Genomic DNA, 57,671 nt, shown 5'->3' on the forward strand with positions numbered 1-57,671 from the left:
TGGTCGCTTCTATCCAAATCTTCCTTTACAGAAATAGAATTGAAAAACTTATTGCATTCTTCTGCGGCGTAATCCTTATGGATTTCCTGGAAAAGAAATTCAAAGGTATAAGTAGCATTATTTGCATGTAAAATTCTGAATTTTCGAAGTTGCTTTCCACTTCCCGAATCAACAGCAAGTGTAAAATCTTTCACTTTTAAATTGCCCAGTAAAGTATCCTTTTCATCGGTTATTATCGCGTCTGAGCTGGATGACTTAACCCGCTCCAGGTAGCTGGTGTAAAATTGATTAAGGTGTTTATCTTTTTCAATGTCAGGGGTTACTTTTGCATCATCAGGAGCCTTGAAAATTAAGATGGTACCAAAGGGAGTTTGCGCCGAAAAATTGTTTTCATCTGCAGTTTTGGTTTTTATAAATCCTTTAGGAAGTTTGAAGGATACCGCCGAATCAATATTAACCGTTTTCCATTCCTGAGAAAATAGAGGAAAGCTCAAAAAGCTGATCATTAACAAAAAAAGTAGTTTTTTCATACGAGTATTTTTTAAGTAGTGTGGCTTTTCAAAGAACCAGAATGCTTAGTTATGAGAGTAAGTAAATTTCGGCTTGAAAGTTTTAAGCCGGGATTATTTCTTAAAGAAAATAAACCAAACGGACTTCGCAAATTTTTATCCCTAACCAAAAAAAGTCTTTAGAATATACTCTAAAGACTTTTTTATTTTGAATTTGTTTTTTATTCCAGTTTCTCTAATTCAGTTTTTACAAAATCTGCCAGTTCTTTAACATAAGGTGCACTGAAGTTAAATTCAATACCTGCAGTTTCATATATTTCTTTGATTGTTTTAGTATATCCGAGCCTAAGCGCATCCAGATATTGATTTAAAGCCTTCTCCGGATTTTCTTTGTAATTTTTCCAAACGGCAATGGCTCCTAATTGGGCAATTCCATACTCAATGTAATAGAAAGGCACTTCGAAAATATGTAATTGTTTTTGCCACAGATTTCCTAATGCATCATCAAGGCCTTTCCAATCGGCAAAATTATTTCCAAAAGGTTCGAATATTTTTTTCCATGCTTCCGTTCTTTCTGCGGCAGTATGCTCCGGATTGGTATAAATCCAGTGTTGAAACTGATCAACCACTGCTACCCAGGGAAGTGTTTTAAGAACATCTTTTAACTGGTCCCGTTTGGCTCTTTTTAAATCTTCTTCGTTATCAAAAAACACATCCCATTTATCCATGGAGATTAATTCCATACTCATTGAAGCAAGTTCTGCAACTTCAGAAGGGCAGTGTTTAAAGTCATTTAGTTCCAGTTCTGCGGTTACAAAAGTGTGAACAGCATGACCGCCTTCATGAACCATAGTTGTTAAATCACGAAAAGAATTGGCTGAGTTCATGAATATAAATGGGGCGCCTGTTTCTGCTAAAGGATAGTTATATCCGCCCGGAGCCTTGGATTTTCTGCTTTCTACATCAAATAAGCCATTGGACTTCATGATCTCCAATCGTTCACCAAAATAAGGATGGAGGTTTTGAAAGCAGGAAATAGATTTGTCAATTAATTCCTGACCACTATTAAAAGGTTTTAAAGCCGGTTTGCCCGAAATGTCTACATCCATATCCCAAGGCTTTAATGATGGTAAATCAAGTGCAATACGCCTTTTTTCGGCTTGTTTTTCAAGAATCGGCACCATCTCCAGCTCAATGGCCTCGTGGAATTTGTAGCAATCATGGGGACTGTAATCAAAGCGTCCCAAAGCCTGAAACATGTAATCTCTGAAATTTTCAAATCCGGCATTTAATGCAACCTGATGACGAAGTTTTAAAAGAACCTGAAAAAGTTCATCCAGTTTCTCTTTGTCTTCCAATCTGCGTTTTGTAATTGCCTCCCATGCGTGCTGGCGAACGCTTCTATCTGTATCTTTTAAAAAAACAGAGGCTTGTTCCAGAGTATATTCTTTATCATTAATAATTACAGACATGGCGCCGGTAATTGCCTGATATTTCTGTTGCTCAATTTGTATCTGGGTAAATAAAGGAATGTTTTCTTCCCTGAAAAGCTCGAGCGCCTTTTTAATGCTTCGTGTATAAATAAAGAATTTATCCTGGTCTAATTTTTTCAGATATGGACTACTGATAAATTTTTTATTTAAATCATTTGTAATGGGCGCAATTTTAGGTTCAATTTCGGTGGCGAAATATTGAAAATCCTCCAAAAGCTTTTCATCAGCGGTATTGCAGGTCATGCGAATGTATCTCCATCCAAAATCTTCCTCAAGAGCTGCTTCAAGTTCACTTCTGTTTAATAACCACTTTTCCAAATCGTCCGTTGAATTTATTTCCCTGCTTTTTAGTTCAGAAAAAAGAGGCTCCAGATTTTCCCATTTGGTCTCCAGATTTTGCGGTATATAAGTTCTTGGTTTTTTTAAAATGTTTAGATCTTTCATCACAGTATAGTATATTTTAAGATTGATGATATGACCAGTTACTGGTCAATTGTTTGTTCGGTTGCTGCCGAATTTATTGGTCAAATATTTATTTTCAAGAGATAGGTGAGCCCGATTTTTTCAGATTGGAAATTTAAATAAAATCAGTCAGAATTTGCTTTAGAACTGGTTTCTTAAATAAATATCCAGGAAAAAGAAAGCTGTAAAAACAACCGAAGCAATTCCGTTGGTTGTAAAAAATGCCCGGTCAACTTTGCTTAAATCATTTGGCTTAACTAAATGATGCTGGTAAATGAGTAAAGTGATAAAAAATAAAACTCCGGAGATGTAGAACCAGCTAAGCGGAGTATAAAGAAGCGGTAATGCGATAAAAACTACGGCTAGTAAATGTAAAAAGCCCGATACCTGCAATGCTCTTTTTTTACCCAGCCAGGCAGGAATTGAATTTAAACCCTTTTGTCTGTCAAATTCTTCATCCTGTAAAGCATAAATGATATCAAAGCCGCTTACCCAGCATAAAACGGCCAGTGAATAAAATATCGGTAGCAGCGCAAACTCTCCGGTTACTACCAGATATGCGCCAATTGGAGCAAGAGCCAAACCTAATCCCAGAATTAAATGGCATAAGGGAGTAAATCGCTTGGTATAGCTATATCCTAAAACTACCGCTAAAGCGACAGGTGAAAGATAAAAGCATAAAGGATTTATAAATAAGGTGGCAATAATAAAAAGTAAACTATTGATCACAGTAAATGTGAGAGCACCTTTAGCCGAAATTTTTCCGGCAGGGATATCACGTATAACAGTACGAGGATTTTCTGCGTCAATCTCACGGTCTAGATATCGGTTAAATGCCATGGCCGCATTTCTGGCAAACACCATGCAAAGGATCATCAGCAAAAGCTTTACCCAGTTGAACTGATATTCTGTAGTAGTAATTGCCAGGAAAAAACCGATTAAGGCAAAGGGCATTGCAAAAATTGTGTGAGCAAACAGTACCAGCGAAAAATATTTTTTCATGCTTTATTCATACCTATTATAGCAACAGCAGTTTAAATTATGAAACCCCGACTGTCGCAATTATTTTATATCTAACTTTTCGAACCTTTGATTTATATCATGAATAAAGGAAAGCAATTCATCACGTCCTTCCTGGGTTTCTGCAGAAGTTATGAATTGCTGTGGAACTTCTTCGAAAATGGGTGTAAGCGCTTTTTTAAATTTAGCCATGTTCTGATCTGACTTTGTTCGGGACTGTTTGTCCGCTTTTGTAAAAACCAGAACAAAGGGAATTCCATTCTCCCCAAGCCATGTACAAAACTCAATATCAATTTTTTGAGGTTCTAGTCTGCTGTCTATTAAAGTAAAAACGCATTGCAAATTTTCACGGTTACGTAAATAATACCGGATGAATTTCTCCCAGTCGTGACGATTGCTGCGGGATGTTTTGGCATAACCGTAACCTGGTAAATCTACCAGCTGCCAATCTTCATTTATTAAGAAGTGATTAATTAACTGAGTTTTACCTGGCGTTTGAGAGGTTTTAGCTAAACCTTTTTTCTGAACAAGCATGTTGATCAACGAGGATTTACCCACATTTGAACGGCCAATAAAGGCATACTCGGGTAATACCGGCGGAGGCAACTTATCAGTCCGGGTATTACTTACTTGAAATTCGGCGCTTTTAATGATCATTTGGGCAAAGGTAGAAATTTGTATCGAGTTGACCGTTTGATTGCAGATAAAAGCAAAATGAATACAGAGCTAATAAACATGGGCCCGGATAAAAACCATTTTGAAATCATAAAATTACATGAGCGGGTAAACAAACTCAATTGCATGATTATCTTTGCAGGCATATGTCGAAATCAGTAACGCCTTACAATGATTCAAATGCTACCAAGAAGGAGCAGGTAGCAACAATGTTCAATAATATATCGGGTACATATGATTTTCTAAATCATTTTATGTCATTGGGCATTGACGTAATCTGGAGAAAAAAGGCAATTTCAGAATTAATGGATAGTAAACCTCAGTATATATTGGATGTGGCTACCGGTACAGGTGATTTCGCTTTTGAAGCCATAAAAATATTAAAGCCCAAAAAAGTTATTGGAGTGGATATTTCCAGCGGAATGCTGGCAGTAGCCGATGAAAAAATCATTAAGAGAAATTTGCAGGATACCTTTGAAGTTCGGCTTGGAGATTCAGAAAAATTAATATTTGAAGCAGATACTTTTGATGCACTAATTGTAGCTTACGGAGTAAGAAATTTTGAAAACCTTGATCAGGGATTATCTGATATGTTAAGGGTGTTAAAACCCGGGGGCAAAGCCGTAATACTTGAATTTTCGAAACCAAAAGTTTTTCCGGTTAAGCAAGGCTATAATTTTTATTTTAAATATATTACTCCAACCATAGGTAAGCTTTTTTCAAAAGATGCGAGCGCTTACAGTTATTTGCCCGAGTCGGTTGCAGCTTTTCCGGATGGTGATGAATTTACAAGCCGGATGGAGAACGCAGGTTTTAGAAATACCAAATGCAGGCCATTAGCGTTTGGGATTTGTTCAATTTATACCGGCCTTAAATGATAATACGATTCTATCTCACTATTCTGATCAGCATTATTTCGGGTGTAACCGTGTTTGGGCAAAACAGCTGGGGAGGCGGGGTAGATGATGATCCTTTTCATTTTGGTTTCACCTTTCAATATATATCATCTGAATATAAAATCGTCAAAAAACCGGATTGGCGAGCTCCTTTTATCGATCCAGAAGACGGAAGTCAGGTAAAACCCGATTTGTACAGCATCAGTTCTCCAACCTCTCCGGGCTTTGGTTTGGGCTTTGTGAGCAATTACCGTATGGGTAAAAACGCTGATCTTCGATTTACGCCGGCCCTGATTTTCTCTGATCGCTTTATAGATTACAGATATGAGGATCCTGAGGAATTTAAACAGCAACGGATTCAGTCTACTCTGGTAGATTTTCCTCTGGGGATAAAAATAAAATCAGACCGCCGCAAAAATTTCAGAGCATACTGGATTGGAGGAGCAAAGTACTCCATTGATATTGTCTCTAAGAAAAAGACAAACGACGAGGATAATATTCTGAGTGAAAAGTTTGTAAAAAATACCCGGAATATTTTGTGGTATGAAACGGGGATAGGTTTTGATCTGTATTTTGAGTTTTTTAAATTGTCGCCGGAGATTAAGCTTTCCAATTCATTTAAAAGTGTGCTTCGCCCCGAAGAACATCCATACTCAGCCCCGCTGGATAAACTTTTTCTTAGAAACTTTCAATTCAGTTTGTACTTCGAATAATAAATTTCAAAGCGCTGTTAAACCTACACAGGTTTTAGTAATTTCGGCTTCACTTTATTGAATATGTCAAAAATTGCCCTGATTACGGGTGCTACCGCCGGAATTGGCGAAGCCTGCGCCCGCATATTTGCCAAACATCATTATGATTTAATTTTAGTAGGACGTAGAACTAAAAGGCTAAAATCTCTTGCCAAGAATTTAAGTGCTGAATTTGGAATTAAAACGCAGCTGCTTACCATTGATGTAAGGAATAATGAAGAGGTGCAAAATCTAGAGTCATTACCCAAAGAATGGAAAAAAATCAAAGTTCTTGTTAATAACGCAGGTTTGAGTCAGGGTTTGGATCCCATACAAAGTGGAAATATTGATGATTGGGATAATATGATTGATACGAATATAAAAGGTTTGCTGTATGTAACCAAGGTTGTTTCCGGATGGATGGTAAGTCAAAAGTCGGGTCATATTATTAACATTGGCTCTATCGCAGGAAAAGAAACATATGCAAACGGAAACGTTTATTGTGCAACAAAACACGCTGTAGATTCTTTAAATAAAGCCATGCGTATTGATTTACTGCCTCATGGTATAAAAGTAACGGCCATACATCCCGGAGCTGTAGAAACCGAATTTTCTGAAGTTAGGTTTAAGGGAGATAAAGATCGTGCAAAAAAGGTTTACGATGGTTTTGTACCTTTAAATGCGGCAGACATAGCAGAAACTATCTGGTTTGTAGTTTCCAGGCCTGCCCACGTTAATATTAATGAAATGGTGGTAATGCCAACGGCTCAGGCAAATACATCGCACTTGTTAAAAACTACTGAGTAATCTTATCTTTTTAAATTTTAAAAACTATGCTTCAACAACAGATTGATCAGGAGATAAAGGCAGCCATGCTGGCTAAAAATAATGTACGCTTACGGGGATTAAGAGCTATAAAAGCTGCTTTACTGATGGCTAAAACCGAAAAAGGTGCATCGGAAGTTTTAACGGGAGAGGCAGAAATTAAGGTGCTTCAAAAACTGGTAAAGCAACGTAAAGAATCAGTTGAAATTTACATCGCACAGAACCGGCCCGATCTGCAACAGGTTGAAGTGGAAGAACTTGAAGTGATCGAAGCTTTTCTGCCCAGCCAAATGGATAAGGAAGCAGTGAAAGGAATTGTTCAGCAAATTATTCAACAAACAGGGGCAGCCGGAATGAAGGACATGGGAAAAGTGATGGGTCTTGCTAACAAAGAGATGGCAGGAAAAGCAGACGGGAAAACAATTTCTGAAGTAGTGAAGGAATTGCTTGCATAATCATCAAAAAATTTAACAATTTTATTTTGTAAAAACTTATTTTTATAGCATTTGATAAAGTTTTGCACTGTTTTTACAATCAGACTTCTATCTTAGCACCAATACAATTATGTATCAAATATTTCTATGGAGTTCGAAATAAAAGAGGAGAATGGTTTCAGGTATATAGAAGAAGGACAAGGCGAGGTTCTATTACTGCTTCATGGCTTAATGGGTGCTTTAAGCAACTGGGAGCATGTGGTAAATGAGTTTAAAGGCCAGTACCGTGTCATTATTCCGATGTTGCCTTTATATGAAATGCCTCTGCTCACTACGGGCGTTAAAAGCTTGGCTAAATTTGTTCATAAATTTATTAAGTACAAAAATCTGGATAATGTAATCCTTTTAGGAAATTCTCTGGGCGGACACGTGGGTTTAATATATACTCTCAGCCATCCGGAATATATTAAAGCCTTAGTTTTAGCCGGAAGTTCAGGATTATATGAAAATGCATTCGGTGGATCTTTTCCGCGTAGGGAGAGCTATGACTTTATTAAAGAAAAAGTAGAATATACTTTTTATGATCCGGCAACAGCCACCAAAGAATTGGTAGACGATGTATTTGCAACGGTTAACGATCGTGTCCGGGTAATCCGGATTTTAGCAATGGCTAAATCAGCCATCAGGCATAACATGGCAAAAGAATTGCACAAAATCACTATTCCGGTTTGTTTGATATGGGGCGAGGATGATAAAATAACACCTCCGGATGTTGCAAAAGAATTCCATAATATATTGCCTGATTCTGAATTAAACTGGGTACCGAAATGCGGTCACGCACCTATGATGGAGCGCCCTGAAATATTTAATGATTATCTGAAGAAATTTCTGGATCGAATAGCCGTCACAATTTGATAACATGTTTGCACGAGAATTAATATCGGATGTTATACCTCCTTTAAGAACTTCAGACTCTGTTCAGAAAGTTTTGGATCGGATGGCAGAATTCCGTATTAATCATTTACCAATTGTAAATGATCAGCAAATACTGGGTTTAATTTCAGAGGATGATTTAATAGAAGTTCAGGATCTTTCCATTGAAATTGGGGGATTAAGCTTAAGTCTTCATAATTATTATGTTTTTGAACATCAGCATATTTATGATGTAATCAGACTTTTTGCTGAGCAGCATTTATCGGTTGTACCCGTGCTCGATCAGAATAAAAACTATTTGGGTTTGATTTCTATCAATAATATGGTGGAGTATTTTGCTGTAATGACTTCGGTGAAAGAGCCTGGTGGAATCATCATTCTCGAAATTGACAACCGTAACAACTCTCTGGCACATATCGCTCAAATAATTGAATCTGATAATGCTCAGATTTTAAGTTCATACATCAAATCTTTCCCTGATTCAACCCGTTTAGAGCTAACCTTAAAGTTAAACCGTACAGATATATCAGCAATAATCTCTTCTCTTCTACGGTATAATTATAATGTAAAAGCCACTTTTAATGACATAAAAGCTGATGATGGTACTCAGGACCGTTATGATCAGCTGATGAACTATCTGGATATCTAAAACCTTACGAATGAAGATTGCAATTTACGGCAGGCAATTCAATAATTCTGTACTGCCTTATGTTCAACAGGTTTTTGATAGCCTTGCAAAGCATGACATTGAACCTTTTGTTTACGAAAAATACAGTCAGTTTATTTCGGGCAAAATATTCTTTCCTAAAAAGTTCCATAATTTTAAAAATCACGAAGACCTTATTCAAAGCCAGGTCGATGTTTTGATAAGTTTGGGAGGTGACGGAACCATGCTTGACACCGTTTCATTAATACGGGATTCTAAAATTCCAATCATTGGAATAAATTTTGGCCGTCTGGGATTTTTAGCCAGTATCAATAAAGATGATATTCAATCAGCTATTAACAGTCTTTGCAGCCGTTTATATACGTTAGACACCCGTGCTCTGTTAAGTGTTGAATCAAACATAAATCTATTTGGAGAGGAAAATTTTGCATTGAATGATGTAACTATTCATAAAAGAGATACCTCTGCCATGATGATCATTCACGCTTATCTGAACGGAGAATTTTTAAATTCTTATTGGGCCGATGGTTTAATTATGGCAACTCCAACAGGTTCAACCGCTTATTCATTAAGTTGCGGCGGACCCATTATTTTTCCGAGATCGGGCAATATGGTAGTTACACCAATTTCGCCGCATAACCTAAACGTTCGCCCGATTGTACTTTCAGATTCTAATGAATTATCTTTTGAAATTGAAGGCCGCAGTTCCAAGTTTTTATTAACCTGCGATTCCCGTACCGAAGTAATTGATAATTCGGTTCGTGTTACTGTTAAGAAAGCAGGATTTAATATCAATCTGATCAGACTCAATAATGAAAATTATTTATCTACGTTAAGGAACAAGTTATTGTGGGGTATTGACACCCGCAATTATTAGTCTTCGGGCATGTTGTTTAAAGGAGGCGTAAATAAATGATATTTTTTTAAAACTGCATGCGCAAACTCTTCATTTTCATTTTTTTAATCATACAAGCAGTTCATTCTGATGCCCAAACCTGGGAAATTGGTGGCTTCGCCGGCAGCTCGGGCTATATGGGTGATATCAACCCGATTAAAGCATACAAGTTTACTGACTTTGCCTTTGGCGGTCAGGTAAAAAGAAATATAGACGGCTACTGGTCATTTAAATTAGCTGCAATGCATGGAAATATCCGTTCGGATGATGCTAATTCTCCTTATGAACAGCAGCAGCAAAGAAATCTTAATTTTTATTCTCCGGTTACGGAGCTTACTTTTCAAACAGAATTTAATTTTTTTAATTATTTGCCGGGGCTTTTTCCAATTGCCGGATCAAGGAAATTTTCGCCTTATATATTTACTGGTATCGGCGGTATGATGTTCAATCCAAAAACCATGTTAAATGATATTGAATATGAACTTCCCAAATATGTAACAGAAAATGCAAATTTATCAGACGCCTATAGAACATATTCTCTCACCGTTCCATACGGTGCCGGGATAAAATATAATGTAAAGGGAAACTGGAATGTAATAGGAGAATTAGGGTATAGAACCGCCTTTACCGATTATTTGGACGATGTGAGTGGTAATTATCCTGATTTTTCTCCTCTTGACCAATCTGATTCATTCACTCTTGAAAGGGCGGCGCTGTCAGATCGCAGCAATCCTAAAATTGGTTTGCCCAATACCCAAAGAGGAGATTACCGCAAAAGAGACACGTACATGTTTGCAGGATTTAGTCTTACATATACGTTTGTTTCACGTAAGTGTCCTACATTTTAAATTAAGGGCGATTGATTCTCAACAGTATCCAAGGGTAAACAAACAGTGAATTTGGTTCCCATCCCGATATGAGAATGAACACTTATGGTTCCTCCTAATTTCAGAGTAGATTCTTTGGCAATATAAAGTCCAAGACCGGTACCGATATCGTTTTTAGCGCTAACAAAAAACATATCAAAAATCTTATTTATTTCTTCCTTTTCAATTCCAATTCCATTATCAATCACTTCAATGCAAATTGAATTTTCCGTTTGATAGGATAAAATTTTAATTATTGTAACTGGTTTCAACGGATCACCATATTTAACAGCATTGGAAATTAAGTTATTGAGGATTATCTTTAACCTGATGGGATCAGAAATGACCTTATTTACCTCAATTTTTTTCTTGATCTGTATCGCATGATCTCTGTAATAATAAATATGCTGTTCAATGGATTCGTCAATTAATTCTTCCAGCTGAACAATTTGCATCACTTTCTCTGTCTTTTTATTTCTTGAAAAGTCAATTATGTCTGAAATAAATCGATCTTGCTTCTCAACAGTCTGAAGCATAAGAAGATGATAATTTTTAATTTCATTAGGATTTTTCTCCTCATTAGCTAACATTATTAGTCCTTTTAAAGAAGCTAATGGTGCCCGCAGATCATGCGATGCACTGTAAACAAATTTATCTAACTCTTCATTGGTAGTTGTAAGAAGTTCATTTTTTACTTCCAGCTCAGTTTTTGTCTTTGCAAGTGAGTTTATTAGTAAACCTGATTTAAGTATAGAGCTGCCAAAAATTATAAGAATGATAAAAATATTTGCCACATAAACCCAAAAGGTAACATCTTTGATACCTCCGTTTAGAATTTTAGAAAAATTTACTTCCCGAAGCATCAAGCTTTGTGATATTTTATTGATTCTTTTGGCGTAGAAAATCTTTTCATTCTCCGATAACCGACCCTTACTAATAGCTTGATTTATTTGCTTGCCCAAAACGTGTAATTGACCGATGAGCAAATCGGCTTCTTTCCATTCTATGAAAGCACGGGAAAGAAAAGGAAACTGGTAAATCTTTTTCCCCAGCCATAAAAAATCATTTACATTTTCCTGAGTATTTCCCGCACTTAGCAGCACCTTTTTAATACTTGCCAGATTTTCATTGCGGTTCATCATAACTCTGGCCAAACTATCTTTAATTGGGATATTGATATGATGTTCAAACCTTTTGTAATAGATGGGTTCTGCCGAGTAAACATACAGTAAAAGATTTCTGCCTGCATTTTTTTGACTCCGGGCGTAATGTGATTCACCATTTATATATGCTCTGGTAGAGGATAATAAATTAATGGTGAAATAATTCATGGTGATCATACAAATCCAGGATAGGATAAGTATAAGAAGTAATGTAAATACTTTATTCTTTACAAGTGTCCGTAAGTAGTTTATCGAATTTTTCAATTTTTAAATAGATAGAATCCAAAACCTAAAATATAACTAACAGGAAGCAGGCAAGTAAAATTGAAAAGGGAAAACTTAAAGACAGGAGCTGACTATTACTTGTTCACGCGAAATTGATATTGCATTTAAATTACAAAATATATTTTGTAAAAAACTTTCATTAAAGAAATGTTTTTTTGCGTGGCTGATACGATTGCCTAATAACTCATCGAAATGATATACTAAATAAATGCAAAGTAAGTTCTACCTTTGCGAATTGAAATTTAATACTTTCCCAATCAGTATTATTATTATAAAGTATGATTAATATGTTTTAATGGGTTTTCTGGAGCAAATAGATATAGAAAAAATACCTCAGCATGTGGCTGTAATAATGGATGGGAACGGGCGCTGGGCTAAAGAAAAAGGCAAACTCAGAGTATTTGGTCATCAAAATGGTGTGCTGGCAGTTCGTGATACGGTTGAAGGTGCAGTAGAGCTGGGCGTGAAGTATTTAACTTTATATGCTTTTTCTACAGAGAACTGGAATAGGCCAAAGCTGGAAGTTTTAGCTTTGATGGAATTGCTTGTTGCTACAATTAATAAAGAAACTAAAACGTTGATGAATAACGGCGTTCGGTTGAACGCAATCGGGAACTTAAAATCACTGCCGGAAAAATGTTACCGTCAATTGCAGGAAACCATTGTTAAAACGTCTCAGAATACTAATTGTACTTTAACTCTTGCCCTTAGTTACAGCTCCAGATGGGAAATTACAAATGCGGCTAAAAATTTAGCTCTTAAAGTAGAACAAGGTGAATTGAAGGCTTCAGAAATTAATGAAGATATTTTTGCTTCCGAATTGAACACCGCATCTATGCCCGATCCGGAATTAATGATCCGCACCAGTGGTGAGTTTCGGATCAGTAATTATTTGTTATGGCAATTAGCCTATTCAGAATTATATTTTACCCCAAAACTATGGCCTGATTTCAGACGGGATGATTTATTTGAGGCTGTACTTGATTATCAGAAACGTGAGAGACGTTTTGGATTAACGAGTGAGCAACTTCCCTGAAAGAAATAACATCGCAATTAACATTCCCGCAATCAAAAATATATGGAGGCTTGAAAAACCTTCAAAATTATAATCAATTAACCTGATGGAATTTTAAAAGCAAGAGATGAATGTACGTATCACATTAGCCGGTTGTAATCATCCTCACACCAACTAATTTTTACTTTTAACACTTTTTAACAACTGATTAAGTTATTTTAGCACCGTTAAATCCACAAAATGAACCGTTTTATATTTATAATATTCTTTCTTATTTCCGGTACTTCTGCTATGGCTCAATTTGGCCGAACAGGTTCTACTACAAGTATTAAAGCCACCGAAAGTCAGGAATTCAGCTATCTAAATCCGAAAGAATATGTTATTGGTGGCACAACGGTTAACGGGGCGCAATTCCTGGATAAAGATGTTCTAATCACCATATCCAAATTAACTATAGGCGAAAAAATTATGGTGCCTGGTGATGCGACTTCAAACGCTATTAAAAATTTATGGGCTCAGGGTCTTTTTGATGATGTTCAACTGAATATTGCCGAGGTTAAAGGAGATTCTATTTTCTTTGAAATAATTGTGGTAGAGCGTCCGCGTTTAACACGCATTACTTTAAAAGGCTTACGCAAAAGCGAAACAGAAGATATACAGGCTAAACTGGTTGACAAAACCGGCAAAGTGGTAAATGAGAATTTACGGAAGACAACAACAGATATTATTAAAAAGCATTTTAATGAAAAAGGTTTTTTATATACCGATGTAGAAATTACTGAGGTGAAAGATACGGCAGAAGCAAACAATGTAATCCTGAATATAAATGTTGATAAAAATGAACGGGTAAAAGTTAATCAAATCACATTTGAAGGAAACAAGGATTTTAAAGACAAACAGTTAAAAAAATATTTAAAGAAAACCAAAGAGCGTGCTTTCTACAGAATTTTTGGAGCAGGTAAATTCCTGTTGGATAAATATGAAGAAGACAAACTTGCGCTTGTTTCTAAGATGCAGGATAAAGGCTATCGCGATGCAGAAATTGTAAGTGACACCATTATCAGAAATGCAGATAACTCTGTGAATATCAATTTTAAACTTTACGAGGGTCCAAAATATTATTTCGGAAACATAACATTTGCAGGAAATGCAAAATATCCTACCAGTTTGCTGAATAAAATTCTGGCGATTAATAAAGGAGATGTTTTTAGTGAAGATAAATTAAATAAAAGATTAAGCGGTCCTACCGCAAATGGCGAAGACATTAGTTCTTTATATCTGGATGCCGGATATCTTACTTATCAGGGAGATCCGGTTCAAACTAAAATTTACGGCGATAGTATCGACGTAGAAATACGGATGTATGAAGGGCCTCAGTACACTATTAATAAAATCATCTTAAAAGGAAATGAGCTTACCAATGACAAAGTAGTTCTTAGAGAGATTCGTACTAAACCGGGACAGAAATTTTCTAAATCAGATATTGTTCGTAGTACAAGGGAAATTGCCCAGTTAGGTAATTTTGATGATCAGAAAACTGAACCTAAGCCAATTAACATTAATCCGAATGATGGTACAGTTGATATTGAATACAATGTGGTTGAAAAGCCATCTGATCAAATCGAATTATCGGGTGGTTTTGGTGGCGGCCGTGTGGTCGGAACTTTAGGTTTAACCTTTAATAACTTTTCTGCCAGAAATCTTTTCAACTTAAAAGCATGGAAACCACTTCCAAAAGGTGATGGTCAGAAATTGAGTATTCGCGGGCAAACTAACGGCAAGTTTTATCAATCTTATAGTTTTTCTTTCTCCGAGCCTTGGTTAGGTGGCAGAAAGCCTATATATTTTGGAATCAGCGCTTTTACTTCTTTGCAGTCTAATGGACTTTCTCAGAGTAATGCAGATTTGCAAAAGATTCGCCTTAACGGAATTACATTCACGCTGGGACAGAAATTGAAATTCCCTGATGATTATTTCCAGGCAAATACGTCATTAAATTTCCAGCAATATAAATTGAATAACTATTCAGGTTTCTTATTCTCTAACGGAACCGCTTACAACTTTAACTTAACACAGGAAATTAGCCGTAATTCTGTTGATGCACCGATTTATCCAACTTCTGGAACGAATCTGAAATTAACACTTCAGGCTACGCCTCCGTATTCTCTGTTAAATGATGTTAACTATAAAACCGCTACAGATCAGGATAAATATCGTTATACTGAGTATTTTAAGACTAAGTTTGAATCACAATGGTTTCAGCGTATTGCCGGAAAGCTTGTTTTAAAAGCTCAGGCTCAGTTCGGATTCCTTGGGTCTTACAACAGAGCTGTTGGTCAATCAGCTTTCGAACGTTTTAAATTAGGTGGAGACGGAATGCAAGGATTTGATTTCCTTCAGGGATCTGAGGTAATTGCAATGCGTGGATACGCCAATAATACAGTTATCCCGATAGGATCTAATCCAAATATTGCACAGCGTTCCGGTAGTCCCATCTTCAATAAATATCTTTTGGAATTGCGACACCCGATTACATTAAACCAGCAGGCAACTGTTTTCGTACTTGCTTTTGCAGAAGGTGGTAATACATGGAATAGCTTCAGGGAGTTTGCTCCTTTTAATGTACGCAGATCTGTGGGTGTGGGCGCAAGGGTATTCCTTCCTATCTTTGGTTTATTAGGTATTGATTATGGGTATGGATTTGACCGTATTCCTGGTTTACCGGATGCCAATAAAGGACAATTCCATTTTAGCATTGCCCAGTCTTTAAGCGGCGGATTTAATTAATTTGTATGAAGAAAATTCTTTTAACATTATTCTTTGCAGTTATTGGCGTAACCGGTGCTTTTGCCCAGCGTTTTGCATATGTTGACAGTGAATATATACTGAAACATATTCCCGAATATAATTCGGCTCAAAAGCAATTAGATGCAGTTTCAGCACAATGGCAAAAAGAAGCAGATGCTAAATTTGCAGATATTGAAAGGTTATACAAGGCTTATCAGGCTGATCAGGTTTTATTAACGGATGATATGCGCAAGCGTCGCGAAAGCGAAATTATTGAAAAAGAAAAAGAGGCAAAGGAGTTTCAGCGCATAAAGTTTGGCTTTGAAGGCGAATTATTTCAGCAAAGAAGCAGGCTGATTAAACCTATTCAGGAAAAGGTGTCTAAAGCTGTACAAGCTTTGGCAGATGATCAGCAGCTGGATATGATTTTTGATAAAAACAGTGAAGTGACGCTATTATTTGCTAATCCGCGTTTAGATAAAAGCAATGAAGTGATAACCCGGCTGGGGTATAAACCCGGGGTTTTTGTAAAATAGAATAGTCTAAGTTTTTATCACACACCATACAAGAACGAATAAAGGCAGCATTCTGATCAATACTATTAAAATTAAATATTAAAGGAAAATTTTATATAATCGTAAATAAAAACAAAACAAAAATATACAAATGAGAAAATTAGTAAAAGTAGCAGTAGTTGCGGTTGGATTATTATTTGCAGGTAACGCAGTAAATGCTCAACAAAAGTTTGGTCATATTAACTCGAGCGACCTTCTACAGGCCATGCCCGAAATGAAAACAGCTGATGCAAATTTTCAGACTTTCGCAAAAGCAAAACAAACTGCGTTAGAACAAATGGATGCCGAGCGCCAGAAAAAAATAGTTTCATATCAGGAAAAAGCGAAAACAATTAGTGAAGCAAACAAAGTAGATGTGGGCAAGCAATTGGAACTTTTAGCTAAGGATATCCAGGATATGGAAAAAAGAATTGGAGAAACTCAGGAGAAATCTCAGGAAGAATTAACTGCGAAACGTACTGAACTATACCAGCCGGTATTTAAAAAGGCAGAAGATGCAGTTAAGGTTGTAGCCAAAGAAAAAGGTTATGCCTACGTGTTTGATGTTTCACAACCCGGAGTAGTTTATTTTGATGGTGGTGATGATCTGTTGGTTGCCGTAAAAACTAAATTGGGAATCTCTGCATCTGCAGCAGCTCCTAAAAAGTAATTATAGGGCTTAATAGCATGAAGTGCAAAGAGGAAACTCTTTGCACTTTTTTTATGCACCATAATCGTATAGCCCCATTTTTTCAATTAATTTTTAAATATTACTTTTATCAATGAGCTCAAACCAACCTATAGGCATATTCGATTCGGGGATTGGAGGATTAACAGTTGCTAACGCAATTCACAAAATTCTCCCGAATGAACAGCTTATTTATTTTGGTGATACGGCACATTTGCCTTACGGCGATAAATCTCCGGAAGCGATCAGATCTTATAGTTTAAAAATTGGCAGGTTTCTGTTAGATCAAAATTGCAAACTCATTGTAATTGCATGCAATACTGCTTCTTCCCATGCGTATACTAAACTTGTGGAGGCTTTTGCAGATAAAGTTCACATAGTGAATGTTATAGATCCGGTAGTCGATTTTTTGGCAGATAATAAAGCATTTCAAAAAATTGGGGTAATTGGTACCAAGTCCACTATAAATTCTGGAGTTTACACCAATAAATTAAAAATTGCAGCACCGGCAAAGGAAGTATCTGCATTAGCAACGCCTTTACTTGCTCCAATGATTGAGGAAGGATTTTATAATAACAACATTAGCCACACGGTTATCAGGTCTTATCTGTCCTCGCCCGAATTATATTCAATTGATACGCTCGTACTGGCATGTACCCATTATCCATTGATTCAGAAAGAGATTGATGAATATTTTAATGGAAAGGTAACTATAATTAATACTGCAAAAATTGTGGCAGAACATATTAAAAATACCCTTGTAAAGCTTGATCTTTTAAATGGTGGAATTCCGGCAGATCATCAGTTTTTTGTTTCAGATTTCACCTCCTCTTTTGAAAACAGTACCCGGTTGTTTTTTGGTGAACAAATTCATCTGAAATTAAAAAATATCTGGGAGTGATCATTTTTTGAACAGCTGAGTTTAAAGCTTACGGTAAAATGACTGGTAATTTGTATTTAAAAACCGTATTTTTGCCCGCTCATTAGTAGCTATGAGCGAACAAATAAAACACGAGTGCGGGGTAGTTCTTATCCGCCTTTTAAAACCTCTCTCTTTTTATCAGGAAAAATACGGTACCTCCCTTTATGGGTTGAATAAGCTGTATTTGTTAATGGAAAAGCAGCATAACCGTGGACAGGATGGAGCCGGTATTGCAACTATAAAACTGGATGTCAAACCCGGAAACCGATATATTAGTCGTTACCGTTCTACCGGAGCAAATGCCGTGGCAGAGATTTTTGAGTACGTGCAAAATAAATTTGCGGATGTTCAGAAAAATTCTCCCGAGCTTTTGCAGGATGCACAATGGCTTAAAGAAAATATAAGTTTTACCGGCGAAGTGTTAATGGGTCATTTGCGTTACGGCACCCACGGTAAAAACAGTATTGAAAGTTGTCATCCATTCCTTCGTCAGAATAACTGGATGACCCGTAACCTGGTTATCTCTGGTAACTTCAATATGACCAATGTAGATGAACTGCTTGAGCAATTATTCGAACTCGGTCAGCATCCAAAGGAACGTGCCGACACAGTTACCGTGCTTGAAAAAATTGGTCACTTCCTGGACACAGAGAATCAGGAACTGTTTGATAAATTTAATAAGGAAGGTTTTTCAAATGCACAGATCAGTCATGAAATTGCTGATCATCTGGATGTAGCCAAAATACTCCGCCGCTCGGCAAAAAACTGGGATGGAGGATATACAATTAGCGGTATTTTTGGTCATGGTGATGCTTTTGTTATGCGTGATCCTGCAGGTATTCGTCCTGCATTTTATTATCAGGATGATGAAATTGTTGTTGTAACATCCGAAAGACCGGCTATTCAAACCGCTTTTAATGTTCCTTTAGAAAGTATCAAGGAAATAAAACCCGGCCATGCTCTGATCGTACGTAAAAACGGAGCTATTTCCGAAGAACAATTCCGTGAGCCTGATGAACAGAAATCATGCTCTTTTGAACGGATCTACTTTTCACGCGGAAGCGATGCCTCTATATACCGTGAGCGAAAGCAATTAGGTCGGTTATTATGTCCTCAGATTTTAGAATCTGTTAAACATGATCTTCAGAATACAGTTTTTTCATATATACCTAATACTGCAGAAGTAGCTTTTTATGGAGTGGTAGAAGGAATAAATAAGTATGTTAAAAATTTCCAGAAAGAGACTTTATTAAATCGTGCCGATAAAATATCTGATGAAGAGTTATCAAAAGTCCTCAGCATGGCTCCAAGGTTTGAAAAGATTGCCATTAAAGATGTTAAGCTTCGAACGTTTATTACGCAGGACGCAGACAGGCAGGATATGGTTGCTCATGTTTATGATACTACATATGGTGTCGTAAAACGAGGCACAGATAATTTGGTAGTTCTGGATGATTCCATTGTTCGGGGAACTACATTGAAGCAAAGCATTTTAAAAATATTGGATAGACTCGGGCCTAAAAAAATTCTGGTTGTTTCATCAGCACCGCAAATTCGTTATCCGGATTGTTATGGTATAGATATGTCGCGTATGGGTGAATTTGTGGCATTTGAAGCTGCAATTACCTTGCTTAGAGAAACCGCACAAGAGCATATTATTAAATCTACTTACCAGAAATGTGTGGCCACCCAATATTTGGATAAAGAAGAAGTTGAAAACTACGTGAAAGCTATTTATGATCCTTTTACTGATGAAGAAATTTCGGCAAAAATCGCAAAGATTATCACTCCTAAAGAAGTAAATGCAGAGGTTGAAGTAATTTATCAGACTCTTGATAATTTGCATAAAGCCTGTCCGGATCATTTGGGGGATTGGTATTTTTCAGGAAATTATCCCACCAAAGGCGGAAACAAGGTCGTGAATAAAGCTTTTATGAACTGGGTAGAAGGCAAGAATCAGCGGGCTTATTAAACCTGTATTTCAATAAATTGTTAAGGGATTAGACTTATGTTTAATCCCTTTTTTAATGGATTATATTAAGGAATGACCGATAACAAGGTTATAAATCAGCCGGAAGGCAAAAATAATAATAAGAATCCCGGCAACCTGATTGAGTCTGGAAATAGTTTTCTCTTTAATCCGGTAACGCAATTTGTTAGCGTAATACGCTTTGGTAATATCGATGCTGAACTGGGTCAGCAGAATGGCGGAATAAAAAGGTATAATGTTTTTGGCCTGAAATTCTCCGGCTACAGAAATAACGCCGCTGGTAACGCTTATCCAGTATAAAAGGATGGCTGGATTGAAAATACACATGAAAAAACCCTTGAAAAAATAACCGGTGTTATGCCGCTTCGAAGTTGAATTTTCATAATTTATTTTTACCTTTTTGAATAAATAATACACTCCGATAGAAAGCAGAATAATACTGCCCGTTATGCCGATTGGCAGTCGATAGGTGTTTTCCAGGGCAAGAAAGGAAGTGCCGTATAAGGTTAGGGCTACGTATAAAATATCACTTAACAAAACGCCTCCTGCAAGAGAAACACCTGCATAAAAGCCTTTTTCGATACTTGTTTTAATTAAAGCAAAAAAAACGGGACCTGTTAAAAAGGACAAAACAAGTCCAAGCCCTATTCCCGATATTATAGATTCGAGCATTTACCTATTATTTATAACTGCAATTGCGAATATGCGATTTAAAGCTAAAAAATCAATAGCTTTTATCTAGTATCACATAAAAACACTAAAATTTTAGCTTGTTTCAATTATTTGAATTATGTTAGATTTAATTTCCTTTAAACCTAACTAATTTCAAATGGAACCCAACTCACAAAAAAGTAATCCATCAGCAATGTACACGCTTATAAGCGTGTTTTTTTTCTGGGGCTTTGTTGCTGCCAGTAATGGAATATTTATTCCTTTTTGCAAGACGCATTTTAATTTAACCCAGTTTGAATCACAGCTGATAGACTTTACTTTTTATGGAGGTTATTTTATTGGTTCATTAATATTATTCTATGCTTCTAAGATTAGTAAGGTGGACATTTTAAATAAGCTGGGTTACAAAAATGGTATTATACTAGGACTTGTAATTTCTGCTGCAGGAGCTTTATCTATGGTTCCATCTGTCGAGTCTGGTTCATTTGCTTTGATACTAACTTCTTTCTTTTTTATTGCCATTGGTTTTTCATTGCAGCAAACAGCCGCAAATCCTTTTGCAGTAGCTTTGGGTACACCAGAAACAGGAGCACACCGCTTAAATTTGGCAGGTGGTATTAACAACTTCGGAACATTACTGGGCCCTATCGTTGTAAGTATTATTTTGTTTGGAACAGCTAGTAGTGCAGTTGCAAAAGAAGTAGAAATAACTTCTGTAATCACTTTATACTATATTTTAGCAGGTCTTTTTCTATTCGTAGCAGCTTTCTTTGCAATTTCAAAATTGCCAAAGGTAACCAGTGACGAGAAAATTGAAGCAAGCGGAAAAACAAATATTCCTCTGTTTGTAATATTTATTGGTTTTATATTAATTCTCGCTTCCGGTCCTTTAACTGATATGACAGGATTGAGTAAATCAGTTTTTGTTTATGCCGCATTGGTAATAATTGTTGGAACATTATTATTATCACTTTCTGCAGCATCTAAAGACAAGAACGGTTGGGGTGCAATGCAATATCCGCAACTGATTTTAGGAATGCTTGCCATCTTCACATATGTCGGTGTAGAAGTAAGTATTCAAAGTAACATGGGCGCTTTATTAAAATTACCTGAATTTGGAGCTTACGATGAATCTGTAATCGCACCATTCATTTCTCTTTACTGGGGAAGCCTAATGATTGGTAGATGGACCGGAGCAATCAGTGCATTTAATCTTTCAAAAAATACCAAGAGGATATTAACCATCGTAGTTCCATTTATCGCATTCGCTGTTATATTAACTGCAAATTACTTAAACGGAACACCTGTTACTCAATTCTTTCCATATGCCATCTGTGTTGCAATATTGGTAGCAGGATTTTTTTACAGTCAGGAAAAACCAGCCAAAACCCTGGCGACCTTCGGTATTTTAGGGGTTATTGCTATGATTATAGGACTGGCAACAACCGGACAAATATCCATTTTCGCATTTTTAAGCGGTGGTCTTTGCTGTTCGATTATGTGGCCATGTATTTTCTCATTATCTATTACAGGTTTAGGGAAATATACCAGCCAGGGTTCTTCATTTTTAATTATGATGATTTTGGGAGGAGCTATCATTCCACCTGTGCAGGGTATTTTAGCTGATACCAGCGGGATACATTTATCTTATGTAGTACCTGTTGTATGTTTTGCTTACCTGGCTTATTTTGCATGGAAAGTAAGTTCAGTTTTGAAAAAACAAGGAGTTGATGTAAGCCATATTGAAGTAGAAGCTGCTCATTAAATGATCCCTAAACCAAGTTTTGATCATATTTTCATGAATCTTGCCACCGACCTGGCCTTACGCTCTCACTGCGTTAAGGCTCAGGTCGGTGCAGTTTTAACCAAAGACACCAGGATTATTTCAATCGGTTACAACGGACCGCCTGCAGGAACGCATAACTGTGATGAAGAATGGCCAGAAACCGGCTGTGCCCGGGATTCTAAGGGAAGCTGTTCGCTGGCTTTACACGCTGAGCAAAACGCTATTTTGTATGCTGTTAAAAACGGCTCTAGTCTTGAAGGTGCAACGTTATATATTACATTGTCGCCTTGCCTGCCCTGTGCCCGTTTAATTTATTCTTCAGGAATAAAAAAAGTTTTTTTCCTGAATTCCTATGCAGAGTTTAAAGGCTTATCTTTTGATGAGGGAGTAGATTTTTTAAACAGGTTTGGTGTAAATGCTGTAAAATACGCAGGATAAAAATTAACACACTTTATAGAATGCCCCCAAAAGTTAAACACTTGGGGGCATTTTTTTTTAATCTTTGAATGGCAAGACCCATCTGCCCGAAAATTCATCATCAATAATTCCCTCCAAAAATCAGAATTATGCAGAAATTCTAAATGCTTGATTTTGCTCTTCATTTTATCTTAAAAATGAATTAACTTGATATACGGTTTGCAATATCAGATGGAATCTGATAAAGTTATTTCTGCAAATTGTGTTCTGTAAAATCAAGCGTATGAAAGCTTTTGACGAAAAACACATTAAAAACGTGGTGCTCATTGGCTCTGCGAAAAGCGGCAAAACCACACTTGCCGAGACAATGCTATTCGAAGCGGGAATAATTAAACGCAGAGGGACCATAGAAGAAAAAAATACTGTTTCAGATTACCACGAAATTGAGCGGGAGAGGGGTAATTCTGTTTACGCAACTTCGATGCATACCGAATGGCGGGATTTTAAGATTAATATTATTGATACTCCCGGCTTAGATGATTTTATAGCAGAAGTAATTAATTCTATACATGTTTGCGATACAGCAGTAATAGTTTTGAATGCTCAAAATGGCGTGGAGGTTAGTACAGAAATTCTATGGGAATATGTAGACCGGAATCAAAAACCAACAATTTTAGCCGTTAATCAGCTGGATAGTGAAAAAGCTGATTTCGCTCAAACTGTTGCTGAAGCAAAAAACCTCTTCGGCTCTGCGGTAACCGTAATGCAATATCCTCTCAATTCCGGTGCGGGTTTTAACTGCATAATTGACCTGCTTAAAATGCTTATGTATAAATTTCCGGAAGGTGGAGGAAAGCCTGAGAAATTGCCGATACCTGGTGATGAACTCCAGAAAGCAAATGAACTGCATAATGAGCTGGTAGAAAAAGCAGCTGAAAATGATGAAAACCTTATGGAACAATATTTCCAAAAGGGCAATCTTGATGAAGATGAGCTTCGTAAAGGACTAAAAATCGGGATGATGAATCATCAGGTTTTTCCGGTTTTTTGCCTTTCGGGTAAAAAAAATATGGGCTCAGGCAGAATGATGGGTTTCATAGACAATGTAGCTCCTTCGGCAGCTGAAATGTCACCCGAACTGACCGAAGAAGGTCAGGAGGTTGTTTGCGATCCTGATGAACCCACAAGGTTATTTATTTTTAAAACATTGGTAGAACCTCATTTAGGACGACTTTCCTATTTTAAGGTTTTATCCGGACAGGTTATTCCGGGAATGGAACTGCACAACGAAAAAACATCTGCTACAGAACGTATCTCTCAGCTGTTTGTAACCGATGGAAAAAATCGCAACACCGTAGAAAGACTTAAGGCAGGCGATATTGGCTGTACCTTAAAACTTAAAAATACATTCACAAATCATACTCTTAATGGTAAAGGTGCGAAAGGCAGCATTGAACCTATTGATTTCCCCGCACCAAAAGTTAGAGCGGCTATAGTAGCTAAAAACAAACAGGACGAGGAAAAATTGAGTGAAGTATTAAATGAACTCCAAATGGAAGATCCCGGTATCAGCATTGAATATAACCGGGAAGTGAGGCAAGTAATACTTCAGGCTCAGGGAGATCTTCATTTAACCATAACCAAATGGAAGCTGGAGCATATTTATAAAATGCAGGTGGAATTTAGAAAAGCTAAAGTTCCTTATCGCGAAACCATTCAAAAATCTGCACTAACTTCCTATCGTCATAAAAAACAATCCGGTGGAGCCGGGCAATTTGGCGAAGTTTTTTTAAAAATTGAACCGTATTTTGACGGGATTTCGCCTTTGAAAGAGTTTTCTGTACGTGATACTGAAACCGTTGAATTGCCCTGGGGCGGAACTCTGGTATTTAACAATTGCATTGTGGGCGGGGTTATTGATGCCCGGTTTATTCCTTCTATACTCAAGGGGATTATGGAAAAGATGAATGAGGGACCGCTAACCGGGTCCTATGTCCGGGATGTTCGGGTAAGCGTATATGATGGAAAAATGCACCCCGTTGATAGTAATGATATTTCTTTTAAAATAGCCGGTATGATGGCCTTCAAAGCGGCTTTTTACCAGGCCGAGCCACTGCTTTTGGAACCTGTACATCAGGTGGAGGTGAAGATTCCGGATGAAATGATGGGCGATGTTATAACAGAATTGCAATCTCACAGGGGAGCAATTTTAAATATGGAAAACGACCAATCCATGCAGATAATCAAAGCCAGGATGCCCTTGGCGGAGCTGGATGAGTTTTACTCTTCAATACGCAACGTAAGCCAGGGCAGAGCTAAAGTTCACAGTCAGTTTTCTGATTATTATCCGGTACCCTCCGAAATGCAAAAGCGTTTATCTGAAGAATATCAAAAATCGGAGATTGCAGAATTACATTAAAGGGATTGCTTAAACACTCATTTCTGAATTACAATCATACCATTAATTATTAATGTAGTGCCTTTCTCTGTAATAATAGTATAGACTTTTTGCGTGGCTTAAAAAACTTCTTCGGCTAAGTGTTTCCAATTCTCCGGGTAAATTTTAATAGTTCTATTAATTTGAAATTCCTAAATGCCTGATTATTAATTAAAAGCTGAAATATTTTGCAATGTATATTCATAATTTTTTAAAAATGATATAACAATGCGAAATCATTTAACCCGGTATTGACAATTCCTTTCGGCCTGATCCGGATCTATTAAGAAATATTTCCTCAACTTAGTGACTTGTATTTTATACTCAAAAAAGTGGAATTTCAAATTAATGGGATATAATAGTTTAGAAGCATGTATAAATGATCTTGAAAAACACGGTCATTTAATCCGGATAAAAAAAGAAGTTGACCCTTATCTTGAAATGGCATCCATCCATTTAAGAGTTTACCAGAATCAGGGCCCTGCATTGTTATTTGAAAATGTAAAAGGAAGTGATTTTCCGGCGGCATCTAATTTATTTGGTACAATAGAACGGTCTAAATTTATGTTTCGCGATACCTTAGATAAAATAAAACTATTGGTAGATGTTAAAACAGATCCCGTTAAAGCATTAAAAAATCCACTTAAATATCTTCCTGCATCTATGACTGCATTATCGGCTTTACCGATGAAAGGAGAGTGGCTTGCGCCGATTAAGTTCGGAACTACCCAAATCAGCAAATTGCCCCAAATAGTTAACTGGCCCATGGATGGAGGGCCTTTTGTAACTATGCCTCAGGTTTATACCGAAGATATTGATAAGCCCGGAATCATGAACGCCAATCTCGGAATGTATCGGATTCAGCTGGGAGGTAATGAATATATTCAAAATGAGGAGATTGGGCTGCATTACCAGCTTCATCGCGGTATCGGTGTTCATCAAACCAGGGCCAATGCTCTGGGTAAACCTTTAAAGGTTAGTATTTTTGTGGGAGGGCCTCCGTCTCATCCATTATCTGCTGTTATGCCATTGCCCGAAGGTTTGTCTGAAATGACCTTTGCAGGTGCTTTAGGAAACAGAAGGTTCAGGTATTTTTATGATGATGAAGGATTTTGTATTTCTGCCGATGCCGATTTTGTGATTACCGGCACAGTAGAACCTCATCAAAATAAACCAGAAGGACCCTTTGGAGATCATTTAGGATATTATAGCTTAAAGCATCCTTTCCCTTTAATGAAAGTCAGGAAAGTATATCATCGAAAAAATCCAATATGGTCTTTTACTGTAGTTGGGAGGCCTCCGCAGGAAGATACCAGTTTTGGGGCATTGATACATGAAATTACTGGTGCTGCAATTCCATCAGAAATTCCGGGCTTGCATGAAGTAAATGCGGTAGATGCAGCTGGTGTTCATCCGCTGCTGTTTGTTATAGGGAGTGAGCGCTACACGCCTTATCTTAAAGAAAGAAAACCACAGGAAATTTTAACAATTGCTAATCATATACTTGGAAAGAACCAGCTAAGTCTTGCCAAGTATTTGTTTATTTGTGCTAAAGAAGATAATCCGGATTTAAACACTCATGACATTCCTAAATTCTTTCAGCATGTCCTTGAGCGTATAGATTTGACCCGTGATCTCCATTTTTATACCCGAACAACTATTGATACGCTGGATTACAGCGGAACCAATATAAACTCAGGTTCTAAAGTTGCAATTGCTGTTGCCGGAGAAATCAAGAGGGAGCTTTGGGCTGAAATGCCACCTTCCTTTTCTCTGCCCAGGCCATTTCAAAATTACAAAATGGTTATGCCGGGAATTATGGCGGTTGAATCACCTACTTACACAAGCGAAGAAGAAACCTTATCTCAGATTGATTTACTTAATGATGCGTTAAAAATTTATTTGCTGGATGGCCTGCCCTTAATGGTCCTGGTAGATGATGCCGGTTTTACTGCTGAGACAATAAACAATTTTGTATGGATCACTTTTACAAGGAGCAATCCTTCACATGATATTTACGGCATAAACAGTTTTACCGAGCATAAGCACTGGGGATGCAAAGGACCCCTGATTATTGATGCCCGAATTAAACCTCACCATGCACCACCACTAATTTTTGATCCAGTTATTGAGAAAAGGGTAGACCAGCTCGGAGTCAAAGGGGGAGCATTGGAAGGAATTATATAGTAATTATCTTGATCAAATAATCAAACCATATTATTTGGAGAAGAACATTTTTAAAGCCACCAGTATTAGGATGATGCTGAAAATTTTCCGGAGTTGTATTTCAGGAATTCCGGCAGCATATTTAGCGCCAAAATAACTTCCTATTACAAACCCGATACAAATAATGGCTGAAGACTTAATATCTACATATCCTTCTTTATAATAAGCAAATGCTGCTAATAATCCAATTGGAGGAACCATCATTGCAAGGGTGGTTCCCTGTGCGGTTTGCTGGCTGTATCCCAGAATAAAAACAAGTGCTGGTATTACTATTATTCCACCTCCTATTCCTATTAATCCGCTTAAAACTCCCGCCAAAATTCCGATGATGATTAATATGATTAGTGTTGCCATTTTATTCATGAAATTAATTTTATGTTTTGAGAGGCGGCAAATTATTAAATAATCAGGAAAGCCTGTCAACCTATAAAAGATTGTAATTAAATTTATACAGAATTACAAAGATAAAATCCTTAGAAATGAAAAATCTAAAACTTATCCTGGTAAATTTTCTCATCATAAGCCTGATCTTGGAAACACATGCTCAATCTAAAATCGCTCATCCTTTATCAAAAGGAGCTTCAATTCTTTTTAAAACCATAAGCAAGCTAAGTGATGCGGATAAAAACCTCGTATTTTTAAAAACAGGATTTATATTAACTAATAAAACTGATCTGCCCTTTGCTCTTGATAAAGAAAGTATGGAATATGCTTTCTCGGCCCAATCCTTTATTACAGATATGAACAAAGATGGTAATGAGGAAATATTTATAATTTATGGAAATTCATATACTTCGGGCATGACCGGAATATCTGCTATGCTCTTTATAAAGGATGCTTCCGGAAGTTATCAAAACCATCTGGGATTTCCTGCCATGATTTCAGTTCTGCCCGATTCCAATTTGGGATATCCCGATCTTATTATTGGCGGCCCTGGTTTTGAGTTTCCGGTTTGGCGATGGAATGGCAAACACTATGCATTTTATAATACAATAAAGAACGAGGTTCTGGAGAAAACAGAAACAAAGTCAATTGAAGAAATAAGTATAAATTATTTAAAAACTATTAAAAATTAGCTTTGCCTGCACTTGGGCTTAATTATTATTTGAATTGAAAATTCTCAGTGCCTTAACAAATCTTCCCTGGTAATATTTATTTAATGGGGTAGTGGTTACACCGTATGCTTTGCCAGATGTAGAATGAATAAACCTGATTTCTGATCCGTCGTTTGATGCGATAATTCCCATATGGCCCACTTCACGAATGGTACTGTCTGTCCCTGTAAATAAAATCAGATCGCCGGGTTTGGATTCCTTTAAACTAATTTTTCGTTCAACCTCATTAAAATCTTTGGAAGAACGCGGTACCGCAATCCCGAAACGATTAAATACATAAGTAATAAATCCGGAACAATCGAATCCTTCGTTGGGATTTATTGATCCATATTTATAGGGTATTCCTGTAAGTGTATTTGCAAAAGAGACCAATTCATCGGGATTCGTATTACCGGTTTTTATGGATTTAGATTTTATGGTATCAGAATAATCCCACATTTCCTTTACTCCGCTGATTTGGAAAGTATCTGCAGATTTATTTTCGTGATTTATCGTATCAGAACTGCTACCTCCTGTGTAATGAGTATTATCGCCCCAACCGCATGAAACCAGTAAGGCTGATGCTAAAAAAATAACTGAGAATAGTTTCATGAAATTTTATCTTCAATAATCGCTCCTTAACAAAATTCAACTGTTTTGTTTCAGCTTATTGATCATGTAAAATGCTCTTTTAATCCTGGTCTCAACATTTTTTGATGATGATATATAGTATATCAATCCACGCTTTTTTCCGGGATTTAGGTCATTGTATAATTTTTGACCTAGTTCATCTTCAACTAAAACTTCTGCCAGCTCTTCCGGCAATTTGAGTCCATCATTTTCATCCAGCCGGATAGAAACCAGAATGGTTTGTCCCGCAACAACGCAAGCCTCTTTCATTAATTTTTTACTGATGGCAATTGAATAACCATCTCCTCTGGCACTTAAGGCGCAAGGGAATTCTTCTGCATTCCCAAATTTGCAAAATATGCGCAAATGACCTTTAAATGCATTAAATTTAGCAACGGTTTCGTTTGGAACCTCCATGATATGATGAAGCATTGGCCCTTCGACAGGAACAATACACGTTGAAAACCGGATAATTTCCATAATTCTGATTTTCTTATTTTGATTCAAAAATCAATTAGTTAATTTGAATAAATAGGATTAATATTTGTAGACTAAAAAAATAAATAATAAAATTGAATACAAGAAGAAAGCTTATTCTGTTCAGAGTTTTAACCGTTCTGCTGGTTGGATTTATAAGTCTTACAATTTTAATTTCTTTCTTCCCAAATTCAATCATAGATACCACATTCTCAGAAGAAGTTCAGGAACATCAGCATCCCATTCTTGATTCCATCATGAAAGGTATTAGTTTTTTTGGTTATGTGCCGGCTGCTTTGAGTATGGTTGTAGGTATGGCTGTTTGTTTCTATTTATTTAAGTTAAAAAGAGAGGCTGCATTTATTCTCCTTACTTTGAGCTCTGCAGTAGTGAGTTCTATTTTAAAAATTGCAATTGCCCGGCCCCGACCTACAGAAGATCTGGTCAGAATTGTTGAAAAAGCAGGAAACCAAAGTTTCCCCAGCGGCCATATGCTGTTTTACGTTGTGTTTTTTGGATTCATGGTTTTACTGATGAACCATTTAAAATTTCTTTCTTTTTGGATAAGATGGACCATAGCCAATTTCTCTCTGATGATAATTTTTGCAATTCCCTTCTCCAGAATTTATTTGGGGGCACATTGGTTTACCGATGTGCTGGGAGGATTTTTGGTAGGATTAATTTGTCTTGCTATCATAAGTTACGCTTACCTGAATAAGCCTTCCTCCTGATTGGAAATAAAAAAAGCTTTCAGGTTAAGAAAGCTTTTTAGAGGTCGGTAGGGGGATCGAACCACTGTATAAAATCTTGCAGATTTTCGCCTAACCACTCGGCCATCCGACCATTTAAATAATATTTAAAGTTAAAATTAAAATATAATATCTAAAAGTATAACTTAAAGTATAGCTAAAAAGTTACATTATTCTGATGTCATAATCTTGTTAATAATTCGTTGCATGCAAAAGTGTAATTAATTCTTTGAAAATTAAATTATTAGATCATGAAAAAGTTCACCCTATACCCACTGGCTGTTCTTTCATCAATAGTTCTTTTTTCAGGAAATAATCCCCCGGAAAAAATCATTGAGGGTGTATTGCCCGCCTACCCGATTCGTACATCTTCGTGCATGGGACTTAAAAACACAGATCTGATTAATCTTGTTGATACTTCTAAAACCGGTCCTCCGCTATTTACAGGATTAGGTAATTATCATTTTAAGGTGAGTACAAAAAATCAGCTGGCGCAAAAGTATTTTAATCAAGGTTTGGCATTGTATTATGGTTTCAATCATGCCGAAGCTTACCGCTCTTTTTATGAAGCTTCAAAATTAGATCCGGAATGTGCAATGGCTTTTTGGGGTCAGGCTTTAAGCCTTGGTCCAAATATAAATGCTCCAATGGATCAAGCAGATGCGACTATAGTTTTTGCGGCGGTTCAAAAGGCTGGTTTTTTGTCTGCGAAAGTTTCCGAAAGAGAAAGAGATTACATTAATGCTCTGGCTAAAAGATATATTCCAAATCCTCCCCAGGACCGTTTTGAATTGGATCAGGCTTATTCGCTGGCTATGAAAATACTTGCCAATAAATATCCTGATGACCTTGATGCCGCCACTTTATACGCAGAATCAATTATGGATTTGCATCCATGGGATTTTTGGTTAAAAGACGGCACTGCCCGGCCATGGACTGCAGAAATTCTGGATCAGCTGGAAAAGGTAATGAAAGTGAATAAAGATCATGCAGGTGCAAATCATTTTTACATTCATGCCGTTGAAGCCTCTCAAAATGCAAACAGAGCAGAAGCAAGCGCCGACAGGTTAAGAACTTTATTACCAGGGGCAGGCCACCTTGTTCATATGCCGGCTCACATTTATATCCGCACAGGCCAATACCATAAAGGCACAATCAGTAATGAGGCTTCGATAAAAGCAGATCAGTTATATTTAAATGAATGTAATTCAAAAGGCTTATACGGACTGATTTATCATCCCCACAATTACCATTTTTTATGGGCATGTACTACTTTAGAAGGCCGGGGAGATTATGCTATTAAAGCCGCAGATAGTTTAAGCTCTAAGTTTAAAAGTGAAATGATGCTTAGTCCTTTTGGCTTTACAGTACAGCATTTATATGTCACCCCTGTATTTGCAAAAGTTAGGTTTGGGAAATGGGATAAGCTTATTGAAATGGAATCTATGGATAAAAAATATGTCTATGCGAATGCAATGATTCATTATGGACGCGGGGTTGCCTTTGCAAAGAAGGGAATGACCGGGAAAGCGCTGGCGGAAAAAGCTGAGTTAGAGAAATTAATGTCTGATACAACCCTGAGAAATATTTCAGTAGGAGCTCTTAATTCGCCCTACGCTATTATGGCTGTTGCCGACAAAGTTTTAGATGCTGAGATCGCTTCTGCTAAAAAGAATTATACAGCAGCTGTTAATTTATTAAAAGAGGGTGTGAAGCTGGAGGATGAACTGAATTATACAGAGCCAGCAGACTGGCACCATCCCGTTAGGCAGGTTTTGGGCGCTTTACTTTTGAAAACAGGTAAGGCAGCTGAGGCTGAAAAATTTTATAGGGAAGATTTGAAAGTTTATCCGGAAAATGGATGGTCTCTGTATGGTCTGCATCAGGCCTTGGTTGCACAAAATAAAGAGGAAGAATCAAAGGTGGTTAAATCACGTTATGACAAAGTATTTGTTCTGGCAGATGCCAAACTTACAAGTTCAACTTTTTGATTAAATGATTAAACTTTTTGCCGCATCATTCTTTTGCCGGTCATCAGAATTAATAAACTCGAGATGGAGCAAAATGCCATCACCCCTGTCATAGGCAAAGCCGTGTGGTTACTTAAAATGCTAACCATAATAGATGCAAAAGCACCTAAAGCCATCTGAATGCTTCCCATTAATGCAGAGGCGCTTCCGGCATTTTTACTAAACGGAGTAAGAGCAAGTGCAGAAGAATTGGGGAATGAAAAGCCCTGACAGCAGAGGAAAATAAATATTAAGAAAATTGTGCTTCCCAGATTCAGTATGGCGTAATAAGAGCCAAGGAACAGCGATATGCCTGTAATTGCCTGACATATTAAAGCTCCAACAATAATTTGTTCGCTTCTGAATCTTCGCAATAAAATTGTATTCAGCTGGCTGGCTCCAATAATTCCTACAGCAATAAAAGCAAATATCCATCCGTAATGCTTTTCTGAAACATGGAATATCTCAATAAAAACATAGGGCGAACCTGCGATATAAGCATAAAGTCCTGATGCTGCGATTGCTCCCGTAAAAGTATAGGTATAGAATTGAGGGTTTTTTAAAACGATTAAGAAATTTGTTAAAATGGGCTTTGGTTTCAGAGATATGGAGTGGTCCGGTAACCGGCTTTCGGGTAAGGCGTAATGAACTCCTGCAAGTATTAAAGCCGACATTCCGGCTAAAATAATAAATACATAATGCCAGCCAAAAGCTGCCGTAACATACCCGCCAATGGTGGGTGCTAATAGCGGCGATACTCCAATTACCAGCATCAGCAGAGAAAAAACTTTTGCAATTTCTGAAACAGGAAACAGATCACGAATCATAGCCCTGGATGCAACCATGCCAACACAACCTCCTAAAGCCTGTAAAAAACGGTACAGAATTAAAGATTCGGCCGACTGAGCAAATGCACAGCCAATGGACGCAATCAAGTATAAAGTTAGTCCGAAATATAAGGGTTTTTTGCGGCCATATCTATCTAACAAAGGACCGTATAAAAGTTGTCCGATAGAAATTCCGATAAAAAAACTGGAAAGCGAAAGCTGAACTTTTGCCACTGTAGTGTTTAAATCCCGGGCAATAGCTGGAAATCCAGGCAGATACATATCTATTGAAAATGGACTGATAGCCGAAAGTGTACCCAGGATCAGGATTGTTAAAACGTATTTTTTTTTCGTCATAAGTTTTATGAAGGGCAAAAATAAGCTAATAACCTTAAAAGAACTTTGTATTCAATGACATAAAAACGTAAGATAGAGAGGGCCTGCAATCTCAATTTTACTATCTTTGCCCATGCCAGAAAAAATTATAATCTTAGATTTCGGTTCGCAATACACACAATTAATAGCCCGCAGGGTTCGTGAATTAAATGTTTATTGCGAAATACATCCGTTTCATCACCTTCCAGAATTTGATAGTTCAGTTAAAGGAGTCATTCTTTCCGGAAGCCCGTACTCTGTACGTCAGGAAGATGCACCACAGGTAGATTTTGTTGTTTTACAGGAAAGATATCCGATTTTAGGAGTTTGCTACGGAGCTCAATACATTGCTCAGAAATTAGGAGGAGAAGTTAAAGCTTCATCTACCCGTGAATATGGAAGAGCCAATCTATCCTTTGTGGAAGAGCAAAATCCTCTTTTTAAAGGGATCTCGTCAAACTCGCAAGTATGGATGTCGCATGCTGATACCATAGCAGAGGTGCCCGACAATTTCGAAATTATTTCGAGTACAGATTCTGTAAAGGTTGCCGCTTACCATATAAAAAATACAAACACATTTGGTATCCAGTTTCATCCGGAAGTAACTCACAGTACAGATGGAAAGCAGTTACTCGAAAACTTTTTAGTTGATATCTGTAATTGCAGTCAGGACTGGACTCCGGATGCTTTCATTGAAACTACCATTAATTCACTTGTTGCTCAACTCGGTGATGATAAAGTTGTCTTAGGCTTGTCCGGAGGTGTGGATTCATCGGTTGCTGCGGTACTACTTCATCAGGCTATAGGAAAGAACTTGCATTGTATATTTGTAGATAACGGATTACTTCGAAAAGGAGAATATGAGCAGGTTTTAGATTCTTATAAGCACATGGGACTAAATGTTCGAGGTGTGAATGCCAGTGATCGTTTCTTAAGTCAGCTTGCCGGAATTAAAGATCCGGAGTTAAAACGTAAAGCCATTGGACGCGTTTTTATAGAAATCTTTGATGATGCGGCACATGAAGTTAAGGATGTAAAATGGCTTGGTCAGGGAACAATTTATCCGGATGTTATAGAATCGGTTTCTGTTAATGGTCCTTCTGCAACTATCAAATCTCATCATAATGTAGGCGGTTTGCCAGATTTTATGAAATTAGAAGTTGTTGAGCCTCTAAATACCTTGTTTAAAGATGAAGTCAGAAGAGTCGGAAAAGCTTTAGGCATAGATCCTGCTATACTTGGCCGTCATCCTTTCCCGGGCCCGGGTTTAGCAATCAGAATACTGGATGATATTACACCGGAGAAAGTGGCAATTTTGCAGGAAGCAGATGCCATTTATATTGATAATTTAAAATCTTCCGGATGGTATGATAAGGTATGGCAAGCCGGAGCTATCTTTTTACCTGTTCAATCGGTAGGAGTTATGGGCGATGAAAGAACATATGAGCACGTTATTTGCTTACGTGCTGTAGGCTCTGTAGATGGAATGACCGCTGACTGGAGTCATCTACCCTATGATTTGCTTGCAAAAATATCGAATGAAATTATTAATAATGTAAAAGGAATTAACAGAGTAGTGTATGATATTAGTTCCAAGCCACCGGCGACTATTGAATGGGAATAAATTTTTAGCTGTTATAATACTGAGTTCTTTTCTGCTTGCCTGTTCTAAAAAAACAGCACCTGTTGCAACTCTACCCAAAAAACCGGTTGAAACTACAGATAAAAAGGAGGAGTCCAGAATTGAAAAGAGCGATGTAAAAGAGCAGCGCTCTATCGCTCTGTTATTGCCATTTTATTTAAATTCTATTAATCCGCAAACAGCGGATCTGAAAAGTATTAATAAAGCAGGTTTAGCAATAGATTATTATCAGGGCTTCAAATTCGCTTTAGACTCTTTGTCATCGGATGGATATAATTTTAAACTAAATGTTTGGGATTCCCGAGAACAGGAAGTACAGATTGTTAACCTGGCAAGAGCAAAATCTGTTCAGGAAAATGATCTTATTGTCGGTCCTGTTTTTCCAGAATCAATACTGACTTTTAACGAATTTTATAAGCCCGAAAATAAACTTCAGATTTCGCCTCTGGCAGCCAGCACTCCTGATCAGTATAATAATCCGGGTCTGGTTACCGTAAATAATACCATTGATGAGCATGGTTGGAAAGTTGCAGATTTTATAAATAAGAATTACAAGCCATCTAAAGTAAATCTGTTGCTGATCAATACCAAAAAGACAGATGATGAAAAATTTGCTTCACCAATCAAAAAGTATATCAAATCGATTTCTGAAAATGGTTTTGTAATTCATGAACTGCCTAATTCTATTGGACTGGAAACTGCCCTAAGCAAAACGCTCACAAACATCGTGATTGTAACATCAGATGATAAAGCATTTGTGTTGCCAACAATAGATCGGTTATATAAATCGAGCCGTCAGGGATTAAAAATTGAACTTTTCGGGCATCCCAACTGGATAAAAGCTCAATTTTTAAATGTGGAGAAAATGCAGGGATTAAACACAAAAATCACTGCTTCCTATTTTATCGATTATAAATCAGAAGATGTTAAAAATTTCACGTCCCGTTACCGTCAGGAATTTGGTTTAGAACCTTCTGAATTTGCTGTTAAGGGTTTTGATACAGGATATTTTTTCGGCAAGCTTTTAGGTAAATATGGAACAGATTACCTGAATCACATAAGCACTGAGCAATATCAGGGATTACATAATAAATTTCACTTTAAAAAAGATGAAAAATTCGGCTATACTAATACGGAAGTAATGATGTTAAAATACAGCGGATTTGAATTGCAGGTAATTAAATGAGAGCAGAACAGCAATTAAAAACATTTTTGCGGATATTAAATGAATATCCGGCAAACACGCCATTAACAAAATTTCTTCCGGGATTTTTTAAGATGAACAAGCAGATGGGATCTACAGATCGTAGAACTGCATCACGGTTAATATATAGCTACTTTAGAATTGGGAAAGCTTTAGCAGAGCGCCCGGTTGAAGAGCGATTATACATCGCAGAATTTTTATGTAATACGGAGGATAATTCCTTTCTGGCTCATTTTCGTCCGGAATTAAATGAAAAAATCTCACTGCCTGTTGAAGAGAAAATTAATTTTCTGCAAAGCACGGAAGGTTTCGTATTGGAAGATGTTTTCCCGTTTACAAATCATTTGTCTGCAGGAATCGATAAACAAGCTTTTTTACATTCGCTTTTTATACAGCCCGATTTGTATATCCGCACCCATCCTGGTAAGCAGGAAGTTGTGAAATCTAAATTAACAGAAGCCGGAATTACTTTCCGTGAGATCAGTGAAACAGCTTTGACTTTACCTAACGGGACTAATTTAAACCAGCTGTTCCCTGAAAATATTACTCCAATGCCGTTCAGGCCTGTGGTCATTCGTCCGTATGTTGTGCAGGATCTTTCGTCGCAGCAAACAGCCGCTTTTTTTAAACCAAACCGGTACGAAAGCTGGTGGGATGCATGTGCTGCTTCCGGAGGGAAATCTTTGTTATTATTTAGTTTGGAATCAGATATTAAACTGGTTGTTTCTGATATCCGCGAAAGCGTATTGAATAATCTTGATGAGCGGTTTATTGCTGCAGGTTTCCGTACGTATCAGAAAAAAATAATTGATCTCACTCAAAATTCCGATCCTGAATTACATGGTTACGAATTTGATGGAATAATTCTGGACACTCCGTGCTCCGGCTCGGGCACCTGGGGTAGAACTCCCGAAATGATCAGCCAGTTTGAAGAATTTAAAATTCAAACATTTCATAATTTGCAAAAGACAATTGCTTCGAATACAGTCAAGTATCTGAAGTCCGGAAAGCCTTTGATTTATATTACCTGTTCTGTTTTTAAAGAAGAAAACGAAGAAATGGTTAATTATTTGGTTAAGGAATTAGGTTTGACAGTAGAAAGTCAGGAAATTATTAAGGGTTATGAGCACAAGGCCGATACAATGTTTGTTGCCCGGTTAATTTCAAAATAATCCGCATTTTCACACATATAAAAGATATTACCAATATTCGTCAGCTTTGTATTTAAATCGAAGCTGACGAATATATCAGAAGTGATTTGCATAATTAGTTGTAGATCGACAGATTACAAGCCCGTATTGGTACGGAAAAGCTTTATAGCAATTGCTAATAGAATAATTCCAAAAGCCTTTCTCATAATATGCAGTCCGGTAACTCCGAAAAGTTTTTCGAGTCTGGCGGTATTTTTTAAGACGATGTATACAAAAATCATGTTTACAAAAATCCCTACTACAATATTTTGAGTCGCATACTGCGATTTTAAAGAGAGCAGAGTTGTCATGGTTCCCGCTCCGGCAATTAAAGGGAATGCGAGAGGAACGATTGAAACACTTTCAGGAATTTCTTCTTTGAAAAAGGTAACACCCAGAACCATTTCCATAGCAATTACAAAAATTACCAGAGAGCCGGCTATTGCAAATGAAGAAATATCAAGGCCAATGACTTTTAAAAGCTCTTCTCCGGCAAAAAGAAACAATATCATCAATACCAGTGAAACCAGGGATGCCTTTTCTGATTGAATATGGCCGGCCTTATTTCTTAACGCTATTACTACCGGAATAGCCCCTAAAATGTCAATGATCGCAAAAAGGATCATGGTAACGGATAGGATTTCGGTGAAATTAAGGTAGTTATTCATCGATTAAGCTGGTTTTTTTATGCCTTTTAAATAATTGAATTGAAAATGGCAGCGCAATTAAAATAAATACTGCTGCCGCTATAAAGATATAATTTATTGAATAAAAGGAAATATATCCGGCAATTAATGGACCTATGATCTGTCCGATTGAAAGATAACTTTGATTAACTCCCAGAATATGTCCTTGTTCCTCCGGTTGAGTGTTTTCGCTGATTATCGAGTTCAACATCGGATCTCTTAAAGCGTTAAAAAGTCCGTATAATAGTAAACAGACTGCAAATGGAATAAAGGAATTTGTAAAACCTGCCAAAAATAAAGTTACGGAAGTTACGCAAAGAGATATAACCAATATAAGGGGTTTGATTTTAATGTATTTTAAAAATATGGGAAGCCCGATTAACTGCATAATTATTCCCACAACACCGAAACTGGTAAAGAACAATCCAATTTTTAAAGGCGAAAGTTTTAATACATCTACATTAAAAGTTTGAAATCCAATGATCATGCTGAATTGAGCTACTGCCATTAAAAAACCAATCAGGATTGCCGTTCCAATAATAGGCTTACGCAATGATTTGAAGGGCTTTTTATAATCTAAGACTTTCTGTGCGTTTAAATTTATTCCCTTATGAATATTGGTTTCCTCCAGAAAAAAATAAGTGAGTATGGCACCTAAAGCGGCCAGGGCAGCAGAAAATAAAAACGGAGCCGACAGACTGATTTCGCTGAGCACACCTCCCAGTAATGGACCCAGTATAAAGCCAACTCCGAATGAAGCGCCAAGATAACCGAAGGCCTTGGTTCTTTCCTGAGGAGTTGTGGAATCAGAGATAACGGCTTGCGCAACAGAAATATTTCCGCCGGTAAGTCCGTCAAGAATACGTGCCGCAAATAGCATTAATGCAGATCTGGCTTCGGCAAACAGAATAAATGAAATAGTGGTACCGATTAAGCAAATAATTAAAATGGGTTTTCTACCGTATTTATCAGATAAAGATCCAAGAATAGGGGTAGCAATAAATTGGGCGATAGAAAAGGATGAAATGAGTAACCCAAGGGTATGAGCATTGATCCCGAATTGTTTGGTGAAGGGATAGATCAGGGGAACTATAATGCCAAATCCGAGGGCATTGATGATCATGATCAATACCAGGATCCATAAGTTTTTTTTGTTTTGCATACAGAACTAAGGTACAGCAAAAGAGAGGCCTTAAAAAAATATCTCTGAAGGGAATTTTGCCAAAAACGAAAAAGGTTTCAGAAAAATCTGAAACCTTTAAATTCGTTGAATTGTATTCGATTTTAGCTATTCTGACCGTTATTCAGTTTAGCAGCTATACGAATTTTAGAATGACGTTTACTATACGTAAAATAGATAATAATACCGATAGCCATCCAAATAATTAAACGTTCCCAGGTATGCCAAGGTAAACCGTACATCAGATATAAACAAACCAATACACCCAGGATTGGAACTACCGGGAAGAAAGGTGTTTTAAACGGACGGTTGATATGCGGATCAGTATAACGTAATACAAGAATACCACCGCATACAATTGTAAAGGCCAGTAAAGTACCTATTGAAACTAATTCACCAAGCAGGTTGATTGGAGCAAATCCGGAAATAAGGATGGCTACCGCACCTGTGAGCATGGTTGTAATGTGAGGAGTTTGAAATTTAGGATGGATCTTGCTGAAAAAAGCAGGTAATAAACCATCTTTAGACATCGCGTAAAAAATCCGTGGCTGTCCCATCAGCATCACTAAAATTACCGAACTCAGGCCTGCAAGGGCACCTACTTTGATAGGGAAACGTAACCAGTATAAACTATCACCACCTGCATTAACTGCAACAGCTACCGGATCCGGTACGTTCAGTAATTTGTAATTAACCATACCTGTCATTACAAATCCTACCAGGATGTAAATAATGGTACAAATAATTAGTGAACCTAAAATTCCCCTTGGCATGTCTTTCTGCGGATTTTTAGCTTCCTGCGCAGCAGTAGAAACTGCATCAAATCCAATATATGCGAAGAAAATAATTCCGGCTCCCCGTAATATTCCATCATATCCAAATGCTCCCGGACCTTCTGATGGTGGAATAAATGGTCGGAAGTTATCCATATTCACGTAAGCCAAACCGAAACCGATGAACAACAGGATCACAAAAACTTTAACAACCACGATAATGTTGTTAAATTTCGCTGATTCACTGATTCCAATTACCAATAATGTAGTAATGATAGCTACAATGAACATAGCCGGAAAGTTGATCATGGCACCTGTTGGTGTAAAAGCAGCTGTTGTAGAATCGTAATTATATGGAGCTTGTGCGATACTGGCGGGAATACTAACGCCAAAATCTTTTAAGAAACTCACCATATACCCCGACCAGCTAACTGCAACTGTAGAAGCTCCGAATAAATATTCAAGGATTAAATCCCATCCAATAATCCAGGCAATAAATTCTCCCATGGTTGCATAGGCATACGTATATGCACTACCTGCGATAGGAATCATGGATGCAAATTCTGAATAACATAAACCTGCAAAAGCACAGGCAACGCCTGCCAGAATGAAGGATAAAATTACGGCAGGACCGGCATGTTGTGCAGCAGCTACTCCTGTAAGAGTAAAAATACCAGCACCAATAATAGCTCCAATACCCAGAGAGATCAGATTGTTTGCAGTTAATGTCCGCTTCAATCCTCCTTCTACATTCGATTCGGCCATTAATTGTGGTAACGATTTCTTATAAAGCATAAGTTTAATTTAGTTAAAGTATTTCTATATCGATTTTAATTTAGTGAGTCGCCAAACCTAATTAATTTATTTTAATAATGAAAAAGGGATTTCTTTTAAGAAATCCCTTTTTTTATGATCTGATTAGCGGTTTAAAGTATCTGTAGTATTGATCAGCGTATCCGTAACCGTATTTCCTAATGAATCGGTTTTGCTGATTACTTTTATTTCTTTACGCACTTCAGTAGCGTGCTTGTTGCTGCTTACGCCTTCGGCTAAATGAGGAGCAATAATTAATGACACGATGGACATTAATTTAATCAGGATATTCATCGAAGGACCAGAGGTGTCTTTAAAAGGATCGCCCACCGTATCTCCTGTAACAGAAGCTTTATGCGGTTCAGATTTTTTGTAGAACATCTCACCATTAATCATTACACCTTTTTCAAAAGACTTTTTCGCGTTATCCCATGCACCACCTGCATTCGACTGGAAAATTCCCATCAATACACCGGAAACAGTTACACCGGCCAGTAAACCACCTAAAACTTCGGCACCAAAAGAAAAACCGATGATGATTGGAACGATCAAAGCAATAGCTCCGGGTAGCATCATTTCACGAATAGAGGCTTTAGTTGAAATAGCCACACACTTTTCATATTCGGGTTTTGCTTTGTATTCCATAATTCCGGGAATTTCGCGGAACTGACGGCGTACTTCCTGAACCATATCCATAGCCGCACGACCTACTGCCGAGATACATAATGCCGAGAAGATGAAAGGAATCATTCCCCCAACAAAAAGTCCGGCTAAAACGTCTGCTTTGTAAATATCAATTCGATCAATACCAGACACGCCTACGAAAGCTGCAAATAAAGCAAGGGATGTTAATGCTGCAGATGCAATTGCAAAACCTTTACCGGTAGCTGCTGTGGTATTTCCTACGGCATCCAGGTTGTCTGTGCGTTCCCGTACTTCAGCAGGTAATCCGCTCATTTCGGCAATACCACCCGCATTATCTGCAATAGGTCCGAAAGCGTCGATAGATAATTGCATGGCTGTGGTAGCCATCATTCCGGCCGCAGCAATTGCTACTCCGTAAAATCCGGCAAAGTAAAACGAACCGTATATACCTGCAGCAAGCACAAGTATTGGCAATACAGTTGATTGCATCCCTACCGCTAAACCTGCAATAATATTGGTGGCATGCCCGGTAGAAGATTGTTTGATAATGGATTGAACAGGTGATTTACCCATTGCAGTATAATATTCAGTAATTAAGCTCATCACTGTTCCTACCACCAGGCCTACAATGATGGAATAGAAAATCCCCATTTTTGTAAATACACGGGCACCTTCTTTCAGATTTCCATTTATATCCATATCGCGGATCATATGGAAATCACCATCAGGTAATAACCAGATCACGGCAAAGAAAGAAGCAATAGCTGTTAAAACAATTGATGCCCAGTTTCCAATATTTAATGCATTTTGAACGCTGTCTGTTTCTTTTTTAATACGTACAAAATAAGTGGAAACAATAGATAAGAGTAATCCTAAACCAGCTATAAGCATCGGTAACAGGATAGGCGCTATGCCTCCAAAATTATCATTCGAAACAATTTCCCGTCCCAGTATCATGGTAGCCAAAATGGTTGCTACGTAAGAACCAAATAAGTCAGCTCCCATACCTGCAACATCGCCTACGTTATCACCCACATTATCCGCAATGGTTGCCGGATTACGAACATCATCTTCCGGAATACCTGCTTCAACTTTTCCTACAAGATCTGCCCCAACATCTGCTGCTTTGGTATAAATACCGCCACCTACACGTGCAAATAAAGCAATTGACTCAGCGCCTAAAGAAAATCCGGCTAATACTTCCAGAGCTTTCTCCATGTCCTGACCATTAACTGTGGCTCCGGTTACATTCACAACATACATTTGATAGAACACGATAAACAAAGATCCAAGTCCTAAAACTGCAAGACCTGCTACACCAATGCCCATTACACTACCCGCTGTAAATGATACTTTCAACGCTTTTGCCAGGCTGGTTCGGGCGGCTTGTGTGGTTCTAACGTTTGCCTTTGTGGCGATATTCATTCCTATATATCCCGCGAAAGCGGATGTAAATGCGCCAATTAAAAAGGAAATAGAAATTACCCAGCTCGAGGTTTCGACCAGGGTGCCGGAATAAGCCAGTAATATGGCAGCAATAACTGCAAAATAACCAAGGACTTTCCATTCGGCACGCAAGAACGCCATTGACCCATCTGCAATATAACCTGATAATGTGCGCATGTTCTCATCGCCCGCATCTTGCTTTACTACCCATGCTGATTTTGCAAGCATCACCATGATGCCTATCAGCCCGAAGACGGGGATGAGATAAATCAAATTGTTTTGTAAAAAATCCATAAATACTCGTTGGTTTAAAAGTTGATAAAAAATTAATTTTTATAGTTTTAGTTTAAGGTATAGCAATCTGCGAAAAGTATTTTAATTTATCTCTATAAAAACAGAAATCAGATAATTATATACACCAATTCAAACTCAGAGACTTAATTAATTCTGAAAATATAAATGCACGATGATTTTCTTATGTTGAAATTGGTTTTTAAGTTTTAGCTAAAGCTTTGAATTATAGTTTATTTTTTAATGTGAGTTTTTTAGATAAATTCGTACCCAACCTTATAAAATAAAATGAAACAAGCTTTAGAACAAACCGGAATGAAGCGTGAGCTGGGTCTGCTGGATTCAACCATGATTGTTGCCGGTTCCATGATCGGGTCAGGAATCTTTATAGTGACGGCAGATATTGCCCGGTCCGTAGGCTCACCGGGATACATTTTGCTGATCTGGCTTTTAACGGGAGTAATTACTCTGATTGCTGCTTTGAGTTATGGAGAGCTCGCCGGAATGATGCCTAAAGCGGGCGGACAATATATTTATTTAAAAGAAGCATATAATCCCCTTACGGGATTTCTTTTTGGATGGACGGTTTTTATGGTGATTCAAACCGGCGTAATTGCTGCTGTTGCCATTGCATTTGCCAAATTTACTGGGGTAATTATCCCCGAAATAATATCGGATAAACTGGTGTTGGCCGATTTAGGAATTATCCAGTTTAATAGTCAGCAGTTGCTGGCAATAGTTCTGATTGCTTTCTTAACCTACGTCAATTTACAGGGTGTTAAAAATGCGAAGATTATTCAAACAACATTTACACTTGCAAAAATTATTTCTCTAATGGGATTAATTGTTCTGGGAATTTATTTTGGCCTGAACAGCGAGGCGCTGGTTGCAAACATGAGTGACTTCTGGAAGCCTTTTAAGACCATTCCTAATCCCGACGGAACTGTCAGCACCGAGGCTTTAAGCGGAATTGTATTGTGGGGTGCGGTAGGCGCCGCTATGGTAGGTTCATTATTCAGTAGTGATGCCTGGAATAATATTACCTATACAGCCGGGGAGGTTAAAGATCCTCAGCGTAATATTCCTTTAAGCTTATTCTTTGGAACGCTGATCGTTACCATTCTGTATGTAATGGCAAACGTAGCCTACATCATGTTATTACCTGTAATGGGAACTCCCGGAGGCGAAAGTGTGATCAGCCGTGGAATTATGTTTGCAACGGATGACCGAGTAGGAACTGCGGCAATAGCTACCATCTTTGGAAGTGCAGCGGTTATAATTATGGCAATCCTGATTATGATTTCAACATTTGGATGTAATAACGGATTAATATTATCCGGAGCCCGTTTGTATTATGCAATGGCTAAAGACGGTGTGTTTTTTCAAAAAGCAGGAACACTGAATAAAAATAATGTTCCGGGTTTTGCCCTGATCATACAAGGGATATGGGCCTCATTATTATGCCTTTCCGGAACTTATGGCGACTTGCTGGATTACTGCACGTTTTCGTCTCTTCTTTTTTATATGGTCACTATTATCGGCTTATTTATACTGAGAAAAACCAGGCCGGATGCAGATCGCCCTTACAAAGCATTTGGATACCCGGTTTTGCCGGCTTTATACGTGTTAATTGCCGGAGCTATTTGCACTATACTTTTGATCTACAAACCTACAACCTGCGGAAGAGGTTTACTGATTGTATTAATTGGAGTTCCTGTTTATTATTTATGGAAGTACTTCGGAAACAAGAAGTAGTTGATTTAAAACAATCATGCCGGCCAAACTCTTGTTTGGCCGGCATTTTTTTGAATAGTTTTTAATCTTTTCAAGCCCTTAAAAATTGATGAGGTCAGTTTAAGATGCAACAGAGCCCATTATCGGAGCATGGGTAATTTCACTTATATCCTGAAGAATATCCCTTTCTGAGAAATTAAAATTACTTAGGGCAGGATGTGAAAGGACAGATTCAACCAAAGGACTGGTTTTAAATGTTTGCAATGAGTCTTCATCTTTGAACAAGTATACAGCCCCGGCTTCTTTCGTTTCATCATTAATTAACCAAATTTTCCAAATGCATCCTGGTACATCTGCAAATGACTGAGCAAGCTGGGCAGTCGTTTTTTCATACTCTTCGCGGCTTACGCTGAAGTTGAAATTGGTAATAAGAATTTTCTGTGCCATAATCACTAATTTAAAATTAAGTTAATCGTAAATTGTTAACCGACTTTATTTAGTTAACCTGTTGATTTTCATAAAGTTTCACATTTAATGGAATTAGTTTGACAATGGAATTTTGTGCCAAAGCGAACAACTCTTAATCCATTTAAATACTTGGATCTCAATCCTGATAAGGTTCAAAGAAAAGTAATGATTGAATTTAAAATATTATTTAGACTATAATATTTTAATAATCAGAAAGTAATCGGGTTGAAAAATTCAGGTCACCGGTTATTGCAAAACTTCAGCAACCACAAAAGTGCTTCCACCTACAAACACCAGATCGCGGGCACATGCATTTTTTTTTGCCGTCTTCAGCGCTTCATTAACTGATGGGTAAACCTGGCCAAAAAGATTTAGAATTTTAGCTTCTGCAGCAAGTTCTTCTGCAGCTTTGGCTCTCGGAATGTCGGGCTGGCAAAAATAATATGTAGCATTCACAGGCAAAAGTTTAAGAATGTTACTGATGTCTTTATCTTTTACCATTCCAATCACCATGTGGAGCTTTTCATACGGAAGAACATTAATATTTTTTAATACTTCGCGGATTCCATCTTCGTTGTGGCCGGTATCGCAAATCACCAGCGGATTACTGTTTATCGTTTGCCATCGGCCCATCAATCCCGTGAGGGATTTAACCTCTTTTAGCGCAGATTTAATATGCTCTGCAGTAATGATAAAGCCCAGCTTTCTCAACTGCTCTACCGAACTTAAAACTGTAGCCAGATTCTTAAGCTGGTAATGCCCTGTCAGATCGAGTTCATAATTTGTTTTAGAATTTTTCTGGACATCTGAAGAATTACATGGCACGACGCTTAATTCTAGAAAATGCTGACTGATATCAGACAAGTTCGGATGCTTTCTGTCGGATTCTTTAGATTCTACCTTTTCAATTTTCCATTCATCCGATGCAAAGGTTAGTTCAGAATGGCAATCAGCGGCCTTCTTCAAAAATGTTGCTGCTGTTTCACGCTGTCTTTGGCCAATCACTACGGGAACTCCTGGTTTGATTATTCCAGCTTTTTCAAAAGCAATCTGCTCCAGCTGATCTCCCAGTATATTTACATGATCTAATCCAATGTTGGTTATTACAGAAAGTAAAGGATTAATGATATTGGTAGAGTCAAGCCTCCCGCCAAGGCCGACCTCAATTACTGCAATATCAATCTTCTGCAAAGCGAAATGTTGAAAAGCCATCGCCACGGTGACCTCGAAAAAGGATGGTTCAATTTTCTCGATCAGATCTTTTTGCCCGGAAACAAATTCAATAACATCATTCTCACTTATCATTTCACCGTTAATGCGTATCCTTTCTCTGAAATCACGTAAGTGGGGAGAAGTATATAAGCCGGTTTTATATCCTGCTGTATGTAAAATGGCAGCCAGCATATGCGAAGTAGAACCTTTACCATTTGTACCGCCTACATGTATACTTTTAAATTTTTGCTGAGGATTATTAAGATGATTGCAGAAAGTTATGATATTATCCAGGTTGGCCTTGTAAGCAGAACTTCCCACACGGGTAAACATTGGAAGTCTGGAGAATAGGTAGGAGAGAGTCTGCTGGTAGTTCATCTGAAAATTATCATCCGAATAATGAGGGATCAATAACCTTTGCAGATCCTCAGCTGCGGTCTGATCAGTGTTATTATTTAACCTTAAAATTAAACATCACTACTCCAATCTGAACGTCGGGAGCAGATTCTAATTGATTCAGTTTTGCTCCCAAAACCGCCTTTTCACATTTACGCCAAAGGGCAAGATCAGATAGGGTAGTTCCTTTAGCTCCTGCACGGGCATATACAACTTCTCCGGTTTTATCAACTCTGATCTCTACTGCAATTTTCCCAGAACTTTGTCCTTGGTCTTCAATGGAAGGAATACTAACAAAACGGCGGTTGGCTAAAGACAATCTGACCCCGCCAAAGCCGGATCCACCCTCGCCATAATTAGGAGCCAGCGGATCTCCGTCACGGCTTCCCTGATTTCCGGCAACAGTTCCAGTGCCATCGCCTTTTCCACTTCCATTATTTTTTTTGCCGGTATATAAAGCGTTTGTGTTTACAACGGGTTTACTTTCTTTGGTAGCTTCACTGGTTGAAGGATTAGTGCTCGAACTTTTATCTTTTGTAACAATGCTTGGAGCGTCTTCCATATCCTGGGTAACAACTGATTTATCGCTAACTTCGGAGGAAGGGCTTTTTACAGGATCTGTTGATGGAACTACTTTATCAGGCATTGAATTATTTGCATTCGGATCTGTTGACGGTTCTTCAATACTCATGTAGTCATCGCCCATTCCTACATCAGATGTTCCGTAATTCACAATGATACCGCCTACTCCAACTTCTTCGGGTGCCTCAACGCGGCTGGCGATAACGAAAAAACTGAGCAACACGAAGCTTACCATAATACCCGTGGAAATTGCCAAAGCTTTAGGATAATTGTTTTCTTCAGGTTGACGGTAATCTATCATTTTTTAGTTTCTGTTGCTAAAACAAGTTTTATTTTCAATTTGTTGGCTATATCTGTTAGATTAACCACATTCTCTATCGCGATAGTTCGGTCTGCGTATAAAATAACAGTAAGATCTGGAGATTCTTTCTGATAAACTTCTATTTCTGCCTGAAGCTGATCAAAATTTACCTGCTTTTTCTCAACAAAATATTCTAAGTCTTTCGTTATGGAAACATTAATCGTCTTTTTCGGAATGGATTGCCCGGAATTCGATCGCGGCAGAAATAACTTCACTACGTTAGGATTGGCAACTGCTGAAGCCAGTAAAAAGAACAGCAGCAGGAAAAACATAATGTCATTTAAAGCCGATGTATGAACTTCTACAGCCCCTCTTTTTCTCTTTCTTAAATTCATTTGCCGGGTTCTTCTAACAAGTCAATAAACTCAATAACATCCGTTTCCATTTTCAGAATAATACGATCAACCATGATATTTAGTATATGGTACAATACATAAGCAACAATACCAATGATCAGTCCGGTTGCGGAGGTGATCATTTTCGTATATAATCCTCCGGATATGGTTCCAATTTCAATAATTCCTTTAATGGAAACTTCATGAAAAATGGCAATTACCCCGATAATTGTTCCAACGAAACCGAGCATGGGAGCAATACCTGCAATAATCCCCAGGATACTGATGTTTTTCTCAAGCTTAGATACCTCAAGTTTACCCACATTCTCAATGGCGCCTTCAATATCTTTAATCGGGCGGCCAATACGCAATAATCCTTTTTGCAGCATTCGGCCCAGCGGAGTATTGCTGTTTCTGCAGATGGCTACAGCGGTGTCAAGTTTGCCGGCAATAACACTTTGCTTTACCTGTGCCATCAGGTTTGATTCATATTTTGATGCTTTGCGGATTGTTAAATAACGTTCAACAAAAATCACTAATCCCATAAATGCTAATAAGGTCAGCGGGATCATTACCCATCCACCTTTAAATAAAAGGTCTATAAAACGTAATTCCTGTCCGGGTTGAACAACCTGCATGGCTGCTGCTGCTGTATCTGTAATAGGTGTTAGTGTGTCGACTTGAAGTAGGAACATCATCTCTAATTTGTTTTCTTTGGTTTAACCCTGGTCATCCAGGCATCTTTATTTAAATCTTTTCTGATACGTATTAATTCTAGCTCTGCTTGCTGCTCATCAGTAAATGAACCCAAACTTACTTTGATTTTTGCACCCGGCATATGCTCTACTATTTTAGCGTATAATCCTTTAGCTGTAATCGCTTTTACATACGTTTCTGCTTCTTTACGCTTAGCAAATGCCGCACCTATTATTTCAAATGTTGCGATGCTTTGATTGGGATTACTAATTTGAGTAGAATCTTTTGCGACTACCGTTACCGGATTCATTGCCACAGAAGTATCCCGAACAGTGGTTTTGGCAGAATCGGTTACAACTACTGCCGGAACAGATTTTTTAATGGGCTCAATTGGTATTTTACTATTCAGTTCGGCTACATTAGGTTTTAATAAAACCTGAAATAATTGGGGATTAAATTGATATAAAGCCAATACAGAAAGGATAATAATGGAGGCAGCAATAAACAGCTTAGTGCCAAACTTCATACCTGTTTCTGCTTCTTCGACCACCTGAATATCAGCTTCAGGATAAGAAGTGTAAGAGCTGGGAGTGACTATAGCAGCCTCTTCAGAAACTGAATTAACATCTTCAATTTTTTTGGTATATATTTCCTTTACCGGGAATAATCCAAAATAGTTTGTTGCCTGCTCTAACGAAGGAACCGGCTTAAACCGGAAACCATCCTGATTTTTATCTAAAGTTCCCAGACCCTGCAATTCTGCATGCCCTTCGTGATCAAGTAAGCTGACGATCTGTTCAACAAATTTACTGACGAAATATTTTGCTGAATTTATTGATATGTTTTTCTTTCGACTGATATATTCCGCAAGAACTTCGTGGTCGTCTGTATGGCGGCTGAAAGATAGATTCTCCGAAGGAGGAAAGTACAAATCAGACCCCGGGTTATGAAAACCATTTACTTTTATCTTTGAAAATGTCCCAAAATACGGAACACTTACCTCATCAGTCTGATGCAAAAGTTCCGCAATAAAAAAGGAAATATCCATTCGGGTAAAGATAATTTATAATTCTATACAGACAAATAATAACATAGGTTAGAAGGAGAAATTAAAGCCTCCGAACACATTTAAACCCAATTTTTGATAATATAAATACTGCTGATAGGAAGTGCCGAAGATATTGTTGGCACGTACGTGTAAGCCTATTTTGTCATTGATTTGGTATGCAGCGCCGGCGCTCATGTCTACAAAACTGTTGATAGTTACAATTTTATTTTCTGCCAGCGGAGTAAATACGGTAGTATTCGCCTTAGTTTCGCCATTGAAAAATACTTCTGCGTCGAAGGAAATTTTTGGAGTAACCCTGGCTCTCAGATTGGATGTTAATCTAAAACCGGGTTTAAACCAGGCTTCCTGTTCAGTTTTAAGCGTATAATTTACGGCTTCTGCTTTTCCGCTAACATCTATAAAATCTGATGCTTTAATGCTGATCTCTCCCTGGAAACCAAGCAATTTGCTGTTCCCCTCATCATAAACAACATTAAAACGACTTACTTTAAAAGGATCATTTTCAAATAGTGGAAGGTCCTGAATTGTCTTGTAATAGGCCATCGCTTTAAAGCCAAAACCGGCTCCGGCATTTCCTTTTACTCCTCCGTAAATATTCATCTTTTCTACAGCATTCTTTAATGTCACATTTTTATTGAGATAAAAGTTTTCGTTGCTGAGGTCTCTGATGGTGGTTTTTAATACATCTCCGCTAATTCCACCAAATAAGGTAGCATATTCCTGAGCAATTGGAAACTCTGCAGATACCGCTGGTAAAATATTCAAGCGGCTAGTACTGCCAAACTCTTGCACCAGGTTAAGTCCAAGGTTTAAAACAAATCCATTTCCCTGATATTTAATAAAAGGATTGGCTTTTAAAATATTATTCTTGATTGCGTAAAGAGAATCTTTAGAGCTTGTAAAATCGGTAGAAGCGCCCAAACCAATACTAAAACTGTTAAATGCTTTGTTTAAATATCCGCTTAAAGCGAAGGTGCTTTCACGACCGTCAAAAATATTATTGAATACGTATCCGGAAGCTTTAACCGCGTAATTTAAAAGATCTGTATCCTCAGAATAATTATTCATCAATTCTCCTTCGGCTTCAAAAAGATTAAATCGCTGCTTATCCGCAGCAGTTGAAACCGTTGAGAAGGCAGGATCAAAACCATAGAAATAGCTTGATTTTCTATCGTAAGAAAGCTTTCCACTCATGCTGTTTTGATCTCTTATGCTTTTTCCGAAAACAGAAGCCTGCTGATTAGAAAATTGTTGTTTTTCTATATTTCCCCGTTGCGAGTTGTGTTTAAGATATAAGCCTGCTTGCAAAGCTTCATCCTGACCGTTATTAAAGTACATTTCTGCAAGGCCTGTATTGAAATTCCCGGCTCCGATCTTTAAGTAATTATTCTGCAATACAGCTTGTCTTTCATCGGCTAATTTCTGGGCCTGCAACTCTTTTATATTCGAGTTGAGTTCCAGTTTTTTATCCATAATTGTATAGCTTAAAACCGGCCTGAAAGGTTTGGTATCGTTTAAATCCGGACTTCTCCTGATTTTAACAGCCTCAGCCAGGATAGGCTTGTATGGGCGTACAACTTCTATTTCTTCAGTAAGAGTTCCTTTTGCAGGCGCAGGTTTAGTTTCTTCTTTTTTATCCTGTGCAAAAACAGAACCTGAGTAAGCGATTAATGAAAAGGTAATTGCAATTTTTATATGTGGAATAGTCATCAGCTTATTACTTAATATTCAATTTCTCCAGTTTCTCTTTGGCAGTGGGTATGATGTCATCATTTTTACCCTCATAATTATCAAGGATACTTTGTAAAGTGCTTTTAGCCTGGAAAACATCATTCAGCGCCAGATAATTATCCGCCAGCAGAATAAAGCTTTTGGCTACCCAATAATCATGCGATGGCATTTTGTTAATCAAGTCAAACGTAGTTTTTTGAGAGGTTTTATAATCTCCCTTAGCATACTGCAAAAGTGCAACATTGTATTTTGCCTCTGCTGCCGCGATAGTTTGAGTTTTATCAACAACCTGGTTAAATTCTTTGATGGCCATTGCTGTATCTGCCTTAATCAGATAAGCTTTACCGGCATACAAACTTGCCCTGAATTTTTCTTCATCCGAAGATTTTTCTGAGGTTTTAATCAGTTCAACATATTTCAGCGTTTCATCAGGCATTTCCGTGTTTGCATACGCTTCCATTAAATTGTTAATGGCAAAGCCATAATTGGCTTTATATTCTGAGGTCAGTTCAAGTTTTTTTAGATGAACAATAGCTTCATTATATTTTTTCTGAGAGAGATATATTCTTGAAATACTCATCAGGGCTTTTTCAGTGTATTCGCTGGTCCAATCATTCAAAATAAATTCATAATCCGGAATAGCTTCGTCCGGGCGGTTTAGTCTGACTAAACTCTCAGCTCTGACAAACTTCGCCTGCTTTTCGTGAATGGCTTTCGGGAATTTATCAAAGTAAGCATTGATTGCTTCAAACGTTCCCTGGTAATCTCCCTTTAAATAGCGGTTGTTAGCGGCCTGATAAGTAATGTTATCCTGTTCAGAAGTGCTCAGGTTGCCTATGCCTGTACCGTTTGCGTAAGCAAGAAATCCATCAGCATCCGCTTTATCCAAATAAATATTTTTTATAGACTCCAGAGCTTGCTTTGCTTCATCAGTGGTAGAATAATCTTTCACTACTCTTTTAAATGTTTCTAAAGCTGCATCATCCTGATCCTGGTTGTATTGCACCAAACCGATGGTTACAAGTGCACGGGGAACATAGCTGCTTCGCGGATATTTCGAAATCAGCGTACTCAGATCATTCTTGGATTTATCAAAATCACCTTTTACAAAATAAGTATAGGCGATCTCAAAACCGGCATCATCCGCGTAATTTGATTTTGGGAATTGCTTGAGAAGCGATTGGTGAGTTGCTATTTTAGCATCGTTTTGACTTTGCAGTCCCTGGATCATTCCGCGTTGAAATAATGCGTAATCTTCTCCCGAAGCGTTGGATGCAATAATCTTATTGTAACTGGCTAATGCACTTCCGTAATCCTTTAATACAAAATAGGAATCTGCAAGACGTAAAGTTGCATCATTAATGGTATTTCTGTCTTTTTCTGATCCTTGTAAGAAACGTTCAAAATAGGTGGATGCCGTTTTGTAATTTTCATTTTCAAATGCCGCATACGCTAAAGCATAGTTTGCGAAATTGTAAACTTCTGTTTTACGTGCCGCAGGCATGGCAAGGAATTTTTCGAAATTATCTACCGATTCTCCAAACTTGCGAACTTCATACATAGCCTCTGCCAGCCAATACGTTGATAATGCTTCAATATCAGCATCCACCGCATTATTATTAGAACGCATGAAGACAGATATTGCATTTTGAAAAGCTCTTTCGTTATAAAACTCAAGTCCGCGGTAATAGGTTACTTTTTGATAAGCCTCTTTTGCATTCTGATTTTTATTCGGAATACTTTCCAGGATGTCTATAGCATCTTTATAATTTTTTGTGGTTAATAAAATCTCACCCAAAAGGGTTTTGGCTTCATCAATCCGTTTAGAACGGGGATAACTTTTTATAAATTCCTGGGCTGCATCTAAAGCCACCTGGTGAAACTCAAGCTCGTAAGATAATTTTGCATAATTAAATAATCCCTCTTCCTGCAAAGATTTATCAAATGTTAATTTGGATGCCTTAAAGAAAGCGCTTCTGGCCGATTGTTTATTATCTGTCTTTAAAAATGATTCGCCCAAAGCGATCATTCCGCTTTGATAATATTCATCCGGAGTATCCAGTTTTTCAAGTTCGGTTATCGCATTTGAATATTCTTTGAGCTTATAATACGTATAACCTATCTGGTAACTATCCTGGTTGTTTTGGGTCTCACCTTTATCTTTAGCCTGAAAACGTTTGTAATATATTCCGGCATTTATGTAATCAGATTTCGCGAAAAAAGAAGCGGCCACAATGCGGAACATTTCTGTTTCATATTGCTGATTTGTGCTTCGCAAAATCGGAAGCGTGTATTTTAGTACATCATCATAGCGCTTATCAAGGAAATATAAAGCTGAAATATAATAGGGGTAAGTGTTTTCGTAGGTTTTTGAACCTTTTAATTTTTCAAATTCTGTTAAAGCAGTTTTATAATCAGCGCTTAAATAATTCAGGTAAGCGTAGTAATAAATAGAGGCTTCTTTGTAAGGTGTATTTTCATCTTTCAGCCTTCCGAATAAAGGTTCTGCATTGGAGTAATCTTTGGTTTCAAAATAAGAATAACCCAGTTTAAACCGATATTCTGAACTTTCTTTAGCTGATAATGAATTCTGATTAATTTTTTTAAACCATTCTATTGCTTTGGGATAGTTTTTCTGAGAATAATAAGAACGACCCACCTGGTAATAGGCCATTTTTGCATTTGCATTTACCGGATGATCTGCAATAAATTTAAGGAACAATCCTTCAGCGTCCTGGTTGCCTAATTCTAAAGCGCATAAAGCTTTATAATATTCGGCATTTTCTTTTAAAAGACTTATATCCTTACTGTTCTGCGAAACTGCAGAAGGCAGAATTTGCCAGTTTTCTACTTTACTGAATTGCTCGGAGGCCGCAACATATTTCTTCTTCTCTAATAGTTCCAATCCGCTTTTATAATTCTGATTTAAAGTAAACCAGGATGTTAATTGTGCTTGTGCCTTGAAAGAAAATAGAATGAGTACAAGGAGGGGTAAAGTATAATGTCTGAGCATACGTAGTCTAAACTGATAAAAGCAAAAATAATTTATATATAACCAGGAAATTAACAGAAGAAATTAACAACTGTTTAAAACAGCAATTTAACGACAAGATTGCAAAGATGGTATTTTATGCTAAAAGTCTACCCGTTCTGACTGGATTTTTTAATAAACTTCCAGTATTGTCTTTCGTTGGAATTCCAGTGATAAAAGCCGTAAGCAAATCCTGAGATTAAGGATACTACAATCAGGTTAATGCAAAATTCCAATAAATGTTTAAAGCTGATGAAGGCATACGTGAGATCGCCAATAATGAAAAAATTGGTTAAATGAACCAGCACCACGAAAGGAATGGCGAAATTCTTAACAGCAATCATAAATTTTTGGCCCCAGCTCCATTTCTTTCGAGCTACGCTCCAATATCTCACAAAGTTTTGTTCAGCAGTTGTCATCTAACCTCTTTTAGCTGCTAAAAGATATAATACGGCCATACGTACGGCTACGCCATTTTCAACCTGATCTAATATGATGGATTGCTTACTGTCGGCTACATCACTTGTAATTTCTACTCCGCGATTAATAGGACCGGGGTGCATCACCGTGATTTCTTTATCAAGGGAATCAAGGATTTTTTTGTTCAGGCCGTACATCATCGAATATTCCCGCAATGACGGAAAAAACTTAATATCCTGACGCTCTAACTGGATGCGCAGCATGTTGGCTACATCGCACCAATTCAACGCTTTAATTAAATCATGTTCTACTTTTACACCTAATGAAGCAATGTACTTTGGAATCAGTGTAGTCGGACCGCAAACCATTACTTCTGCGCCCAGTTTTTGAAGGCAGAGAATGTTTGAAAGTGCTACCCGGGAATGAAGCACATCACCAATAATGGCAATCTTTTTTCCTGCTACTTCGCCATATTTTTCACGGATAGAAAAAGAATCCAACAAAGCCTGGGTTGGATGCTCGTGTGCCCCGTCGCCGGCATTGATAATCTGAGCATTGATATGCTTACTTAAAAATACACCTGCTCCGGCATAGGGATGGCGCATAACCACCATATCCACTTTCATGGCCAGAATATTATTGACAGTATCAATCAGGGTTTCACCTTTACTTACAGATGAAGAAGATGCCGCGAAATTAATAATATCAGCCGAAAGGCGTTTCTCTGCAAGTTCAAAGGATAATTTGGTTCTGGTAGAATTTTCAAAAAATATATTGGCAATTGTTATATCCCGCAGGGAAGGAACTTTTTTAATGGGACGGTTTAATACATCTTTAAATGTGGAAGCCGTTTCAAAAATCAGTTCGATATCTCTTTTCGTAAGGTCTTTAATACCTAACAGATGCTTGGTACTTAACGTTTGAATAGCCGGGGTCTGCATTTAATATTTCAGAGTTAGTATATTATATTGAATTTTAAATTTTGAACTGCCATAAATATTTTACTCCGTCTTTTCTGAAAGTAAAAGCACTTGATCTTTATCATCAGTTTCTTTCCAGCTTACAATAACCTTTTGAGAGTCTATGGTATCAACTTTAATCCCGATGTAATCTGCTTCAATTGGCAAATGTCTTGAATAACGCCTGTCTACCAGAGCAAGTAATTCAACTTTTTCAGGCCGGCCAAATGCTTGTATCGCATCCATAGCTGCACGAATGGTGCGACCGGTCCATAAAACATCATCTACAAGAATTACATTTTTGCCTTCGATGATAAAGTCAATATCGGTATTGCTTGGTCTTAACAAACCTTCCTTGCGCCTGAAATCATCTCTGAAAAAGGTAATATCTAAATTTCCTTTTTGAATACTGGCCGCAGGAATTATTTTTTTTAGTTCTGCAGAGATGCGCTCGGCGAGGAAAATTCCCCTGGGTTGTATTCCGATAATCACAGAATTGGAGAAATCGTTGTGATTTTCAATTAATTGACGGCAAAGACGCTGAATTGTGATCTGGAATTTCTGACCGGCAAGCAAGGGAAGGTTTTGCATCTGGATTTGGTTTGAGCAAAAATAGAAAACAGGAAGCAATTCCACTACATAAAAAGATTTTTATGCAAATCCTTCAATTCCCCTTAATGAAGTGAGTCAGTATGTCTTTGAGGGTAATAGGAATCATGGGAAAAATAATCCACAAAAAAAGCCTCTCCGAATGAACGGAGAGGCTTTGAAAATGTATTTCAGAAAATTATTCTGCTGATGTTTCTTCTTCAGAATCTTTTGCTTTCTTGGCTTTGTTTTCAGCACCTTCCATTTGTTGCTTCAATTGTGCCAGAACACCTAAGTCACCTAAAGTAGATTTCTCAACTGAATCTTTTACTTTTTTAACTGCACTTACAGTTGCTTTAGCATCTTTCTTCTTCTGATTGATCTCTTCTTTACGTTCTTCAGCTTTCACTTCTTCCCAGATACGGGCGTGAGAAACTACAATACGCTTAGAATCTTTATTGAATTCAATAATTTTGAATTCTGCAGCTTCATCAGCTTTTACAGAAGAACCATCTTCTTTAGCCATGTGCTTAGTTGGAGCGAATCCTTCTACACCGTATGGTAAAGCTACAATTGCACCTTTATCAGTTACTTTCAATACAGTACCTTCATGAACAGAATCCATTGTGAAGATAGTTTCGAAAGTATCCCAAGGGTTTTCTTCCAATTGTTTGTGTCCTAAGCTAAGCTTGCGGTTTGCTTCGTCAAGT

At 37.6% G+C, this 57,671-nt stretch carries 51 protein-coding genes (2 of these 51 cut by a window edge); 25 read left to right on the forward strand and 26 right to left on the reverse strand.

Translation table 11 applies throughout. The annotated features are described in order from the left end of the window. The 4 genes from G521_RS0111105 to yihA form a co-directional block, all read right to left on the reverse strand. Positions 1-530 carry the 5' portion of a hypothetical protein gene (locus G521_RS0111105; protein WP_026898603.1) on the reverse strand. Its footprint begins 112 nt before the window's first position, so 530 of the gene's 642 nt are visible here — the first part of the coding sequence; its start codon is at positions 528-530; the stop codon falls past the left edge of the window. 200 nt (positions 531-730) lie between these two features. Next, positions 731-2,446, reverse strand: coding sequence for a M3 family oligoendopeptidase (locus tag G521_RS0111115; RefSeq protein WP_026898604.1), 1,716 nt, complete (start codon positions 2,444-2,446; stop codon positions 731-733). A 159-nt stretch (positions 2,447-2,605) separates the two neighbouring features. Continuing rightward, positions 2,606-3,466 carry a UbiA-like polyprenyltransferase gene (locus G521_RS0111120; RefSeq protein WP_026898605.1) on the reverse strand — a complete coding sequence of 287 codons (861 nt, stop codon included), beginning with the start codon at positions 3,464-3,466 and terminating at the stop codon, positions 2,606-2,608. Positions 3,467-3,526: 60 nt separating this feature from the next. Next, the gene (gene yihA, locus G521_RS0111125; RefSeq protein ID WP_026898606.1) at positions 3,527-4,141 is read right to left on the reverse strand and encodes a ribosome biogenesis GTP-binding protein YihA/YsxC; all 615 of its coding nucleotides are present in this window, start codon (positions 4,139-4,141) and stop codon (positions 3,527-3,529) included. 164 nt (positions 4,142-4,305) lie between these two features. Here yihA and ubiE point away from each other — a divergent pair, with 164 nt between their 5' ends. The 8 genes from ubiE to porG all read left to right on the forward strand — a co-directional run bounded on the left by ubiE (position 4,306) and on the right by porG (position 10,388). After that, entirely contained in the window at positions 4,306-5,037 is a 732-nt protein-coding gene (gene ubiE / locus G521_RS0111135) for a bifunctional demethylmenaquinone methyltransferase/2-methoxy-6-polyprenyl-1,4-benzoquinol methylase UbiE (protein WP_026898608.1), read from the forward strand. Then, positions 5,034-5,768: a type IX secretion/gliding motility protein PorT/SprT gene (gene porT / locus G521_RS0111140; RefSeq protein WP_026898609.1), complete on the forward strand. Its 735-nt coding sequence runs from the start codon at positions 5,034-5,036 to the stop codon at positions 5,766-5,768. Before ubiE ends, porT begins: the two co-directional genes overlap by 4 nt. 63 nt (positions 5,769-5,831) lie before the next feature. Next, positions 5,832-6,593 carry an SDR family NAD(P)-dependent oxidoreductase gene (locus G521_RS0111145; protein WP_026898610.1) on the forward strand — a complete coding sequence of 254 codons (762 nt, stop codon included), beginning with the start codon at positions 5,832-5,834 and terminating at the stop codon, positions 6,591-6,593. Between the two features lie 26 nt (positions 6,594-6,619). After that, positions 6,620-7,066 carry a GatB/YqeY domain-containing protein gene (locus G521_RS0111150; protein WP_026898611.1) on the forward strand — a complete coding sequence of 149 codons (447 nt, stop codon included), beginning with the start codon at positions 6,620-6,622 and terminating at the stop codon, positions 7,064-7,066. A 126-nt stretch (positions 7,067-7,192) separates the two neighbouring features. Beyond that, positions 7,193-7,960, forward strand: coding sequence for an alpha/beta fold hydrolase (locus G521_RS0111155; protein ID WP_026898612.1), 768 nt, complete (start codon positions 7,193-7,195; stop codon positions 7,958-7,960). Positions 7,961-7,964: 4 nt separating this feature from the next. Then, a complete protein-coding gene (locus G521_RS0111160) occupies positions 7,965-8,627 on the forward strand; it encodes a CBS domain-containing protein (protein ID WP_026898613.1) in 663 nt (220 codons plus the stop codon). Between the two features lie 10 nt (positions 8,628-8,637). Next, a complete protein-coding gene (locus G521_RS0111165; RefSeq protein ID WP_026898614.1) occupies positions 8,638-9,522 on the forward strand; it encodes an NAD kinase in 885 nt (294 codons plus the stop codon). 56 nt (positions 9,523-9,578) lie between these two features. Beyond that, positions 9,579-10,388, forward strand: coding sequence for a type IX secretion system protein PorG (gene porG / locus G521_RS0111170; RefSeq protein WP_026898615.1), 810 nt, complete (start codon positions 9,579-9,581; stop codon positions 10,386-10,388). Here porG and G521_RS17050 read toward each other — a convergent pair. Further along, positions 10,385-11,833 (reverse strand): sensor histidine kinase, encoded by a 1,449-nt coding sequence (locus tag G521_RS17050; RefSeq protein WP_155975782.1) that lies wholly within the window; start codon positions 11,831-11,833, stop codon positions 10,385-10,387. The two genes, porG and G521_RS17050, sit on opposite strands and share 4 nt — an antisense overlap. A gap of 316 nt (positions 11,834-12,149) precedes the next feature. On the opposite strand from G521_RS17050, the gene G521_RS0111180 reads away from it, so the two are divergent. From G521_RS0111180 to G521_RS0111205, 6 genes are all read left to right on the forward strand, one after another. After that, on the forward strand, positions 12,150-12,890 hold the full coding sequence (locus tag G521_RS0111180; protein WP_026898616.1) for an isoprenyl transferase: 741 nt from the start codon (positions 12,150-12,152) through the stop codon (positions 12,888-12,890). Between the two features lie 219 nt (positions 12,891-13,109). After that, entirely contained in the window at positions 13,110-15,656 is a 2,547-nt protein-coding gene (bamA, locus tag G521_RS0111185) for an outer membrane protein assembly factor BamA (RefSeq protein ID WP_026898617.1), read from the forward strand. A gap of 5 nt (positions 15,657-15,661) precedes the next feature. After that, positions 15,662-16,192: an OmpH family outer membrane protein gene (locus G521_RS0111190; RefSeq protein WP_026898618.1), complete on the forward strand. Its 531-nt coding sequence runs from the start codon at positions 15,662-15,664 to the stop codon at positions 16,190-16,192. A gap of 130 nt (positions 16,193-16,322) precedes the next feature. Further along, positions 16,323-16,880, forward strand: a complete 558-nt coding sequence (locus tag G521_RS0111195) for an OmpH family outer membrane protein (protein WP_026898619.1) — start codon at positions 16,323-16,325, stop codon at positions 16,878-16,880. Between the two features lie 112 nt (positions 16,881-16,992). Further along, entirely contained in the window at positions 16,993-17,799 is an 807-nt protein-coding gene (gene murI / locus G521_RS0111200; protein ID WP_026898620.1) for a glutamate racemase, read from the forward strand. Positions 17,800-17,890: 91 nt separating this feature from the next. Beyond that, positions 17,891-19,792 carry an amidophosphoribosyltransferase gene (locus G521_RS0111205; protein WP_026898621.1) on the forward strand — a complete coding sequence of 634 codons (1,902 nt, stop codon included), beginning with the start codon at positions 17,891-17,893 and terminating at the stop codon, positions 19,790-19,792. A 60-nt stretch (positions 19,793-19,852) separates the two neighbouring features. Here the strand turns inward: G521_RS0111205 and G521_RS0111210 are convergent, their stop codons facing one another. Continuing rightward, positions 19,853-20,482 (reverse strand): LysE family translocator, encoded by a 630-nt coding sequence (locus G521_RS0111210; RefSeq protein ID WP_026898622.1) that lies wholly within the window; start codon positions 20,480-20,482, stop codon positions 19,853-19,855. A 157-nt stretch (positions 20,483-20,639) separates the two neighbouring features. Between G521_RS0111210 and G521_RS0111215 the strand changes: the two genes are divergently transcribed. The 4 genes from G521_RS0111215 to G521_RS0111230 all read left to right on the forward strand — a co-directional run bounded on the left by G521_RS0111215 (position 20,640) and on the right by G521_RS0111230 (position 27,309). Continuing rightward, positions 20,640-22,247, forward strand: a complete 1,608-nt coding sequence (locus G521_RS0111215) for an MFS transporter (RefSeq protein WP_026898623.1) — start codon at positions 20,640-20,642, stop codon at positions 22,245-22,247. Continuing rightward, positions 22,248-22,706, forward strand: coding sequence for a deoxycytidylate deaminase (locus G521_RS0111220; protein WP_026898624.1), 459 nt, complete (start codon positions 22,248-22,250; stop codon positions 22,704-22,706). It abuts the gene before it with no gap. A gap of 262 nt (positions 22,707-22,968) precedes the next feature. Next, positions 22,969-25,104: an elongation factor G gene (locus G521_RS0111225; RefSeq protein WP_026898625.1), complete on the forward strand. Its 2,136-nt coding sequence runs from the start codon at positions 22,969-22,971 to the stop codon at positions 25,102-25,104. 366 nt (positions 25,105-25,470) lie between these two features. Continuing rightward, the gene (locus G521_RS0111230) at positions 25,471-27,309 is read left to right on the forward strand and encodes a UbiD family decarboxylase (RefSeq protein ID WP_026898626.1); all 1,839 of its coding nucleotides are present in this window, start codon (positions 25,471-25,473) and stop codon (positions 27,307-27,309) included. 30 nt (positions 27,310-27,339) lie between these two features. Here the strand turns inward: G521_RS0111230 and G521_RS0111235 are convergent, their stop codons facing one another. Beyond that, entirely contained in the window at positions 27,340-27,711 is a 372-nt protein-coding gene (locus G521_RS0111235; protein WP_081675067.1) for a sulfite exporter TauE/SafE family protein, read from the reverse strand. A gap of 116 nt (positions 27,712-27,827) precedes the next feature. On the opposite strand from G521_RS0111235, the gene G521_RS17825 reads away from it, so the two are divergent. Then, entirely contained in the window at positions 27,828-28,424 is a 597-nt protein-coding gene (locus G521_RS17825) for a hypothetical protein (RefSeq protein WP_051189707.1), read from the forward strand. An 18-nt stretch (positions 28,425-28,442) separates the two neighbouring features. On the opposite strand, the gene G521_RS17830 is transcribed toward G521_RS17825, so the two are convergent. Beyond that, positions 28,443-29,054 (reverse strand): C40 family peptidase, encoded by a 612-nt coding sequence (locus tag G521_RS17830; protein ID WP_051189708.1) that lies wholly within the window; start codon positions 29,052-29,054, stop codon positions 28,443-28,445. Positions 29,055-29,090: 36 nt separating this feature from the next. Next, complete coding sequence (locus G521_RS0111250) at positions 29,091-29,579, reverse strand: YdeI/OmpD-associated family protein (protein WP_155975783.1); 489 nt, start codon at positions 29,577-29,579, stop codon at positions 29,091-29,093. 65 nt (positions 29,580-29,644) lie between these two features. On the opposite strand from G521_RS0111250, the gene G521_RS17065 reads away from it, so the two are divergent. Next, entirely contained in the window at positions 29,645-30,280 is a 636-nt protein-coding gene (locus G521_RS17065; protein WP_051189709.1) for a phosphatase PAP2 family protein, read from the forward strand. Between the two features lie 269 nt (positions 30,281-30,549). Next, positions 30,550-32,289 carry a hypothetical protein gene (locus tag G521_RS0111265; RefSeq protein WP_051189710.1) on the forward strand — a complete coding sequence of 580 codons (1,740 nt, stop codon included), beginning with the start codon at positions 30,550-30,552 and terminating at the stop codon, positions 32,287-32,289. Positions 32,290-32,297: 8 nt separating this feature from the next. On the opposite strand, the gene G521_RS0111270 is transcribed toward G521_RS0111265, so the two are convergent. After that, positions 32,298-33,491, reverse strand: coding sequence for a multidrug effflux MFS transporter (locus G521_RS0111270; RefSeq protein WP_026898630.1), 1,194 nt, complete (start codon positions 33,489-33,491; stop codon positions 32,298-32,300). A 112-nt stretch (positions 33,492-33,603) separates the two neighbouring features. On the opposite strand from G521_RS0111270, the gene guaA reads away from it, so the two are divergent. The 3 genes from guaA to G521_RS0111285 are packed head-to-tail and all read left to right on the forward strand — an operon-like array spanning position 33,604 to position 37,527. Then, the gene (guaA, locus tag G521_RS0111275) at positions 33,604-35,133 is read left to right on the forward strand and encodes a glutamine-hydrolyzing GMP synthase (RefSeq protein ID WP_026898631.1); all 1,530 of its coding nucleotides are present in this window, start codon (positions 33,604-33,606) and stop codon (positions 35,131-35,133) included. Next, complete coding sequence (locus G521_RS0111280; protein WP_026898632.1) at positions 35,090-36,337, forward strand: ABC transporter substrate-binding protein; 1,248 nt, start codon at positions 35,090-35,092, stop codon at positions 36,335-36,337. Before guaA ends, G521_RS0111280 begins: the two co-directional genes overlap by 44 nt. Then, positions 36,334-37,527 carry an RsmB/NOP family class I SAM-dependent RNA methyltransferase gene (locus G521_RS0111285; protein WP_026898633.1) on the forward strand — a complete coding sequence of 398 codons (1,194 nt, stop codon included), beginning with the start codon at positions 36,334-36,336 and terminating at the stop codon, positions 37,525-37,527. Before G521_RS0111280 ends, G521_RS0111285 begins: the two co-directional genes overlap by 4 nt. Before the next feature lie 113 nt (positions 37,528-37,640). Here the strand turns inward: G521_RS0111285 and G521_RS0111290 are convergent, their stop codons facing one another. The 4 genes from G521_RS0111290 to G521_RS0111305 form a co-directional block, all read right to left on the reverse strand. Continuing rightward, positions 37,641-38,213 (reverse strand): MarC family protein, encoded by a 573-nt coding sequence (locus G521_RS0111290; protein WP_026898634.1) that lies wholly within the window; start codon positions 38,211-38,213, stop codon positions 37,641-37,643. Next, the gene (locus G521_RS0111295) at positions 38,206-39,393 is read right to left on the reverse strand and encodes an MFS transporter (RefSeq protein ID WP_026898635.1); all 1,188 of its coding nucleotides are present in this window, start codon (positions 39,391-39,393) and stop codon (positions 38,206-38,208) included. The genes G521_RS0111290 and G521_RS0111295 overlap by 8 nt, the downstream gene beginning before the upstream one ends. 122 nt (positions 39,394-39,515) lie before the next feature. Further along, positions 39,516-40,979 carry an amino acid permease gene (locus G521_RS0111300; protein WP_081675068.1) on the reverse strand — a complete coding sequence of 488 codons (1,464 nt, stop codon included), beginning with the start codon at positions 40,977-40,979 and terminating at the stop codon, positions 39,516-39,518. Between the two features lie 123 nt (positions 40,980-41,102). Further along, the gene (locus G521_RS0111305; RefSeq protein WP_026898637.1) at positions 41,103-43,382 is read right to left on the reverse strand and encodes a sodium-translocating pyrophosphatase; all 2,280 of its coding nucleotides are present in this window, start codon (positions 43,380-43,382) and stop codon (positions 41,103-41,105) included. A gap of 285 nt (positions 43,383-43,667) precedes the next feature. Between G521_RS0111305 and G521_RS0111310 the strand changes: the two genes are divergently transcribed. Continuing rightward, positions 43,668-45,134: an APC family permease gene (locus G521_RS0111310; RefSeq protein ID WP_026898638.1), complete on the forward strand. Its 1,467-nt coding sequence runs from the start codon at positions 43,668-43,670 to the stop codon at positions 45,132-45,134. 99 nt (positions 45,135-45,233) lie between these two features. Here the strand turns inward: G521_RS0111310 and G521_RS17835 are convergent, their stop codons facing one another. The 12 genes from G521_RS17835 to rpsA all read right to left on the reverse strand — a co-directional run. Next, positions 45,234-45,560 carry a YdhR family protein gene (locus tag G521_RS17835; RefSeq protein WP_051189712.1) on the reverse strand — a complete coding sequence of 109 codons (327 nt, stop codon included), beginning with the start codon at positions 45,558-45,560 and terminating at the stop codon, positions 45,234-45,236. A 267-nt stretch (positions 45,561-45,827) separates the two neighbouring features. Beyond that, the gene (locus G521_RS0111320; RefSeq protein WP_026898639.1) at positions 45,828-47,171 is read right to left on the reverse strand and encodes a bifunctional folylpolyglutamate synthase/dihydrofolate synthase; all 1,344 of its coding nucleotides are present in this window, start codon (positions 47,169-47,171) and stop codon (positions 45,828-45,830) included. Between the two features lie 73 nt (positions 47,172-47,244). After that, complete coding sequence (locus G521_RS0111325; RefSeq protein ID WP_026898640.1) at positions 47,245-48,072, reverse strand: hypothetical protein; 828 nt, start codon at positions 48,070-48,072, stop codon at positions 47,245-47,247. Next, on the reverse strand, positions 48,069-48,467 hold the full coding sequence (locus tag G521_RS0111330) for an ExbD/TolR family protein (RefSeq protein ID WP_026898641.1): 399 nt from the start codon (positions 48,465-48,467) through the stop codon (positions 48,069-48,071). Before G521_RS0111330 ends, G521_RS0111325 begins: the two co-directional genes overlap by 4 nt. After that, complete coding sequence (locus tag G521_RS0111335) at positions 48,464-49,162, reverse strand: MotA/TolQ/ExbB proton channel family protein (protein ID WP_026898642.1); 699 nt, start codon at positions 49,160-49,162, stop codon at positions 48,464-48,466. The genes G521_RS0111330 and G521_RS0111335 overlap by 4 nt, the downstream gene beginning before the upstream one ends. A 5-nt stretch (positions 49,163-49,167) precedes the next feature. After that, entirely contained in the window at positions 49,168-50,211 is a 1,044-nt protein-coding gene (locus tag G521_RS0111340) for an SPOR domain-containing protein (RefSeq protein ID WP_026898643.1), read from the reverse strand. A 48-nt stretch (positions 50,212-50,259) separates the two neighbouring features. After that, a complete protein-coding gene (locus G521_RS0111345) occupies positions 50,260-51,942 on the reverse strand; it encodes a TonB-dependent receptor (protein ID WP_026898644.1) in 1,683 nt (560 codons plus the stop codon). 7 nt (positions 51,943-51,949) lie between these two features. After that, the gene (locus G521_RS0111350) at positions 51,950-54,976 is read right to left on the reverse strand and encodes a tetratricopeptide repeat protein (RefSeq protein WP_026898645.1); all 3,027 of its coding nucleotides are present in this window, start codon (positions 54,974-54,976) and stop codon (positions 51,950-51,952) included. Positions 54,977-55,104: 128 nt separating this feature from the next. Then, positions 55,105-55,413 carry a hypothetical protein gene (locus G521_RS0111355; protein WP_026898646.1) on the reverse strand — a complete coding sequence of 103 codons (309 nt, stop codon included), beginning with the start codon at positions 55,411-55,413 and terminating at the stop codon, positions 55,105-55,107. Beyond that, positions 55,414-56,355, reverse strand: coding sequence for an aspartate carbamoyltransferase catalytic subunit (locus G521_RS0111360; RefSeq protein WP_036679120.1), 942 nt, complete (start codon positions 56,353-56,355; stop codon positions 55,414-55,416). It abuts the gene before it with no gap. 60 nt (positions 56,356-56,415) lie between these two features. Beyond that, on the reverse strand, positions 56,416-56,964 hold the full coding sequence (pyrR, locus tag G521_RS0111365) for a bifunctional pyr operon transcriptional regulator/uracil phosphoribosyltransferase PyrR (RefSeq protein ID WP_026898648.1): 549 nt from the start codon (positions 56,962-56,964) through the stop codon (positions 56,416-56,418). 196 nt (positions 56,965-57,160) lie between these two features. Next, a protein-coding gene (rpsA, locus tag G521_RS17075; protein ID WP_036679122.1) for a 30S ribosomal protein S1 crosses the window boundary here: on the reverse strand, positions 57,161-57,671 show its 3' end. Its footprint extends 1,460 nt past the window's final position; only the last 511 of its 1,971 coding nucleotides appear in the window; the start codon falls outside the window, past its right edge — the gene reads right to left on this strand; the stop codon is at positions 57,161-57,163.

The sequence above is a fragment of the Daejeonella oryzae DSM 19973 genome (genome assembly GCF_000422945.1).
Taxonomy (GTDB): Bacteria; Bacteroidota; Bacteroidia; order Sphingobacteriales; family Sphingobacteriaceae; genus Daejeonella; species Daejeonella oryzae.

What these genes read in the sequence shown, in the direction of transcription:
- G521_RS0111225 (WP_026898625.1), top strand. Translation starts at nt 22,969, where the DNA reads ATGAAAGCTTTTGACGAAAAACACATTAAAAACGTGGTGCTCATTGGC.
- G521_RS0111115 (WP_026898604.1), bottom strand. Translation starts at nt 2,446, where the DNA reads ATGAAAGATCTAAACATTTTAAAAAAACCAAGAACTTATATACCGCAA.
- G521_RS0111320 (WP_026898639.1), bottom strand. Translation starts at nt 47,171, where the DNA reads ATGAACTACCAGCAGACTCTCTCCTACCTATTCTCCAGACTTCCAATG.
- G521_RS0111330 (WP_026898641.1), bottom strand. Translation starts at nt 48,467, where the DNA reads ATGAATTTAAGAAAGAGAAAAAGAGGGGCTGTAGAAGTTCATACATCG.
- G521_RS0111290 (WP_026898634.1), bottom strand. Translation starts at nt 38,213, where the DNA reads ATGAATAACTACCTTAATTTCACCGAAATCCTATCCGTTACCATGATC.
- pyrR (WP_026898648.1), bottom strand. Translation starts at nt 56,964, where the DNA reads ATGCAAAACCTTCCCTTGCTTGCCGGTCAGAAATTCCAGATCACAATT.
- porT (WP_026898609.1), top strand. Translation starts at nt 5,034, where the DNA reads ATGATAATACGATTCTATCTCACTATTCTGATCAGCATTATTTCGGGT.
- G521_RS17835 (WP_051189712.1), bottom strand. Translation starts at nt 45,560, where the DNA reads ATGGCACAGAAAATTCTTATTACCAATTTCAACTTCAGCGTAAGCCGC.
- G521_RS0111295 (WP_026898635.1), bottom strand. Translation starts at nt 39,393, where the DNA reads ATGCAAAACAAAAAAAACTTATGGATCCTGGTATTGATCATGATCATC.
- yihA (WP_026898606.1), bottom strand. Translation starts at nt 4,141, where the DNA reads ATGATCATTAAAAGCGCCGAATTTCAAGTAAGTAATACCCGGACTGAT.
- G521_RS0111325 (WP_026898640.1), bottom strand. Translation starts at nt 48,072, where the DNA reads ATGATAGATTACCGTCAACCTGAAGAAAACAATTATCCTAAAGCTTTG.
- G521_RS0111310 (WP_026898638.1), top strand. Translation starts at nt 43,668, where the DNA reads ATGAAACAAGCTTTAGAACAAACCGGAATGAAGCGTGAGCTGGGTCTG.
- G521_RS0111195 (WP_026898619.1), top strand. Translation starts at nt 16,323, where the DNA reads ATGAGAAAATTAGTAAAAGTAGCAGTAGTTGCGGTTGGATTATTATTT.
- G521_RS0111265 (WP_051189710.1), top strand. Translation starts at nt 30,550, where the DNA reads ATGAAAAAGTTCACCCTATACCCACTGGCTGTTCTTTCATCAATAGTT.
- G521_RS0111220 (WP_026898624.1), top strand. Translation starts at nt 22,248, where the DNA reads ATGATCCCTAAACCAAGTTTTGATCATATTTTCATGAATCTTGCCACC.
- ubiE (WP_026898608.1), top strand. Translation starts at nt 4,306, where the DNA reads ATGTCGAAATCAGTAACGCCTTACAATGATTCAAATGCTACCAAGAAG.
- G521_RS0111300 (WP_081675068.1), bottom strand. Translation starts at nt 40,979, where the DNA reads ATGCTTTATAAGAAATCGTTACCACAATTAATGGCCGAATCGAATGTA.
- G521_RS0111160 (WP_026898613.1), top strand. Translation starts at nt 7,965, where the DNA reads ATGTTTGCACGAGAATTAATATCGGATGTTATACCTCCTTTAAGAACT.
- G521_RS0111190 (WP_026898618.1), top strand. Translation starts at nt 15,662, where the DNA reads ATGAAGAAAATTCTTTTAACATTATTCTTTGCAGTTATTGGCGTAACC.
- G521_RS0111205 (WP_026898621.1), top strand. Translation starts at nt 17,891, where the DNA reads ATGAGCGAACAAATAAAACACGAGTGCGGGGTAGTTCTTATCCGCCTT.
- G521_RS17825 (WP_051189707.1), top strand. Translation starts at nt 27,828, where the DNA reads ATGAAAAATCTAAAACTTATCCTGGTAAATTTTCTCATCATAAGCCTG.
- G521_RS0111360 (WP_036679120.1), bottom strand. Translation starts at nt 56,355, where the DNA reads ATGCAGACCCCGGCTATTCAAACGTTAAGTACCAAGCATCTGTTAGGT.
- murI (WP_026898620.1), top strand. Translation starts at nt 16,993, where the DNA reads ATGAGCTCAAACCAACCTATAGGCATATTCGATTCGGGGATTGGAGGA.
- G521_RS0111350 (WP_026898645.1), bottom strand. Translation starts at nt 54,976, where the DNA reads ATGCTCAGACATTATACTTTACCCCTCCTTGTACTCATTCTATTTTCT.
- G521_RS0111165 (WP_026898614.1), top strand. Translation starts at nt 8,638, where the DNA reads ATGAAGATTGCAATTTACGGCAGGCAATTCAATAATTCTGTACTGCCT.
- G521_RS0111305 (WP_026898637.1), bottom strand. Translation starts at nt 43,382, where the DNA reads ATGGATTTTTTACAAAACAATTTGATTTATCTCATCCCCGTCTTCGGG.
- G521_RS0111150 (WP_026898611.1), top strand. Translation starts at nt 6,620, where the DNA reads ATGCTTCAACAACAGATTGATCAGGAGATAAAGGCAGCCATGCTGGCT.
- porG (WP_026898615.1), top strand. Translation starts at nt 9,579, where the DNA reads ATGCGCAAACTCTTCATTTTCATTTTTTTAATCATACAAGCAGTTCAT.
- G521_RS0111235 (WP_081675067.1), bottom strand. Translation starts at nt 27,711, where the DNA reads ATGAATAAAATGGCAACACTAATCATATTAATCATCATCGGAATTTTG.
- G521_RS0111335 (WP_026898642.1), bottom strand. Translation starts at nt 49,162, where the DNA reads ATGTTCCTACTTCAAGTCGACACACTAACACCTATTACAGATACAGCA.
- guaA (WP_026898631.1), top strand. Translation starts at nt 33,604, where the DNA reads ATGCCAGAAAAAATTATAATCTTAGATTTCGGTTCGCAATACACACAA.
- G521_RS0111215 (WP_026898623.1), top strand. Translation starts at nt 20,640, where the DNA reads ATGGAACCCAACTCACAAAAAAGTAATCCATCAGCAATGTACACGCTT.
- G521_RS0111210 (WP_026898622.1), bottom strand. Translation starts at nt 20,482, where the DNA reads ATGCTCGAATCTATAATATCGGGAATAGGGCTTGGACTTGTTTTGTCC.
- G521_RS0111120 (WP_026898605.1), bottom strand. Translation starts at nt 3,466, where the DNA reads ATGAAAAAATATTTTTCGCTGGTACTGTTTGCTCACACAATTTTTGCA.
- G521_RS0111230 (WP_026898626.1), top strand. Translation starts at nt 25,471, where the DNA reads ATGGGATATAATAGTTTAGAAGCATGTATAAATGATCTTGAAAAACAC.
- G521_RS0111355 (WP_026898646.1), bottom strand. Translation starts at nt 55,413, where the DNA reads ATGACAACTGCTGAACAAAACTTTGTGAGATATTGGAGCGTAGCTCGA.
- G521_RS17830 (WP_051189708.1), bottom strand. Translation starts at nt 29,054, where the DNA reads ATGAAACTATTCTCAGTTATTTTTTTAGCATCAGCCTTACTGGTTTCA.
- G521_RS0111145 (WP_026898610.1), top strand. Translation starts at nt 5,832, where the DNA reads ATGTCAAAAATTGCCCTGATTACGGGTGCTACCGCCGGAATTGGCGAA.
- G521_RS0111155 (WP_026898612.1), top strand. Translation starts at nt 7,193, where the DNA reads ATGGAGTTCGAAATAAAAGAGGAGAATGGTTTCAGGTATATAGAAGAA.
- bamA (WP_026898617.1), top strand. Translation starts at nt 13,110, where the DNA reads ATGAACCGTTTTATATTTATAATATTCTTTCTTATTTCCGGTACTTCT.
- G521_RS0111180 (WP_026898616.1), top strand. Translation starts at nt 12,150, where the DNA reads ATGGGTTTTCTGGAGCAAATAGATATAGAAAAAATACCTCAGCATGTG.
- G521_RS0111340 (WP_026898643.1), bottom strand. Translation starts at nt 50,211, where the DNA reads ATGGATATTTCCTTTTTTATTGCGGAACTTTTGCATCAGACTGATGAG.
- G521_RS0111285 (WP_026898633.1), top strand. Translation starts at nt 36,334, where the DNA reads ATGAGAGCAGAACAGCAATTAAAAACATTTTTGCGGATATTAAATGAA.
- G521_RS0111345 (WP_026898644.1), bottom strand. Translation starts at nt 51,942, where the DNA reads ATGACTATTCCACATATAAAAATTGCAATTACCTTTTCATTAATCGCT.
- G521_RS0111280 (WP_026898632.1), top strand. Translation starts at nt 35,090, where the DNA reads ATGATATTAGTTCCAAGCCACCGGCGACTATTGAATGGGAATAAATTT.
- G521_RS0111270 (WP_026898630.1), bottom strand. Translation starts at nt 33,491, where the DNA reads ATGACGAAAAAAAAATACGTTTTAACAATCCTGATCCTGGGTACACTT.